Consider the following 57671-nt stretch of genomic DNA (forward strand, 5'->3'; position numbering starts at 1 on the left):
TCCTCTTAAAAAAATATCAAATAGATGTTTTTAAATCTAAAGTTGACAGCTATGGAAGGGTAAATCCCCGCGGAAGACGATAGAATCCCCGCCCGAAAGACAAATACCCGCGAAGCCCGCTAGAATATCCGCGCACGTAAGTGAAATACCCACAATTCACAAAAACCCACTCAACACTCATAGAATACTTGCAAAACAAAAAGCATAGTATTCAACAAATTATTTTGAAGCTGAATCTTGTATGTTTGAAAAATAAAAGTCATACAGTAAAAGAGACGGAGGAGGGAAGGTTTGCGCAAAATAATGGCTGGTGTCGGCGTACTTGCTAGTAGTTTATTGCTAGGTAGCGGATTTTATTTTGATTGGTTTAATTTAGGGGATAAAGAGAAGCCAGTCGTCACAGAGGTCGAATCAATCAATGAAGCGTTGACTTTAATTGAGAAAAAATCTGTATACAGTACGAAAAAAGATGCATTGGTGGAGGGGGCACTTCGGGGTATGGCAGATGCTATTAAGGACCCTTACAGTACCTATTATTCGAAAGATGAGGCAGAACAACACCGACAAATGTTAGCTGAAGAAAGAGTGGGCATTGGGATTGAGTTGACAGAAAATAATGGGAAATTTATTGTTGTGTCTCCTGTCCGTTCGTCTCCGGCAGAAAAAGCAGGAATGCGTTCTCTTGATGAAATTGTACAAGTTGATGGTGTTCGAGTAGATGGTAAACCGATGAGTGAATTAATGCATTTAATTCAAGGAGAAAAGGGGACAAAGGTGACGATTGTTGTCTATCGTCCAAGTGAAGATAAGCATATTAAAATGACAATGGAACGAGCAGCAATTTCCAATAAAACCGTATCAAGCGAAGTTGTGAATGTAGAAAATACGCCTATAGGCTATGTAGAAATCTCACTTTTTGGTGAGAAAACGGCGAATGAATGGGTTGCTGAAACGAGTAAGTTACTCCGAAAGGATATCAAAGGGTTAGTAATCGATGTGCGAGATAATCCAGGTGGTTATTTACATAGCGTCGCAGCGCTGCTGAGCACTGTATTCGAGAATGGCAAAGTGTTTGCGTATATGCAAAATGCTGAAGGTGCTATGGAACCATTAAAAACAGAATCAAAAAGCTTTGATGAAAAATATTTGCAGATAATGAATAATATACCGATTGTTGTTTTGCAAAATCAAGGCAGTGCATCGGCTAGTGAAGTACTTAGTGGTGCTTTAAAAGGTTGGGGACGTGCCTCTATTGTTGGTGTCAAGAGCTTTGGGAAGGGAACGGTGCAGGAATCTTGGTCACTATCAAATGGCGGAGAGCTTAAACTGTCCACAAATAAATGGCTGACACCAAAACGCGAATGGATTCATGGTCAAGGTATTGAGGCTAATTTAGTTATTGAACAAAATGAATTAGTTGCTTTTCAAATGCATCCATTATCAGGGAAGTTTAAAATGGGCGATATGAGTGAAGAAATTGCTTATACGCAAAATGCTTTAAAAAAGCTAGGTTATAAAATTGCCCGTTTAGATGGTTATTTTGATGACACGACGGAGGAGGCTGTTAAGCTTTATCGCGAAGATAAGAAATTGAAACAAGTAGAAGATAAGATTTATATGGATACTACTTTCTTTAACAGCTTAAATGAAACATTGAAAAAATATAAAGAGGATCGTCAAAATGATTTACAGTTCCAAATGGCAACAAGCTTTTTAATGCATAATATTGAACAATAAATAAGTTAAAGCCTCTGGTGGATGTCACGGATTCGGACAGGAGTTCTATACGCAAGCACAAAGTCGAATCCTGACACTATTATATAGAGGCATAATTGAAATTTTATTCGCAACAACATCATTTAAAATCTACGACATCCGCTGAATGAAGATAAAAAAATAAGAATACTAGATTGTACTACGCAAGAGTGTAGTCGTTTGATACAATAAATTCATAGTATTCAAGACAGAAATGGCGGGTGTTCGTATGGTTAGTGATATATTAATAGAAATTGTAACATCGATTGGCCGCTTTTTACTCAACCCATTAATGTATATTGCCATTTTATTTGCGATTTTGTTAGGTTATAGTCGTGTAAAACAGGAGCGTAAATTTTTTAATAGACGTATTGTTTGGGGTTGGACAGAGCTAATTGGGCAATGGAAATATGGTTGGTTATATGCCCTCCTCATTTCACTAGTAAGTGTTGGTTTAGGTTTAACAGTGCCTAAAGCTTTTTTAATGATTTTAATCGCTATTTCTGCGTTGGCACTTTTATTGTTCTTCATTAATGCACTTTCACCTATTTATACGATGGGGCTTGCTACGCTAGCAATATGGTTGATGTATCAATACAATTGGACATTTTCTTGGTGGGAAATCTCTTTAGAAGGTGTAAATTTATTTGATGGTCCTATTGTAACGATTACGATTTTAGCGGGTTTATGTGTGATGGCTGAGGGCATGTTAATTCGTCAAACAGCAATGAAGGTAACAACACCGCGAGTTGAAAAAACGAAGCGAGGTATGCAGGCAATTGTCTATCGTTCAAGAAATGTATGGGTACTGCCAATCTTCTTTGTAATACCAGGAGATATTATTCCAGCAGATTTGCCATATTGGCCACAATTTACAATAGGAGAGAGTACCTTTGCACTTGTACTATTCCCAATCGTTATAGGTTTTTCAAAGCTTACTAGAAAAGAATTGCCGGCTTTGAAATTGCCTCAAATTGGCCGATCAGTGCTTATATTAGGACAGCTTATTTTAATAGGTGGACTGGCCGGATTTATAGAACCTTTCATCGGTTTGATAACGCTGGTAATAGGTGCAGTGATTCGTATTATTATTTCAATCTTCTATGCGATGCAAGATAAAACGGATATTTATGCAGTTGCACCGAGCTCAAAGGGTGCTATTATAGCGGCTGTGCTTCCTGATTCCCCAGCTGAAAAAATGGGCTTACTTGCAGGGGAATGTATTCGTAAAGTAAATGGCCGTTCCATTTTTACTGAAAATGAATTATATGAAGCTTTGCAATTAAATGCAGCACATTGTCGTCTAGAGGTATTAGACTGTAACAATGAAATACGGTTAACACAGCATGTTATATATAGCAATGATCATTATCGTATAGGATTATTACTAGCTGAGCCGAGGGATTTCTAATGGATGATTTCGGGAAAATGATGTTAGCGTTATTTTTGCCAGCATTGCTCGTGTTATTGTTTTCAAGAATTACGTTTAATCGTTATGTTGCACTAATATTGGCAATTGCTCTTATTGCGGCATCTGTCTACGCAGGTTACACTACCACGCCTACTTTATATGTGATTGATGCATTTTCGTTAACAGTAGGCTTTTGGTTAGCAAGTAAAATGAAGAAAAATAAAGATACCGTTTAAAATATTATAAAAGGTCAGTCCAAAGTGATAGCTTTCTCACTTTTAGGACTGACCTTTTTACATGAAAAATCGTACAACTGCCATAATAATAACCCCAGCTACAACTGTAATAGATAAACTTTTCGTGACAAGTGCAATAATTAGTGTTGGCACAAATGTAATAAATACGGGCCAATCGAGTGTAACGATATTTCCACTTTCTGTATCTAGTAAGTTTTCAATAACAAGAGCACTTAAAATGCAGACAGGGATAAAGCTTAACCATTTCATTACAACGTCTGGTAGTTTCACACTTCGTACGAATATAAAAGGGATAATTCTTGGTAACCAAGTTACAAGTGCACAGCCAATGATAAGCCAGACCATAGAAGCGGTTGTCGTCATTTATCTGTCACCACCCCTATTGTTGCTACAATAACTGTTGCAAGTAGAACAGCTACATGCGAAGGTACGATATAAGAAAGACCATACATAATAACGATCATATAGCCGATTAACATAAGATAATGCATTATTTTACTTTTACCTACACTGCTAAGTTGAAGTACAAGAAGTGCCACAAACATAGCGATCAATGCGAAATCTAAGCCCCATTTTTCAGGGTTTGCCACCCATTGCCCCAAATATGCGCCAGCTACACAAGAAAGAATCCAAAATGAGTAAGCAGTGATATTTAGCCCATCCATCCATTTGCCATATAGCTTACCAGTTTGCATTTGTTTTGTAACAGCTACACCGAATGTTTCGTCCGTTAATAATGTGCCGAAACCAACATTTCTGAGCATGGAATAGTGTGTGAAATGAGGGGCTAATGTTAAACTCATTAATAAATGGCGTAGATTTACGACGAAAATGGTTACAATAATAGCGGAAGCAGGACTATTTGTTAAAAGAAGTGCACAAAAGATAAATTGTGCGGAGCCTGCATAGACGAGTATAGTTAAAAGTGCAATTTCGAGCACCGATAATCCAGAAGCGGAACCTACAACACCAAAAGCAAGTCCTATACTAATATAACCGAGTAAAGTGGGGACACAATCTTTAACGCCTTGTAAAAAGCTATCGTCTGGCGTATTTGCTGTTTCATTCCGGAATTCTGTTGTACTTGCCATAAATAGGTCATCCTTTCTTGAAAATTTCGATGTATACTAATGATGGAATAGTTTGATATTTCTTAATGTTTATTAAAGTATACATATGTCTGATAAAATAAACAATAGAAATTGGTGAATGAAAATGGAACAAATGAGTCGAAATTTAGCATTTCAATTAAAGAAGATTCGGCAGCAACGTCATTTAAGTTTAGACGATGTAGCCAAAGCTACAGGAGTAAGTAAGGCGCAACTTGCACAAATTGAAAAGGGAGAGGCGAACCCTACAGTATCGACAATTTGGAAAATCGCTGCGGGTATGCGTACTTCATTTTCTAGCTTATTACAGCCGCCTACAGCACATTTCATGAAATATAGTAGTAAGAATGCGCCACATGTAGATGAAGATGATGGAAGGTATCGTGTGTATTCTATTATTCCTTATAATCCAGAACGTGGCTGGGAACTTTATAAAGTCGAAATGGAGCCCGGTGCCTCTAGCAAGAGTGAAGCCCACACAGAAGGGGTAGAAGAAACTGTGACCGTTATCCAAGGACAAGCCACCATTTCTGCTGGGGATATGCATGAATTACTAGAAGAAGGGGATACACTAGTATTCTCAGGACATCAGCCACATGAGTATAAAAATACTTCGGAAACGTTAACGATTTTACATTTAATTTTGCAGTATAAATAGAGGTGTCAATTTTGAGTGAATGGTTTACTGTAGAAAACATTGAGCATATTCGGGAACAATATCAAGCACTTGGCCCAATCATTGGTTTTTTATTACCTTTTATAGAGGCATTTTTGCCGTTTTTACCTTTGGTCGTGTTCGTTGTCGTCAATGCGAGTGCATATGGTTTATGGTTTGGTTTTTTATTATCTTGGCTAGGTTCTGTAGCTGGTTCATATGCAGTATTTTTGCTTGTCCGACATTTTGGCAAGCATCCAAAGCTTCGTTTTGTAACAGGCAGTAAAAAAGTAGAGAAGCTAATAAAATGGGTAGATATGAATGGCATTAGTCCACTATTCGTGTTACTATGTTTTCCTTTTACACCCTCAGTCATTGTAAACGTTGTAGCAGGCTTATCTCATATGCACAAAAAGTTTTATTTGATTGTGTTATTGGCAGGGAAGTTCGTCATGATTTTAGGAATGAGCGTGCTTGGTTATGATATAAAATCACTACTAACAAGCCCTATAAAACTGATTACTGCGGCAGTTGCGATTGTCGTGCTTTGGTGGGTTGGTAAGCTTTTAGAGAAGCGATTAAACGCGCGTGTGGAGCAAGATCTAAAACAAGCGCGAAAATTGACAAAAAATAGAGACAAACATGCAAGTTGAATAAGCACATTTAGCCCCTTGTATCATGTAGAATGAGAACAGGGGCTTTTTTCTTTGACTACTGGTAGGTAATGCTCAGGTAATATGGAGTAGTTCTCAGGTAGAACAGCAAAGTGATCAGGTCAATTCAAAAACCGCTCGGGTAGAACAGCAAAGTGATCAGGTCAATGCAAAAACTGCTCGGGTAGAACAGCAAAGTGATCAGGTCAATGCAAAAACCGCTCGGGTAGAACAACAAAGTGATCAGGTCAATGCGATAACCGTTCAGGTAGAGTCGTAAAGTGCTCGGTATATCAACAAATGTTCAGGTTGGGTAGCAAAGCGTTGGGGATATAGGACTAGCATTTTTTATTAAATAGAATTTAACAGGAGGGGAAAAGTAAATGACATTGCGTATTGTATCAGGACGTTCAGGAACAGGTAAATCAACGTTTATTCATCATGAGATTGTCGAGCAACTAAAATCAGATCCGTTGGGTCATCCAATTTTTGTGATTGTTCCTGACCAAATGTCTTACTCAACGGAGTATGAGCTAACGAATAAACATGGCTTGCAAGGCTTAATCCGTGCGCAGGTCATGACATTTAAACGATTGGCATGGCTAGTGTTACAGGAAACGGGTGGGATTGCTCGGAAAGAAGTAAATGGCTATGGTTATCGAATGCTTATCCGCAAGCTTTTAGAGGAACAAAAAAGTGAATTTTCGTTATTTCGACAAGCAGCTGGGAAACGAGGCTTTACGGAGGAAATTGAAACGCTATTACGAGAGTTTAGTCGTTATAGCTTAAATAGTTCAGTGTTAGCTGAAGTGACAACCTCGTTGAAGGCTGTTGATGCGCCTAATACATTGCAAGCTAAAACGAATGATTTACAAGTCGTTTTACAAGCTTTGGAGGCACGACTTGGTACGACATATGTCGACAGTGAGGGGTATTATCCGATTTTAACGGAGCAACTGAAACACTCTGAGACGATGAAGCAGGCGACAATTTATATAGATGGTTTTACAGCATTTACTGTAAGAGAATTAGAGCTTGTAAAAGAGTTGTTAAAGGTGACGAAACAGGTAACGGTTGTTCTTCCCTTTGACCATATCGACGAAGTTTATGATGAGCAGTCTTTATTCCATGAGGCTGCATCTACGAACCAACGTTTACACGATATTGCAAATGAAGAGGGCATTGAAGTTGATGCACCATTGCACTTCTACAATACGCATCGTTTTCAATCCGAGGATTTACACCATATAGAAGCGCGATTTGCAGATATGGTGCCTCAAACGAAAGAAGCTTCAGGTGATGTCATCGTACTGGAGGCATCCAATCGTCGTGCAGAGATACATGCCATTGCCCGGGAAATAACAAAGCTGGCAAGAGAGAACGGTTATCGTTATCAGGATATAGTACTTCTTTATAGACAAGCAGAAGTCTATGATCCACTGATTACAACAATTTTCCAACAATATGAAATTCCTATTTTTACAAACTCGAAAAAGACGATGCTACATCACCCTTTAATTGAACTTAGTCGATCTGCTTTAGAGGTTATCACTTCTAACTGGAAATATGAACCGGTTTTTCGTAGTGTCAAAACGGATTTATTTTTCCCGTTACATGCTGAGCTAAATGTTTGGCGAGAGCGTGCGGATCGTTTAGAAAACTACTGTTTAGCACAGGGTGTCTATGGTGAGCGTTGGTTTGAAGAAGCTAGGTGGTTTTTCAAAAAGTATCGTGGTCTTGAATTCCATTCACGCGTGCAAACGGATGAAGAACGTGCTATGCAGGCAGAAATCGAGGCCGTTCGCGATGAAATTCGTTTGCCGCTAAAATTGTTACAGGACAAGCTAGAAATAGCGACAACAGGCAGAGATGTAGCGACAGCTTTATTTGAGTTGATTGAAAGATTACAAGTTTATGAAAAGCTTCAAGCGATAAAAGAACGTGAGCTTGATCGAGGTGATGCATTAGCTGCGAGTGAGCATGATCAGGCATGGAAAGAATGGATTGCCGTGCTCGATCAGTTTGTACACATGTTTGGTGAACAGGAGATGTCTGTAGAAGAAGCGGCGAAAATTTTAGATGAGGGCTTTGATACATTAGAATTTTCTCGTATTCCACCTACATTAGATGAGGTCATGGTAGCGACGGTTGATTTAGCTCGTTTATCGAATATAAAAGTCGCTTTCGTCTTAGGGATGAATGACGGAGTTTATCCAACTCGTATGGATTATGAGGGTTTGCTGTCAGATACAGAACGTGAATGGTTTAGTCAAATTGGTTATGAGCTTGCGCCGACATCTAAAAATCGTTTATTGCAGGAAAATTTCTTACTATACCGTGCTTTAACGACGCCATCTGATAAATTATATATGTCCTATCCAACGGCAGATGAAGAGGGCAAGGCGCTATTGTCTTCACTCTATATTAAGAAAATTATCGGCAATGATAAAACGGCTGGGCTTTTGAGTGGGATTAAGGTTGAGCGAGTTGTGATTGATCCAATTGAATTACTTGAAGAAAGTGCTTTATCGTATATACGTCATCCACGTACAGCCTTAGCACATTTAATGGTACAAAAACGCCAAGCTGAGCACAGCCGTGAGCTTGCGCCAGAGTGGCTTGCGTTACAAAAATTTTATAAGCAGGACCCTTATTGGGCACTTATTTTTGAACGAGTGCTACATCCAATTACTCATAAAAATGAGGCAGAGCCATTAGAAAATTACATTACACAGGAATTATATGGTCAAAAGCTAACATCTAGTGTGTCTCGTATTGAGAAATATTTCCGTTGTCCATTTTCGCATTTTACAACGTATGGTCTTCGTCTAGAAGAGCGGGAAGAGTACAGACTAGAAACATTTGCAATGGGCGATTTATTCCATGAGACATTGAAATGGATTACGGAAGAGACACACCGTCTACAGCTATCGTGGATACGTTTAACGAAGCAGCAAATTAAACAATTAGCAAGACAAGCCGTTGAGCAAATTGTTCCGGTATTTTCGCATCAAATCTTACTGTCAAGCGCACGTTATCGCTATATTCAGCGCAAGCTTATTCGTATTGTCGAGCGAACAATGACGGCACTGACACAGCATTCGAATGTTTCTCACTTTAAGCCGATTGCTATTGAAGCATCGTTTGGACCAGGGCAACATGAACAGCTACCGCCGCTAGAAATTGATTTAACAGGTGGTAAGAAAATGTTTATGCGTGGTCGTATTGATAGGGTGGATAGTGCGTCTATTGATGATCGCTCATATTTACGGATCGTCGATTATAAATCATCAGCTCGTGATTTAGATTTGAATGAGGTCTACTACGGGTTGTCCTTACAGGTGCTAACGTACTTAGATGTGGCGATGGAAAATTCCTCTTACTGGTTGTCAGGTGAAGCGGAGCCAGCCGGGGTTCTTTATGTACATGTCCACAATCCAATGCTAAAGCTTGATAAGGACTTAAGCGACAGCGAAATTGAGGAAGACCGTTTAAAACAATACAAAATGAAAGGTCTTTTATCAGAAAATGCGGAGTCCATTTTATCGATGGACGAGCAGTTAGAGGAATCGAGTGGGCATTCGAAAATCATTCCTGTCTATATGAAAAAAGATGGGACACCGTCAGAATCTCAGTCACGTATTGTACCTGTTAATGATATGAAAAACCTACAGCATTTTGTACGGCGCAAGCATCAAGAGGCTGGTAATGGAATTTTAGCAGGGGATACCTCAATAAGTCCTTATAAACTAAAAACAAAAACAGCATGTGACTACTGTCAATTTACAGCTGTTTGTCAATTTGACCCATCTGACGGTAAGCAAAGCTATCGTCAGTTACAGCAAGCGAAGCCGAATGATATCGTTGAGAAAATTCGGGAGGAGATGAAGTAAATTGGTACAAAAAATACCTGAAAAGCCGGCGGAAGTCACATGGACAGACGACCAGTGGAAGGCGATTTATGCAAGTGGTCAGGATACGCTTGTATCGGCAGCGGCGGGCTCTGGTAAAACGGCAGTACTAATTAATCGCATGATTGAGAAGGTAGTTGCAACAGAGAATCCTATTAATGTGGATGAGTTACTTGTTGTAACCTTTACAAATGCATCTGCTGCTGAAATGCGTCATCGTATGGCAGAGGCACTTGAAAAGGCTATTGCAGAAAATCCAACCTCCAATCATTTACGACGCCAATTAAGTCTTGTTAATAAAGCACAAATTTCAACACTGCATTCCTTCTGTTTAGCCATTGTCAAACAGTACGCCTATATGCTAGATATTGACCCAGGCTTTCGTATAGCAAATGAGGCAGAGGTTGCTTTGTTAAGGGACGATATATTAGCAGATGTACTAGAAAATGCTTACGATTCCGAAGATGATACACAGGTTCAAGCAATCTATCGTTTAGTTGATAGCTTTACATCGGATCGTGATGATCAGGCTATAGAAACATTAATAAGCAAGCTTTATGATACGTCCCGTGTTCATGCAGAGCCTAAAAAATGGCTTTGTAGTCTACCAGAGACATATGACTTAGCTGCAGACGTGACAATTGATGATTTAGAGTTGTCGAAATATGTGAAATTAACGGTCAAGCATAGTCTTGATGAGGCATTCGTTTTAATTTCTGAAATGCGTGCCATTACGTTACAGCCTGAGGGACCTGCACCATATGCTGAAACTGCAGAATTGGATTTTGCCATGATTCAGGAAGGAATTCGTATTAGTCGTGAAGGAACGTGGCAGGAACTCTTTGATTATTTTGCTACTGTGAAATGGTCAACTTTAAAGCGTGTATCAAAGGATGCTTTAGTGGATGTGGATCTACAGGAGCTTGCTAAGAAAAAGCGAGAGGCAGCTAAAAAAATTGTCAACAAACTTAAAGAGACCTTTTTTGTTCGGACTCCTGCACGCTTGCTTGAAGAAATTCGATTAATGGGTCCGACGATAGGAACATTGGTCGAATTGACGAATATTTTTAGCGAACAGTTCCGCATGGCGAAATTAGAACGAGGAATTATTGATTTCTCGGATTTAGAACATTTCGCCTTGCAAATTTTAACTGTAGAAGTCGAAGATGAATTACAGCCTTCACCTGTTGCTCTAGATTTGAAGCAACATTTTAAAGAAGTGCTTGTGGACGAATACCAAGATAGTGCGACACGTTGCTAATTGAAAAGATTAGCCACTAACGAATGTTAGGAGAACTAAGAATCAGAAGAGTCGAATGAAGAGGTAACGCTCAGAAAGGCTCGCCTAATACTCCGAATAGCGTAGTTTTGTGCAATGAAGGCTAGGTTATAAGCTCGGTGAAGTCAGCTGAATATCACCCTAATTGAAAGAAGGAAAGCGGGATAGAGGTATCTTGTGTGATAGATAGGCTGGGGCTCTAAAAGAGATCTATGGTTAGAATTTAGGTTAAACAACAATCTAATGACGAAATTCCGAATGTACGGCTCTAGAGGTATAGCCATTCGAAAGGGTGGTCCGCCACGCGCGGGTTAGTGGGGTGGAGTAAGAATTGTCTTTATGAAACACCTTATGATGTTATAGGCATCATCCAGCTAACAGGGCTAGAGGAATGACCTAAGGATTCTGTATGAACAGATATGGTTCTTGGAACGTGGGAAGCTGACTACGTGGAGAGATTGCACTCGATGAAACGGTACGAGGGAAAACGAATCTATCGTATAACCTTGTTTTAAGTTAGTGAAAGTGATGGCACAGTACCTAGGAAGCCGCGATAATAAGCGGTGGAGGGATAGCCATTAGTTAGTTAATTGAACACTTTATGTCATGATTTTCAGGTTCGAGTATTGCCAATTATCTTCAGAAGTTAACATTAACAGCGACTGAAATCAGTAATGTAAATAAGCTAAGAGCAAAAATCGGAAATGAAATAATGAGATATAGAGCAATTAACTGATGGAACGCCGTATGAGGGGAAACTCTCACGTACGGTGTGAATGGGGGGAAAAGCTGGAGATCACTTCAAAGGCTTACCTATCCATATCGAATATGCTGCAAGAAACTATATTACAGCTTGTGAAAACAGGTGATGAGCAGGACGGAAATCTTTTCATGGTCGGGGACGTAAAACAAAGCGTGTACCGGTTTCGTTTAGCAGAACCAAAGCTTTTTATGCGAAAATATAGTGAGTTTTTAGAGACCCCAGATTTATCGGGAATGCGTATCGATTTAAACGCTAATTTCCGTAGTCGGAAAGAAGTGTTGAACGCTACAAACTATGTATTTGCACAAATTATGGGAGAGCGTGTTGGAGAAATCCTTTATGATGAAAATGCTTCATTAAAGCCGGCGGCACCGTATGATGACAAAGAAGTCCCGGTGGAGCTAGTCGTTATGCATCCTTCTGAAGAAGAAGCGCTAGATGAAGAGGCAGAAGATGTTGCTAGTGTAGCCTCTGATCTAGAGGAATTAAAAAAATCACAGTATGAGGCACGTTTTATCATTGAACGTATTCGGCAGATGATGGAGGATGGAACAACTGTATTTGATACAAAAACGAAGACAGAACGTCCTTTAAAATATAGCGATATTGTAATTTTAATGCGTTCAATGACGTGGTCAACAGATTTAGTGGAAGAATTTAAGCTTGCGGGCATCCCTCTCTATGCGGAGTCCTCGAAAGGCTATTTCGATGCGCTTGAGGTCAAGATTATGCTAAATGTGCTAAAGGTTGTGGATAATCCATATCAGGATATCCCTTTAGCCTCTGTGCTACGTGCTCCATTTGTTGGCTTAACAGAAAATGAGCTAGCAAAAATACGGCTAGCAGAATCAAAAGCGCCGTTTTATGATGCATTAAGGCAATTTATTCGAAGTGATGGGCATGGTGTACAGTCTGACACTTTTGCGAAGCTTCAACGCTTTATGCTAGCTTTTGAAAACTGGCGGGATTTAGCAAGACGTGGTTCATTGTCAGATTTAATTTGGAAGATTTACTTAGACACGCATTATTACGAGATGGTTGGAGCTATGCCAAATGGTAAGCAGCGTCAGGCCAACTTACGCGTTTTGCATGATCGTGCTTTAATGTATGAGAAAACAGCCTTTCGTGGACTATTTCGTTTTTTGCGTTTTATTGATCGCATGCGTACGCGTGGAGATGATTTAGGAACAGCTAAATCGATTGGAGAAAAAGATGACGTCGTGCGTCTTGTAACGATTCACTCTTCAAAAGGATTAGAGTACCCTGTTGTCTTTGTGGCAGGGATGGGACGACCATTCAATAAAATGGATTTCCACAATCCATATTTATTCGATCAAGATTTTGGCCTTGCAGTGAAGGCGATTGATCCAGAAAACCGTATTACGTATACATCCCTACCATTCTTAGCTTTGAAGGAAAAAAAGGAGCTTGAAATGCGTGCTGAGGAAATGCGTGTATTATACGTAGCGATGACACGTGCAAAGGAGCGACTTATTTTAGTAGGGTCTGTGAAAAATTGGCGTAAAACGCTCGACAATTGGCGGGATGCACAAAGTTTACCAGCGGATGCCCCGCTTCAGGAGTATTTACGCGCTAGAGCTAATAGCTACTTTGATTGGCTTGGACCTGCAGTTGCAAGACATACAGATTTTGCAGCAATATCTAGTTCCTCTTATAAAGCACCTGAAGATGTATCACATTGGTGGGTACGTGCCATTGAAACGAGCCACTATATGTATGACATACAGGCGTTAGAGGATGAGGTGCAGCAATTGCTAGAAACACCAGAGGACGAAGCATTGCTGTCGGAAATTACGACGCGCTTTCAAGCACAGTATCCGTTTCAACAATCAACACAAAAACGCTCAAAAACATCAGTTAGTGAAATTAAGCGATTAGAAAATCTACAGCGGCAGGAGGAGCCTGAATATTATTTTTCAGCACCTTCTAAGCAAAAAACGACAACCATTGCGCCACGGCCAACCTTTTTACAGGACAAACAGCTAACGGGAGCAGAAATAGGAACAGCTGTCCACACAGTTATGCAGCACGTACCTCAAAATGGCTTTACGAGCGTACAGGAGGTTAAGGAGTTTGTCGCCGATTTAGTGGCAAGGCAGCTATTGACGGAGGCTGAGGGAAAGGTTGTTCCATGGAAAAAAATATATAATTTCTTTACAACAGACATTGGACAGCGCTTTAAAAAAGCAAAAACCATCCGTAGAGAAATGCCATTTACGATTAGTAGGGTCGATGAAGACGGCGATGCTCAAATTGTACAAGGGATTATTGATTGTTTATTTGAGGATGAATATGGTGAATGGATTTTGCTAGATTATAAGACTGATCGCATCCAATCACATTTTGCTGAGGAGCCAGCACTCTCGAAGGAACTATTAGGACGATATGGTGTGCAGCTCAGAGTTTATAGTGAGGCGATTGAATCTATTCTTCAAATTAAAGTGAGTGATAAAGTTCTATATTTATTCGATATTGAACGGACTTTACATGCATAAGTAAACGCAATGTGTAACGGGGCTATCTTTATTAATATTAGTAAGTATTGCAAGACCTTGCAGCTTACTACGCCCTGTTTTCACTAAAGCGTTATCTTTATGTAGCGAAAGCGAAGCGATAGTTGCTATTACGCCAAGGTGAAGTTGATTATATAGAGGAGGTTAGTTTGTGGAGTTAAAACCGACAATGTTGCAGGAACGTATTGCAACATTAGATATTTTACGTGGTATTAGCTTACTAGGTATTTTACTCGTTAATATGTTTGCCTTTTATTTGCCAATGCCATATATTGATTTGGCATCATGGTTTACAAGACCGTCAGATATAGTGTGGCAGCAAAATTTAGATATTTATGTACAAAGTAGCTTTTATCCACTGTTTGCTATGTTATTTGGCTATGGACTCGCTATGCAATGGCAGAAAGCGCAAAGTCGTGAACAAAATTTTTATACGATAGGATTGCGAAGACTTTCTATATTATTTGTATTTGGTTTTTTACATGCTGTGCTTATATGGTGGGGCGACATTTTGATGACGTATGCATTTTGTGGCATTTTTTTATTGCTATTACTACGTCTACATCCTATTTGGTTATTGTCAATTGGTATTATGATTAACAGTGTTTGGCAAGCTTTTATGTTATTTATTGTAGGACTTGTTAATTTTAATACACCGGTTGATGAGTATTTAGATATTACTTCAGTAGAGCAAGCGATAACTGCTTATGGAACGGGGAGTTGGCTAGATGCTTTTATGCAACGGTTAACCGATTTATCTGTTCAAGCGGGGATAGGCATGTGGTTTGCGGCATTATTTACAGTTTTGCCATATATGTTAATTGGTGCTGCAGCTTCTAAATGGCGTTTAGTGGAACGAGCGAAGGAGTTCAAATGGCTATGGCTATCGTTAGCAATAGCTGGATTGGAAATTGGTATTTTTATCAAGAGTTTACCTATCATGTTTACTCGTACGTATTTCTTAGATTACTTGAAAGTATACATAGGTGGTCCAATTTTATCAGTTGGTTATATTGGGGTTATTGTATTACTTTGCTTACTGCCAGTTGTACCAAAGTTACTCAGTCCTTTTGCAAAAATGGGGCGCATGTCGTTAACGATGTACATACTTCAATCGATCATTGGAACATGTTTATTTTATCAATTTGGATTTGGCTGGTATGGAAAAGTGAGCGTTGCAACAGGTGTGTTAATTGCAGTCAGTATTATTGTTGTACAAATGATTGTGGCGGAAATTTGGCTAGCGAAATGGAAACAGGGCCCGTTAGAGGCGTTGTGGAGAAAATTAACATATAAGACGAACACGAAAGCAGGTTAATGTTTTTTCGGTATAAGGTATTCGACTCTCGTACGGAAAGCGAGTAATTTGCGGCGGAAATCAGTCTTCATCTTCAATGTGATGGAAACATATAGTTAATAAACACGTCTTGTATTGTAAGGACAATTTATCGCGATTTGGCTCATTGGACGCTACCAGGAAAGCGCTCAGTCGGAACGAAAATCAACCACTTTTTATGGCGATTAGTCCGCGATTTAAAAGGAATAAAAATTATTGTCACAAAAGTAAGGCAATTTCTATAATATTGTTGTATTATGTAGAAAAAAGAAGGAGCTCTGAAAATCATGAAAATTTTATCGTTTAAATTAGGTGGACATGTAAGCTTTGGACCAAAAGTAAAAAAAGAAGAAGCGGTATGGGATGTACTCGCTATTCAAAATGAACTTCAAGTTCTCCCTTCTTTTTCAAGTTCAATTGTAGATGGCATTGCATTAGGCTTTGATTTTGTTGAACAGATTCGTAAATTAGTAGAAGCCGCTGAAAAATCAGATCGTGCTGAAAGCTTCAAACGTGAATTTACAGTTATCGAGTGGTTATCACCAATTCCACGTACACCAAAAAATATTATGTGTATTGGGAAAAACTATGATGAGCATGCAAAAGAAATGGGTGCAGAAGCAGCCCCAGCAGATTTAATGGTATTTACAAAATCCCCGACTGCTATTGCTGCTGATGGACAAACTATTTCTATCCATGCAGATCTTTCATCCAAAATGGATTATGAAGGCGAATTAGCCATTGTCATTGGTAAACGTGGTAAAAATATTCCGAAAAACCTAGCATTCGATTATGTATTTGGCTACACAATTGCCAATGATATAACAGCTCGTGATTTACAAGAAAAACATAAGCAATTCTTCTTAGGCAAAAGCTTAGAAGGAACTTGTCCACTTGGGCCATACCTTGTGACAAAGGATGAAATTCCTAATCCACAAGATTTAACAGTGGTCACAAAAGTGAATGATGAAGTACGTCAAAACGGCTCCACAAAAGATATGATGTTCTCTGTGGAATCATTAGTATCGATTTTATCTCAGCACGTAACATTAGAGCCAGGTGATGTTATTTTAACTGGTACTCCAGCAGGTGTTGGAAAAGGCATGAATCCTCCACAATTTTTAAAAGCGGGAGATACTGTGAAAGTATCCATTCAAGGCATCGGTACATTAGTGAATCATTTTGAATAATTTCTTCAAATCCGCGTGAGTCAACACGAGGGCACTGAAAAGTAGAAATACATTTTCTTAAATTATTAATCTGACTTTTGTTGGATTTATAAACTCAAAAAGTCGATTTGTATCACAATTTTTGTGGCAAATCGACTTTTTTCAATGCCATTAGTCAATACTCTGCGGATTTTTAAGTTTATTCTGTGAACACTATTGTAATGTTTGAAACCCTTTCCAACACATGGTAGGATAGAGTTTGATAGAAAAAGAATATGAGGTGGGACAATAATGAGTTTTTTAACTAGCCAAACGCATTTGCATATTACTACTTGGGTAGTTGCTATCGTAATCTTTTTGATTGCAGGATTAATGAGCAAGAATTCAAAAGGCTTACATATGGCATTACGTTTATTCTACGTTTTAATAATCATCACTGGTGGAGCACTCTTTATTACTGGCATGGATTATGGTGAAGGTATGCTATACGGCTTTAAATTCATAGGCGGTATTTTAGTCATTGGTATGATGGAAATGGTATTAGTACGTAAAGAGAAAAATAAACCAACAGGCATGTTTTGGATTTTATTTGCAGTATTCTTACTGATTACAATGTTCCTAGGTTTCAAACTGCCAATGGGGCAAACTTTCTTTGCATAATTGCTCGTAAAGGTCGTGAAGATTTCGCTTCACGGCTTTTATTTTTTGTAAGGTGGAGAATGCTCGGGTATGTCAGAGAAGTGATCGGGTAAGTCGAAGAACCGCTCGGGTAGGGTGGAAAGTGATCGGGTAAGTCGAAGAACCGCTCAGGTAGGGTGGAAAAGTGATCGGGTAAGTCGAAGAACCGCTCAGGTAGGATGGAAAACTGATCGGGTAGAGTGAAAAAACGCTCGGGTAGGCGTGAAAACTGCTCAGGTAAGGTGGAAATTCGCTCGGGTAGACCGAAAAAACGCTCAGCTAGCCGGAAAATCTACTCATGCAAAGCACACGACTGCTCAGGCACTCAGTTCAACTGCTCCACTGCTCCACTTCACCAATGAATAGTATCTAGGAGAAGTTGACACCTTTTTGTCGTAATTCATTTTGCATTTTCAGAAAATATTTTGAAATGATAGCGATGTGACTGTTTTATTTGGTAAAATGACGAAGGATTGGTTTGAAAGAGAGGGAATAAAAGTGAAATTCAAGAAGTGGATAAGTGCGACAGCTGCATCGCTTTTACTAGCAACTTCTTTAGTGAGTGCTGTACCAGTTGCACATGCTGATGAAGTGTCAACAAGAACTATTGCAGAAGAAAGCATCTATGATTTACTCGTTGACCGTTTCTTTAATGCTTCGGGCACTAACGATTTTGATACAAATACGCAAGACCCTACGAAATTTGCAGGAGGCGATTTTGAAGGTCTAAAAGATAAACTGAAATTTATCGGAGAGATGGGCTTTACAATCGTTTCCATTGGACCGGTTTTTGCCACTGAGAAATATGATGGTTCGATGCCAACGAGCTACTCTACAATCGAGCGTCATTTTGGGACAAGTAAGGAGTTTAAAAGTGTTGTTAAGGCATATAAAGAAAAAAATATGTCGATCATGGTGGATTTTCCACTTAACAATGTAAGTCCGAATCATGAGTGGGCAAAGGATCCAGCGAAAAAGGACTGGATTGCATCAACAAAAAATGGACAAGTACAGTGGGACTTGAAAAACAAAGATGTACAAGATGCGCTTATTAAATCAGCAACAGACTTTGTCTCTACATATGATATTGGTGGGGTTCGTTTAACAAATATTGCGGATGCCGATACAGAGTTTATTAATGCAATGATTGCTGCATTAAAGGATACGAAAAAGTCACTCTATGTCATTTCTAATGAAGAAAGTAATGCCGATTTTGATGCAAGTTTCTCACCAGCAACAGCTGATATTTACCGTAATATATTTAAAAATGTTGATATGGATTCTTCTAAGTTGATGGAGCCTTTTACAGGTGAGAAACCAACTCAGATTATGATTGATTCGCTAGAAACGCATCGTTTTACATTTGATTCTGCAACTGAAAATATGTTCCCGCCAACACGTATAAAAATGGCGATGGGTGCATTATTTATGATGCCAGGAATTCCAGTTGTACAATATGGTACAGAAATTGCGATGAACGGTGAAACAAAGCCGGATACGCATCAAAGCTTTAACTTTAAAACAGATGAAGAATTAATCGACTATATTAAAAATGTCCAATCTTTACGTAATCAATCTGCTACATTACGCAAAGGTGATTTTGAAGTTCTCAAAAATGAAGACGGCCTACTTGTATTTACACGTACATCCGATGAAGAGAAATGGGTCATCATGGTTAACAATACTAGTAAAACACAACGCTTTGATTTAACACCAGCTCAGGTTGGTGAAGGAAAAATGCTAAATGGTATTTTAAATGAAGAAAAAGTTCGTATTAATGAAAAAGACGTTTATCCAGTTATTTTAAATCGCGAAATGGTAGAGGTTTATCAAGTTAAGAAAGATGATGGTTTCAATATTCCGTATATGGTCGCTCTAGGATTAGTATGGGTAATATTCATAGGATTTGTAGTTGTTATTATGAAACGAGGTAAAGTACGACGTCAGGAGCAAGATGCTCAATAATAATATGAAAACCCCCTCTGCACTTTTATTATTTAAGTGTGAAGGGGGTTTTTGTTAAGCTTGATAGCTTTTATTCGTAAAGAAGATGGCAATTGTACCTGGTCCAACATGGGAGCCGATCGCTGAACCAATCATTGTTACTTGGATGGCTTTTGGAGAAAATCTTTCTTGGATAGAAGCCTTTACATCGTTGGCAAAGTCTATATCATCACTATGGCTAATGCCAACTACTTTTTCAGAGAAGTTCCCGCCACGTTCCTGCATTAAATCTAACATGCGAGTGAGGGCTTTTTTGCGTCCGCGTGATTTTTCGAGGGGCACAAGCTTACCGTCCTCTACATTTAAAATAGGTTTAATGCTTAGAAGCCCTCCAAGAAATGCGCTTGCCTTTGATACACGTCCACCTTTAGCGAGGTAATCTAAATCCTCAACTGTGAATATGTGTTCCATTTGTGAGGCAAGGGCAGTGATTTTTGCTTCAATTTCCTTCAATGAAGCACCTGTATTTCGAAGTCGGACTGCTTCCTCGACTACTTGGCCAAAACCTAATGAAGCACATTTAGAATCGATGATCGCTAATTTTAATGATGGATATTGCTCTTGTACTTGATTGCGAACCATGACTGCAGTATTATAGGTGCCTGATAATTCAGATGAAATGGCAATATAGATGCCTTCCTCTTCATTTTTTGCTAGATTTTCAAAATGCTTGAGAAAAAGCTCTGGTGACACTTGGGATGTTTTTGGGCGATCACCTTGACGAATAGCATCGTAAATTTCTATGGAATCAATCGAAATGACATCATCATATTCTTTATTGTTCAATAGCACTCTTAGTGGAAGAAGTTCAATATTGTTTTCTTCGAAGTAAGATTTCGATAAATCACATCCACTATCAGTAAAAATCTTCATCATTTGTCCCCCTAATTTAACATTCTTTTAACTCTATATGAAAAGTTTTTAAATACGTATACATAGCAGGCAAACAAGTGTCGAGATTTCTCGTCACCTATGCTTCTCTAAATTAATTTCTAGTATTATAGATAAATAATCATATCGAGTTTTAGTATCGTTCAGGATTGATTGAGAGAACTTTATTCAGTAAGTACTCATTCGTGTTAAATGGTACTTCTGAATAAAGTTAAATCATAAAAATGGGAATATTAATTTGAACTTACTATTTAATTATGTTAATTTCAAGCGTTCAATGAGTATTTTAGCGATACCATCGTCATTATTGGTTGTGGTAATTTCATTGGCAATATTTTTTAAAGTAGGAATGCCATTTCCCATTGCAACACCAAGTCCTGCATATTCAATCATTTCTAAATCATTATCTTCATCACCGAATGCGATAATACGCTCTCGTGGGATACCTAAATCCTTTGCTACATGAGCGATTCCCACTGCTTTATTTAAGCCACGGCGAACAATCTCAATAATATGAAATGGTGCACCCCAGCGACGATGTTCAATGACCTCTGCATGAACAGCATGTAAATGATCACGAATAACCATTGAATTCATATCATTAGCTTGAATCAGTAAACTAGTTGGGTTGTCTAGTAAATGAGTATATAGATCCCCATGAGTAATTTTGGGATTCCCCATATTAAAAATATTTAATATCCGTTCATCCTCTGTATGCACGTAAATATCGTCCTTAACTTCCGCAATAATATTTTCGTACTCATAGCTATTAATGGAATCGACGACATCATGCACAACACTTAAATCTATTGGTGTGTGCATATGGTGCCAAGAAGCATTTTTTGGGTGATGCACATATGCTCCATTGAAATTTACAATGGGTGTTTTCAGGTCAAGCTCCTTGTAGTAAATATCACTCGCACGATAAGGGCGACCTGTAGCAATCATCACTTGATGACCTTGTTCCTTTGCCTGCAATAATGTATTTTTAGTTTTTGTGGAAATTTGTTGTTGGTCTGTTAATAACGTACCATCTAAGTCTAAAACGATTAAATGTGGTTTCATAATTCATTGCCCCTTTCCTATAGTTTGAATAGTATCTCTTTGTCATCCGTTCGTCAAAATTTTGTCACATTGGAAAAAGTTTGCTAACATAAAGATGAGACAGTAATAGGGAGTGACAAAGATGATTGTTGAGAAAGAAACGTGGGGAAATATTCCTTTATTACATATACATACTGAAAATATGAATGAAGAAACCCCGGTAGTAATTTTCATACATGGCTTTATGAGTGCAAAAGAACATAACTTACATTATGCATATCAATTAGTAGATAAAGGGGTGCGTGTCCTATTACCAGATGCAAAATTGCATGGTGACCGTAGTGAAGGTCTATCTGAGATGCAAATGAACTTACATTTTTGGGATATTGTTTTAAATTCTATTCATGAAGTTGAACAATTATATAATGAATTAAAGAATAAACAATTATTAGTGAATGATAAAATTGGCATCGCCGGTACATCGATGGGTGGAATTGTGACGTCAGGCTGCTTAAAGCTTTATGATTGGATTAAAACAGCTGCAGTATGTATGGGGGCGCCAGGTTTTATTAAATTAGGTGAATATCAATTACAACAGTTCACTAATAACGGTGTTAATTGGCCAATGTCCGAAGAAGAGGTACAGCAAACTAATGAGCTGCTAGCTAAATATGATATTAGCCTAACACCAGAAAAATTTGCAGGACGACCTGTCCTATTTTGGCATGGGGAATTAGATAAAACTGTACCTTTCAAAGATACGTATAAGTTTTATTTAACTTTATGCCAATACTATGAAACAAATCCGGAAGACTTAAAATTTTTGGCTAATAAAAAAGCAGGCCACGCAGTATCACGAGACGGTATGTTAGCAGCAACTGAATGGCTTGCACAGCATTTGGCATAATAAGATGCATCTGCTATGATTAAGTTAACACTGTGATGGAAGGAGAAATACAGATGGATCAAGATATGAAAGACAGCATGTTCGGTGCATTAGAAAATGTAATTGACCCTGAGCTTGGTATTGATATCGTCAACTTAGGTTTAGTATATGATGTAGATTTAGATGAAGAAGGTGTAGCAACGGTTACAATGACGCTAACATCTATGGGCTGCCCAATGGGACCTGTTATTGTTGATCAAGTGAATACAGCATTAGGTGAGCTTCCGGAGGTAAAAAGTACAAATGTTAATATTGTATGGAATCCACCGTGGTCAAAAGATAGAATGTCTCGCTATGCAAAAATGGCATTAGGTGTACGATAAGTCCGCTTAGAGCACATGAAAGAGGCTGGGACAAAACTGGTCAAAACCTTAAAAAGCGTGAGAAATCAATTGTAGAAACATTGATTTCTCGCGCTTTTCTGATGATATCAGCGGTATCACGAAGTTATCAGCGATTGTAGGCGTTTTATCAGCGATATCTCGAAATTATCAGCGATATCACGAAGTTATCAGCGATTGTAGGTATTTTATCAGCGATATCACGAAGTTATCAGCGATTGTAGGTGTTTTATCAGCGGTTTTCTCGAAGTTATCAGCGATTGTAGGCATTTTATCAGCGGTATCACGAAGTTATCAGCGATTGTAGGTATTTTATCAGCGGTCGGTATTTTGGAGCATCGAGCCGCTACGCTTTCGTACATGAAAAACATTGTTGCCGCTACCACTACGCTTTCGCCCAGAAACACATCTTGTTGCTGTCGCTACGTTAACACTACGCTTTCGCCCAGAAACCCCATTGTTGCTACCGCTACGCTATCTCACAGAAACCCTCTTTGCTGAAGTTTCGTTTTATCATAATAAATTAGAGTGACATGTCAGAAGATATATACTTAGTGAAGCGGATCATCGGACGCCCCCAGGAAGCTCTGCTCTGCGCGAAAGCAAAGCGTCAGCGGCAAATGTTTTATGTAGCGAAAGCGAAGCGTCAGCTACAAAGCGCCCAGCCGGAACGGAAATCAACCCCTCATTTTGCTAAAGAGCCATGCTTTAACGGCATAGTTTTTCTATAACATAAAATCCCCGCTTATAACGGTAAGCGGGGATTAGCGTATTAGTCGATACGACATATTTGTAACGGACAATTCTCACAGGCGATTTCATCCTTTAAAAATTGTAAATCGTGAATGGTTATATAACTCTTTTCGAAGGAAATAATATTGTGTTTCTTTAAATCATTAAGCATGCGATTGATCATTTCTCTACTCGTCGCACATAAATTAGCAAATTCAGTATTTGTTAATGGGAAATCAATAAAAACGTTGCCATTTTCTAAAGGCTTACCATAAGTGTTCGTAAGACGGATGAGCGTTGAAAATAAAGCGCCTTTTTTACCGTTTAAAACTAGATCACGCAAACGACTTTGATGCTTTAAATTTTCTGTTTGCAACCACTTCATATATTCCACCATTAAATTAGGTTGTTCTACTAATAAAAGTTCCAATGATTTAAGGCTTAGAACATATAAACTAGAGGGTTCTAATACTTTAGCAGTCATGGAATGATACGTAAAGTTACAAAATAATGAGCCTTCACCAATCATACTATCTGGACCACAAATTCGAATTGTTAGTTCCTTCCCGTTCTCAGTTTCCTGACTAATCGAGATAGCTCCTGTTTTTATATAGTATATTTCTTTCGCACGTTCGCCTTCTAAAAAAATTTTACTATCCTTATTCACTTTAATAAAAACACCGTGCTTTTGAAAAAGATCGTGAAATTGCTCTTGCATATTATCCATTAAAACCATATGTCCAACACATCTCTTTCTTTTTGTAATAAGTGGCTGTTTATTACAAAAGGATGGTGAATAATTTCGATACTAAATCTAAGAAACATGCTTTTATTATAGCGTAACTTTTCAGGTAGAAGTGAAGGAATTTTAGAGCTTATTCTTTGCTAAGGTTTGTCGTTTGTTGTAAAATAAAGTTAGTCAGAAAAGGTCAAACTCTTTTCATTAAACAGAATGGCAAACGGGATTCCGCTAACATTATTCAAAAGGAGTGCTAAATATGCAATTTCAACAAACAGATAATAAAAAACCATTGGAGCAATTTGGACGTAATTTGATTGAAGAAGTGAAAAACGGCAAAATGGACCCGGTTATCGGTCGTGACGAAGAAATTCGTAATGTTATTCGTATTTTAACGCGTAAAACGAAAAATAACCCTGTCTTAATAGGTGAGCCAGGTGTTGGTAAAACAGCAATCGTAGAAGGGTTAGCTCAACGTATTGTCAAAGGTGATGTACCTGAGGGATTAAAAGATTGCGTATTGTACGAGCTTGATATGAGTGCTTTAATAGCGGGTGCTAGTTATCGAGGTCAATTTGAAGAACGCTTAAAAGGTGTACTTAAAGAAGTGAAGGAATCTGAAGGGCGTATCATTTTATTTATTGATGAAATTCATACAATAGTTGGTGCAGGTAAAACGGATGGGGCAATGGATGCTGGGAATATGTTAAAGCCAATGCTTGCACGAGGAGAGTTACATTGTATCGGTGCTACAACATTAGATGAATACCGTATGTATATTGAAAAAGACCCTGCTTTAGAGCGTCGTTTTCAACAAGTACTTGTACGTGAACCATCTATTGAGGATACAGTTTCCATTTTACGTGGCTTAAAAGAGCGCTTTGAGTTACATCATGCGGTACGTATTCATGACCGAGCTATTGTAGCGGCAGCAGAGCTTTCGAATCGCTATATTACAGAGCGCTTCTTGCCGGATAAAGCCATTGATTTAATAGATGAAGCATGTGCAATGATTCGAACAGAAATTGATTCCATGCCACAGGAATTGGATGCAGTAAAGCGCCGTATTATGCAGCTTGAAATTGAGGAACAAGCACTGCGTAAGGAAAAGGACGAGGCAAGTAAAAAGCGTCTAGAGCAACTACGTGAGGAATTAAAAAAGCTAAAAGAATCCTCTGAGGGCATGCTTAAACAATGGGAAACTGAAAAAGCAGCGTTACATGCCATTCAGAAAAAACGTGAAACGCTTGATAAATACCGCCATGACTTAGATGAAGCAGAAAGTAAATATGATTTAAATAAAGCAGCTGAACTACGTCATGGGAAAATGCCTACACTTGAAAAGGAAATTCAAGAGATGGAAAAACAATTAGAGAATGGTACGGAATCACGTATTTTACGCGAAGAGGTAACAGCTGATGAAATCGCGTCTATTGTTTCACGATGGACAGGAATACCGGTGACAAAATTAGTAGAAGGTGAGCGCGAAAAATTATTGCGTTTAAAAGATACATTACATGAACGTGTTATCGGTCAGGACAATGCCGTACAGCTTGTCACAGAAGCGGTATGGCGTGCGCGGGCTGGTATCAAAGATCCACATCGACCAATTGGTAGCTTTTTATTCCTAGGACCAACTGGTGTTGGTAAAACAGAGCTTGCGAAGGCACTAGCTGCACAGCTGTTTGATTCTGAGGATCATTTTATTCGTATTGATATGAGCGAATATATGGAGAAACATAGCGTATCACGTCTTGTAGGGGCGCCTCCAGGTTATATTGGCTATGAGGAAGGTGGACAATTAACAGAAGCTGTTCGCCGTAATCCATATTCAGTTGTATTACTAGATGAAATTGAAAAGGCACACCCAGATGTCGCGAATATTTTACTGCAAATTTTAGATGATGGACGCATTACTGATAGTCAAGGTCGTATGGTCAACTTTACGAACACAGTAGTCATTTTAACTTCTAACATTGGTTCAAACTATTTGATGGAAGCAAAAGAGGATGATGGAGCAGTTGAGGATTTAGTGATGGCTGCACTGCGACAGCACTTTAAACCAGAGTTGTTAAATCGTATGGACGACATTATTATGTTCCACGCACTATCAGATAAGCACTTTACAGCGATTGCTTGGAAATATGTCGAACAGCTTGTCAAACGAGTTGCAGAGCAAGATATTACTTTACAAGTAGAACAAGATGTAATTGATTGGGTTGTAGAACAAGGTGCGGATGCTCAGTTTGGCGCAAGACCACTAAAACGCTTCGTGCAGCGTTATATTGAAACGGCAGTTGCAAAAGAATTGCTACGTGGTGAAGTATTACCGGGAGAAACATTGCACATTAGAATACACGATGGCCAATGTATTGTTGAAAAATAACATGAAAAAACCTGTTTCGCACGATGCGGAACAGGTCTTTCTTGTTTAAATTAATGATGGTCTGCAGCTTCTGGAGTTGGCTCGTTTGGAATAATTGCACCAATAACGAAAATAAGAATTGAGAATACAACTGATACGATTGCACCCGTTTGGAATTCAAATGGTACGCCAAGTACAGAGCTTACTACGTAGTTTAACATTGAAACTAGTAGGAATGACCATATGAACGTTACGATATATTGCATTAATTTCACCTCAACCGAACTTTTTATCATAAAGTTTTACTACATATTCATTATCATATCATAACATAAATCGAAAAAAAAAGAACCTTTTCCGTGAAACATGGCGAATTTGTCACAACGATAACCTTACTACTTTTTTAATTTAATGCAATTCGAAACCGAAGCAAATACTTAATGCAGGAGAGTGTCGTAGCCGCTCGATACGTGGTCGAGAAGAATAGGGCAAAAAGCATTAATTTTATTTCGGCTTGCACCTGTTCTTCATTATGAGTTTGAAGAGTTATTTTAGACAATTGTGGCTTTTTATTATGTCTTAAGCGATGGTTTTAAAATCTTCAACGAAACTTTTTACTTTCAACTCCGTAGAAAATATTGGAAATATAATAAGAGTTATAAGGTGGAAAGAGAATGAGAGATTTTTTAAAAGAAATTATTAAAGAAGTTAAAAGGCAACTAACGAACGAACAACCATCAATTGAGAACATTTTAGACGGTAAACTATTCGATTGGTTCATACCTATTTTCGATTTCCTTCTGTTCCCGGAAGTGTATCTTTTCTTAGCTTCTACATTAATGTGGAAAATGATTTTTTCATTATTGTTGGTAGGTATGATTATTATCTTTGTTTTATTGATTGAAAAAGTGATAGAGAAAAAGACTAGTAAAGAAAAGGTTGAAGTATTGGATAAAAAATTAGCATGGTTCATACTCGCTCCAATTTTATTCTACGGAGTAAAAGGATTAGCATATGGTTATCTATTATTCAAACCAATGGTGTAGTCTAAGCTATCTCAATACGAGCTGGTACATAGTGAACTAGAGCTTTTCAAAAGCGAAATTAGCTTGATGGGTATTTAAGGGATCTTCTGTGAGCTGGTCATTAAATATGAAACCTTTTTACGTACCATTCGTATTATAACTATACAATTCGAATTGATAGAACCGAAAAAAGGGAGAAATGAAGTTTTGAACCATTGAATGAAACAATTACTTTTTTTGATTTACTTGATTACCATTGCGGATGCGTATTATTCAACTTTGTTTATTGAACCAAAAACACCACCGCAACACCAGACGATTAAAGTGTCGACTATTACGTTGTCACAACTACGGTAGCACACCACATAAAAAGAAACGTACAACACGTCGTTTGAAACCTTCTGTGCTACAACCCATCAAGCGATTTCTTCAGAGTACTAAGTGTTCAAAAGAAAACGTGATCCTTAACGACCTATTAGAGAATGGGTTGGACGTACGCAAATCCATGCGAGAGCCACCTTTCATCTTTTTACGATATCGACTTTTGCGTTGTTGATAATATATGTTAGCAATTAAGCTAAAAGCTGCAGATTTATTTGCAGCTTTTTTTCATTAACCACCATTAGTACATTTTTCAGCCTCGCTGATCCCCGAAAATATGCTTTTTCTTGCATCATCATTAAAAATTGTGGATAACATTCGTTAAAACGTATGCCATGTATATAAGTTGCTCTTCGTTCCGGCTGGGCGACTCTTTAGGGCTTATCGGACGCCTCAGTCGGAAGGAAAATCAACCACACATTATGGTGATGAGCCCATTATTTTACTTTGTTAAGAAAACTGTACATATCATTAAACCCCTTGATACTGCTAGCTTTAAGGCCTTGAATTTAAATCATCTTGCACCATTCCTTCATTATGAGTTATAATTATGACCAGTTACTAATAATTGATAGTAAGAAAGCAGAGGGGTTGCTAAATGAACGCTGGTATTATAGGAATAGGCAAATATGTTCCGGAGAAGGTCGTTACAAATTTTGATTTAGAAAAAATTATGGACACTTCGGATGAATGGATTCGAACTCGAACTGGGATTGAAGAACGTCATTTTGCCGCAGATGATCAGGAAACTTCAGATTTAGCAGTAGCTGCTGCAAAAGAGGCTATTGCAAATGCGGGTATTACACCTGAAGAAATAGGCTTAATACTTGTAGCAACTGTAACTCAAGATCAAATGTTTCCAAGTGTAGCATGTATGGTTCAGGAGCAAATTGGAGCAGTTAATGCAGCAGCGATGGACCAATCGGCTGCTTGTGCAGGATTTATATATAGTTTAGTGACAGCAAAGCAATTTGTAGAAGCAAATGCTTATAAATATGTCTTAGTAGTAGGTGTTGAAAAGCTGTCGAAGGTACTTGATTGGGAAGATCGCAATACAGCAGTGTTATTCGGTGACGGTGCATGTGCAGCAATTGTTGGTCAAGTATCAGAAGGTAGAGGTATCTTATCATTTGAGCTTGGAGCTGATGGTACAGGTGGAAAGCATTTATCTTTAACACAGCAGGACACAATCGCTATGAATGGCCGTGAAGTATTTAAGTTTGCAGTACGTCAAATGGGTGAATCTGCAGTAACCGTGTTAAATAAAGCAGGTTTAACAAAAGAAGATGTAGATTTTTTAGTGCCGCATCAGGCGAATATTCGAATTATGGAATCTGCTCGTGAGCGTCTAGAGCTACCACCAGAAAAAATGTCAAAAACGATTCACAAATATGGTAATACGTCAGCAGCATCTATCGGTATTTCCTTGGTAGATGAGCTTGAAGCAGGTAAGATAAAAGATGATGATTTATTAGTACTTGTTGGATTTGGCGGTGGCTTAACATGGGGCGCCGTTGCAATGAGATGGGGAAAATAATAACTAAAAATGCTTGAGGGGAGTAAGACAATGAGTAAACGACGAGTAGTAATTACAGGAATTGGCGCAGTTACACCACTAGGGAATAGCATCGAAGAAACATGGGCTAACATTAAAGCTGGAAAATCAGGGATTGGCGAGTTAACTCGTTTAAATAAAGATCAATTCGCAGCAAAAATCGCTGCTGAAGTGAAAGACTTTGATATTGAAAAATATATCGAACGTAAAGAAGCTCGTAAAATGGACCGCTTTACACAGTACGCTCTAGCAGCGTCTATTATGGCGATGGAAGATTCACAATTAACGATCGATGAAGAGCTAGCACCACGTGCAGGTGTTTGGATTGGCTCTGGTATCGGTGGTATGGAAACATATGAACAACAATTTGTAACATTCCAAGAGCGTGGCGCAAGACGTGTAAGTCCATTCTTTATCCCAATGATGATTCCGGATATGGCTTCAGGCCAAGTATCGATTCACTTTGGTGCAAAGGGCATTAACTCTTGCTCAGTAACTGCTTGTGCTTCAGGAACAAACTCGATTGGGGATGCTTTTAAAGTAATCGAACGTGGCGATGCAGATGTCATGATTTCTGGTGGTGCTGAGTCGCCAATCGTTACGATGGCAGTGGCAGGCTTCTGTGCAAATACTGCTTTATCTTTAAATACAGATCCACAAAAGGCTTGTCGTCCATTCGATAAAAATCGCGATGGTTTCATTATCGGTGAGGGCGCAGGGATTGTCATTTTAGAAGAGTATGAGCACGCAAAAGCACGCGGTGCAAAAATCTATGCGGAAGTTCTTGGCTATGGTTCAACAGGTGATGCTCATCATATTACAGCTCCAGCCCCAGAAGGAGAAGGTGCTTCACGTGCAATGTTGCAAGCATTAGCTGATGGCGGTGTAGAAGCTTCACAAGTTGACTATATTAATGCACATGGAACAAGCACACCATATAATGATTTATTTGAAACACAGGCTGTAAAGGCTGCCTTTGGGGAACATGCTTATAAACTTGCAATGAGTTCTACAAAGTCGATGACAGGTCATTTATTAGGTGCAGCTGGTGGTGTTGAAGCTATTTTCACAGCGCTAGCTCTTAAAGAAGGCATTTTACCACCAACAATTAATTTAGTAGATCCAGATCCAGAATGTGATTTAGATTATGTACCAAATGAAGCTCGTGAGGCAGATATTAAATATGCTATGAGTAACTCACTTGGATTTGGTGGACATAACGCTAGTCTTTTATTCAAAAAAATTGAGGAATAATAAAGTAAAATTAAAACAGTGGGGGTTTTTCATCCCCACTGTTTATTTGTTTTCACCAATCGGGGCAGTTAATTAAAGTGTCATCAATGTTTTAAAAAAATTAATGTCCGTTGCGAGATATATTTTACCATTAAAAAAGTGAATGCTATGTCTACTTATCATAACCAAACAGAATTGACTTATAACAGTGAAACGATTGTACATCTGTTGTTGTTGTTGTTGTTGTTGTTGTTGTGTTGCTTCGCTTTTGCACAAATAACACTTGTTGCTGACGCGATGTTTTCGCATATAAAGGCATTTTGTTTACAGAGCGGTTGATTGGAGTGGAGACTGGGCGACTCCTTGGGGATCAGCGTCACAGATGAGACCCTGGAGCGAGCATCGCGAGTGAAGCGGCTCATCGGACGCCCCCAGGAAGCTCTGCTCTGCGCGAAAGCGAAGCGTCAGCGGCAAATGTTTTCTGTAGCGAAAGCAAAGCGACAGCTACAAAGCGCCCAGTCGGAACGGAAATCAACCCCTCGTTTTGCAGAAGAGCCTTACATAAAAAACGTCAGCCAATTTACGTGGCTGACGTCTTTTTTTATAGTTTTGTGAATAGATGATAAGTAAGAAGAAATAGAAAGGATGCCCTTATTATGTTCCGACTCTTTTTATTTTTAATATGCTACGGCCTATTGATTCTCTCATTAGGGAATCTCATATTGTATTTGAATTATCGGACACTCGGATATTCCTGGATAGTTGTTTTTAAATTCATGGTGCATACAACAGAATTTTATATGGCTATTGGATCAGCCATTGTGTTATGTGCTATTGTTTTTGATCTTGGTTTTGATAAGACTCTAGACATAAAAGATAAAATGTGACGCTTCTCTTATTCTCTTTTTGGCCAAGCTCTTACAATCAATTTCGCCAAAGCTACAAGATCAATTCCGTTTTCTTTTAGCGACGCGCACGACCAAGGCCCATTGCTTCTTCCATGCGTTTTAATGTAGCGCTAGCAATAGCGTTTGCCTTTTCAGCGCCTTCATCTAAAATAGTATCTAATGCTGAGGATTCTACTAAATTGTAGAACTTCTCTTGAATTGGTGTAAGGTGATCAATAACTGCTGCTGCAACACCTTGCTTGAAACCACCATAACCAACGCCTTCGTATTTTTTTACAAGATCGTCAATAGATACGCCTGAAATGGCAGACTCGATTGTTAGTAAATTAGAAACGCCAGGTTTATTTTCCACATCAAATGCCACAATACCATCAGAGTCAGTTACAGCTGATTTAATTTTTTTCTCAATATCTTTCGCTGAATCTAAAAGCTTAATTGTAGCTTTTGTATTTGGATCTGATTTACTCATTTTCTTTGTTGGCTCTTGAAGTGATTTAATACGAGCTCCTGCTTTTGGTAATTGAATTTCAGGAATCGTTAAAACATCACCATAACGTTTGTTAAAGCGTTCTGCAAGATCACGAGTAAGCTCAATATGCTGTTTCTGGTCATCGCCAACTGGAACAATGTTTGTGTTGTACAAAAGGATGTCTGCTGCCATTAGTGGTGGATATGTTAAAAGAGCTGCAGAAACACTTTCTTTACCATGAGATTTATCCTTGAACTGTGTCATACGTTCAAGCTCTCCAATCGATGCGACACATTGTAACATCCAGCCTGCCTGTGCATGAGCTGGCACCTCAGATTGAATAAATAATGTAGATTTTGTTGGATCGATGCCAGTAGCAATATACGTAGCTGCTAAGTTGCGAATATTTTGACGTAATTCTTTTGGATCTTGTGCCACTGTTATGGCATGCTGATCAACGATACAATACACAGCATCACCTTCATCTTGTAATGCAGGGAATTGCTTGAATGCTCCTAAATAGTTCCCTAAAGTAACAATACCGGTTGGCTGTACGCCTGAAAAAATAGTTGTCATTGTCATTTCCTCCTTGAATTTAAGTCCCTTAGACGTTTTTACATAAGTGCCGAAATAAAAAACATCATGCGTCCTCATTAGTTTTTCTAATGAAGGGACGAATGATGTTTGAATCCGCGGTACCACCCAGCTTGCCTAAAACGGCCACTTTGCTTCGTAACGTGAAGGGACGAGCTTTGCTAATAGACTCAAGTAAGGATACTTAGACGTTCACAAAGCTAACTCGGAAGTCCATTCCAAATGCTTACACGATCTGTTTGCAGCAACCACAGACTCTCTAAACGTGTAAAGTGCATAAGTACTACTCTTCGTCAGCGTTTTTAGTTCATTCAATAACCGTCTTCTTCCATCTGTGTAGATGGCGAGGTGGAATTGATTTGTTGCAAAGAATTATATTATAAAGGCTCGGTGTAATGCAAGTGTGGAAAGTCAGACTTTTGGCGGTGTTTTTTTTCTGAAAAAACTTATATGCTATTTTTGCTGTTCTTTTTTGTTAGAAAAGCAACCAATATTAGTAAATATACGTCTAGATTTGTACATACTAGGCTGACAATATTCTCGTTTAAGATTTTTAAATGAGAACAAGGGCAATTAAGAAATGGATGTTTAAAATGTTCAGCGAATGGGAATATTAATAGTAGTGCATGAAGCATACAAAGAAGTAACTACTTTGGATGTTATGTAAATAGACAGAAAATTTCGTGATAAAGTTATTCTTTTTTTTATTGGAACTATATTCAAATACAACAGAGTACTGTATAATGGGTATGTAGTTTTACATTACATTAATTCTAATTTAACACACTGGTTTATAGATAATGATTAAAAGGAAAGGATGTGTCAGTATGATAGTAACTTTATTTACATCACCAAGTTGTACGTCTTGCCGAAAAGCGAAAGCATGGTTAGAGGAGCATGAAATCCCATATACAGAACGTAATATATTTTCCGAACCGTTAAGCATTCGTGAAATTAAAGAAATTTTACGTATGACAGAGGATGGTACGGATGAAATTATTTCAACCCGCTCGAAGATTTTCCAAAAATTAAATGTAGATGTTGAAAGCTTGCCATTACAACGCTTATATGAATTAATTCAAGAGTATCCAGGTTTATTACGTCGCCCAATCATTTTAGACGAGAAACGTTTACAAGTTGGCTATAACGAGGATGAGATTCGTCGTTTCCTACCTCGTAAAGTACGTGCTTATCAATTGCAAGAAGCACAGCGTATGGTGAACTAATATCTCCGAGTTCTGCATAAAATAAGTATTAGATGTTACAAATGCAACAAGCATATTGTGACATCTATTTTTTTGTGTTTTACTTATGTAAAACCTTCTATATAAAGTATAATAATTAGTAGGGGAAAGTCATATATTTCCGTAAAAGTATGTTAAACTTGATTTAAACTTAATAGTTTACTACAATTTCAATAATTCAAATATCTTCTGTGAAACGGTGTATATCCTTTTCATTTTATGACAGGACAGCATACAATAGAATTAGAGACAACTGTGGACAATTAAATTTTGATTTCGGTTGCTCAGGCGGTTTTACTGTAGTGTGGTCAAAGGTTGAAAAACAAATGGAGTATGAGGTTAAAAACAATGAATAATAGCATACTAATGAAACAAAACTGTTTTTCGACAAATGACAGTGAAGGGAGATGAGGTCTAGTGGACATCGAACGTGTAAACGAAAATACACTCAAGCTCTTTATTACGTACAATGATATAGAGGATCGCGGCTATAGTCGTGAAGAAATTTGGTACAATCGAGCAAAGGGTGAACAACTTTTTTGGGATATGATTGATGAAGTAAACACGGAGGATTATTTTGATGTAGAAGGTCCGATTTGGATTCATATCAATGCATCTGAAGTAGGCTTAGAAATCATTGTCACACGTGCACATATTTTAAAAGACGGTGAAACCTTAGATGGTCAATCGCATTTTGATGAACACAAAGATATGTTTGCCCCATTCGACGACGTTGGAGAGGATCTTCTCAGTCAACTAACTCAATTTGGTGACATTGATGAATCAGAATTATTTATGGATACAGACATTTATGTTTATAAATTTAAAGATATTGATGAGTTAATCCCTGTAGCAAAACGCATGACAGATGAATTAGTGGATTCCTCATTATTTAAATATGAAGATTGGTACTATTTGGTAGTTGACTTTGCGAACGCAGATGATGACCTAAATCGTCACGATAGAAATGCAGTTATCAAAGAATTTTTAATCCCATCAAATTTCACAATCCATCGCCTAGAGGAATATGGCGAACAAATTATGGAATTTAATTGCTTCGAAACAGTACGAAAATATTTCATTTAAAACAATAAGCTTCTGATTCAAAGACTTAGACTGTAAACAAACTTGATGAGATTCAAGATTGTTTACAGTCTTTTTATTTAAAAGGTTCAATAATATCAATTTTAGATATAGATGAAAAACTGGTTAATTAAGAACCTGCAACTGAGTAGGTCTGTCAGTTAGTTGCAAAGAACGTTTTAGGAAGCTTCATATTGTATGTAGAACTCATTAAAAGGTGGCATTTTTTAAATTTCAAGGAAAAGCCGTTATTTATTTGGTGCTATAAAACCACTCCTTTACAATTAGTCAAAAAGGAGATGATTTTATGCTTAGTGCTTATAACGAGCAGCAGCAGCTTTTTCTCCCATATCAATATTCAAGGGAAGCTTTACAACGATTTAGGCAACAAATGAAATTTTATTGTCCTCAATGCCTACAGCCTGTCCAATTAAAGATAGGTGAATATAATATTCCTCATTTTGCTCATAACGCCAATAATAGCTGTGTACAATTATTTTCAGAGGGTGAATCAAAACTTCATTTACAAGGAAAGATTCAATTATTTGAATGGCTGAGAAAACTCGGGCATACAGTAAAGCTGGAGCCTTATTTACCGAATCTTTCACAGCGGCCAGATGTACTTTTGATAAAAGAGCAAAAGCAAATTGCCATTGAATTTCAATGTAGCTCAATTTCTCATGAAAAGTGGCAATTGCGTACATCTGGATATGAGAAAAATTCAATACAGCCATTGTGGCTTTTTCAAACACCTCAAAGACAATCAACACAAGGTATTCAAAAGATTTTTATTGCTCCAATTATGCAAAAAATGATTACTACTACAGCGCAAGGCTTGTCTTATTTAGTAACCTATGATGCAAAGGTATCGAGATTTATTTACTGGACGAATCTTCTTCATGTTCATGGGCATACTTTTATAGGCAAAGTACAAGAACTAACTATTCACAAGCAGCATCTTCCCTTTTATGTGCCTACTTCAATAACGAAAGAGGAATTTCGTCTTTATTGGCAGCTTTATAAAAAGCAGTGTAAGCAATTTGTGTATCAGCGATTATTACATAGTAAGAAAGGGGCGCGAGATTCATTTTTACGAAGTAGTTATGAATTACGCTTTGCTCTAACTGCTATGCCTGATTACGTGGGTGTCCCGGTAAAAGATGCGGAAGCGATTCCGTTGTTTCCTATTGAATGGCAAACGATTTTACATCATTATTGTCGAGGTTTACAATTATTACCTCATGAACTATCTGAGAGAGAGATTAGATTGTTTTTACTTCAACAAAATATAGAGATTACAGATCGAGCAGTACAGGCTATCGAAAATTATGGAATGGTGCTAGCGAAAAGTTATCAAAAAAATGATTATTTTCCGGATATTTATGAGCAAGTGTACGCACATTTATTTGCAATTGCCACAATATACTGAGAAAATATGAGAGTATAGGAAAAACTCACATATATAGGGGGGCTGGCACATGGCTAGTAACAGCAATAAAGTTTTATTAAGAAATGAAGTTCCAGAAGAGTTAACTTGGCGCTTGGAGGATATTTTTGCAACTGACGCCCTATGGGAAGCGGAATATAAGGAAGTCGCAGAAATTGCTAAAAAGGCACCTAGCTATGCAGGTACTTTAAAAAATGGAGCAGATGCTTTATTAGCAGTTCTAACATATCACGATGATATTTATGAACGTGCAATGAAGCTTTACACGTATGCCCATATGCGTAATGACCAAGATACGACAAATAGCTCCTACCAGGATATGAATAGTCGTATTCAAACATTGGCGACTAGTATCTCAGCTGCCCTATCTTTCTTAACACCAGAGATTTTATCATTGAGTGAAGAAACAATAGAAAGTTACTTAGCAGAAAATAAAGATTTACAACTGTATAAGCAATCTTTAAAAGAAATAACAATGGCACGTCCGCACGTATTACCGGCAGAGCAAGAAGCATTACTTGCACAAATGTCTGAGGTTACAGGTACCGCTTCAAATGCATTTAGTATGTTAAATAACGCTGATATCGTCTTCCCTAAAGTGAAAAATGAAGATGGAGAAGAAGTACAGCTAACACATGGTAACTATATTAAGTTTTTAGAAAGCAAAGATGGCACTGTTCGTGAAAATGCCTTTAAAGCCATGTACGAAACTTATGGCAACTTTAAAAATACATTTGCTGCTACATTAACTGGTAATGTAAAAAAGCATAATGTTAACGCACGTATTCGTAATTATGATTCTGCACGTCATGCTGCAATGTCTAATAACTTTATTCAGGAAAATGTTTATGATCAATTAGTAGAAACAATCCATAAGCATTTGCCAGCTATGCAGCGCTATATTTCATTACGTAAGAAACTTTTAGGTGTGGACGAACTGCATATGTGGGATTTATTTGCGCCACTCATTAAGGAAGTTGATATGAAAGTCACTTACGACGAAGCGAAGGATATTTTAGTAAAAGCCTTAGCGCCACTCGGTGAAGAATATCAAGGTATTGTCCAAAGTGGCCTTGATAACCGTTGGGTAGATGTCTTAGAAAACAAAGGGAAACGCAGTGGTGCGTACTCTTCAGGCGCCTATGGAACAAATCCATATATTTTAATGAACTGGCAAGACAATGTTAATAATCTGTTTACACTTGCTCATGAATTTGGTCATAGTGTACACAGTTATTACTCACGTAAAAACCAGCCGTTTGTTTATGGCGATTATTCTATTTTTGTGGCTGAAGTGGCTTCTACATGTAATGAAGAACTGTTAAATGATTATTTATTGAAAACAATTGAAGATCCACAACAGAAAATTTATTTATTAAATCATTGGTTAGACGGCTTCAGAAGTACTGTTTTCAGACAAACTATGTTTGCTGAATTTGAACACCTAATCCATCAAATGGATAAGAATGGTGAATCTTTAACAGCAGAGCGTCTAACAGAGGTTTACTATAATTTAAATAAACAATACTTCGGTGAGGATATTGTTGTAGATGAGGAAATCGGCTTAGAATGGGCTCGTATTCCACACTTCTACTATAATTACTATGTGTATCAATATGCTACAGGTAAATCAGCTGCAACAGCATTAAGTAAACAGATTTTAGAAGAAGGCACACCAGCTGTAGAACGTTATATTAATAACTTCTTAAAAGCAGGTTGCTCTAATTTCCCAATCGAGGTGTTAAAGGCAGCGGGTGTTGACATGAACGTAGCAAAACCGATTGATGATGCATGTAAAGTATTTGAAGAACGTTTAAATGAGTTAGAAAAATTATTGTTGAATAACTAATTAGAAAGGCTGTAGGAAAATTTCTACAGCCTTTTTTCTATGATTAGTTTGACGGTAAAAAAAATAAAGTATAATGAATTTTTTTGATTTCTAAATGATTAAAAGTGTGTATCTTGAAAAAATACTGTCTGTAATCGCTTTCTATTTGACAAATTTGTGAATCTACTATTGGATTCATTGCTAATTTTATTATTCCGTGATAAAGTGATTCTTGTGAAATAAATCACAAAACAAACATACACCCCTTTGTTTGAACGTGAACATTTCTCCCATCCCCTTTGTGAAAAAGAAGTGTCACTATCTGTCGAGGATAGTGACGCTTCTTTTATTTTTTTGTTTTTTTATGTCGATTTAGCGGAGAATTCCGATAAAAATGAAAAAGGTTCCGATAAATCGCTGAAACGTTCCGACAAATTACTAATATGTTCCGATAAATCACTAGAACATTCCGATAAAGTCCTTATTCTGGTGGAGATGTCCGATGAGCCGCTCGATGTTCAACAATACCGAGAATTGTCGATAGCATCATGAATTACACCACTCCTTCGAGTAGGATTTCGTCAGACAAACTGGTACGGTAATTTCTCCCACCTTATAACACCATCATTCTTACTAAATCAAATGCTATTAGACTAAGTGAGGACCCTTCTAGCGTTACCCTATCATTTGATTCGTTATAACCTTTCAATTCCAAAAGGAACTGCCTAGCCTTTACCAGATTGATGTAACCATCATCGATTTGAACTAGGAACATTTCGCATAACTTTTCTGCTTCGTTAGTGAAAAAGTGATTGCTCTAATTGAACAATCGCACCTGTTAGTTTAAGTACATTTCATAAAAAATAGAAAGTAACAAAGAGTCGTACTTTCAATTAAATTAACATTACTTATTTGATTTCCTCAGCCAACTCCAAAATAATTCCCTCTGGACCACGAACGTAGCATAATTTATAACTTTCTTCATATTGCTGTATCTCACTAAATATTTCCGTGCCCTTCTTTTTCAATTTGGCAACAACAGCTTCAATATCTTCAACAGTAAATGCAATATGTCGGATACCCAGTGTATTTGCAAGGGATTGCTGAATATCTTTTTCATCTGACGGCGTATAAAATTTGATTAGCTCTATCCATGTTTGACCGTCTGGCGTTCCCAATCCTACACACGCTACTTTAACGTCATTAAGCCCAACTGCATATCCCATCAACTCTCCTTCCATTTTCCATTCCCCCTTCACCTCAAGTCCAAAATCGAGAAAAAACTCTTTAGCGGCAGAGAGATCATTTACGATTACTCCCACATGATCTATTCTTTGGATCCTCAAATTTCATACCTCCTATGTTCCTGTTATGTTGCAATATCCTGTATTCAAATTCTAGTATTAACAAAGGGACGATTACTATAATAATATCAGTGAAGAAAAGAATCGTTTAACTAACTGTATTAAATTATTTTTAAATTCCTTCCCATTTCCCTAACGGTGTCAATTAGGGATAATTATTCATATACTTTCCACCTGTTTTTTCTTAATGTTTCCCTTTGATTTTTAAACAATACTGTATCGTTAGTGAAAAAGTGATTGCTCTAATTGAACAATCGCACTCCGTTAGTTTAAGTACATTTCTTTACATTCTTTTCTTTAAATAAAATGAATAAAATCCTGAAACACAAAGGTAGATAAACGTCCAAAAGTTAAAAATAAATGATTACAGGAGCGATTGAGGAAGCAGAATATGAGAATTAATCATAAACACAAGTCCTATTCTAATTAGACTAAGCTTAATTAGAAAAAATAAAATATTTGGTTGGGATAAGTTAATCTTTTTCGAACAAAATAAACATAAAAAAGAGGATAAAAAAGAGGATAAAAAAGAGGTGCGAAAAATGAAAAAAGTTATTATAGTTCCTTATTTTTCACTGTTATTTCTAATTTCAACAACATTATCTTATGCTGAATCAGATTATTATCAGCCTGCTAAAGAGTCTAAAGAAGAAATAGTAATGAACATGTTTTTTTCACTACTGTTACCCAATATCCAAGAAACAGTTTCTAAATACTATTCAGATTATCTTACAGAGCGTCCCTTGGTGTATCCATATCAAATAAAAATTATAAATATGGAAAGAACAGGAACTGATTTTATGTATTCAGTAACCCTTGAAGTCACTCCAGTTTTGGGTGCGCATAACCCAGTAGGAAGAGACCAACTAACGTTTTCTATAACTCCAAATGAAATCAAACTTAAAAATTTTAAACATATGGAAACTTTTGAACTTCCACCGCATTTGCAAGATATCATAAAGAAAAAGTAAATGATTGTATGTTTGAACCGTTTGGATTCAGTACCTATTTTTAGGTGTTTTTATACCTAACCTTCAAATAATTTAGTCAATATCTTCAATTAACCTGTACCGTTAGCATAATAAGAAAAGCTACCTTCGACTTTGGCAACTGGTTCTTGTGGTATGGTTCATTGTGATATATTTTAGTGCAGTTCTTATTTGACCACTACAATAAACTCTAAAGTAATACTATTATATTGGAATTTTTAACTAAAAATGACCTTACTTGTGTACCGCTCTAACTTAAAAGCGTCTTACATATTTTCAAACTGAAATAAATCAACTAAAATGGTATATAAATGATGGAAATCCTAAATTCCACTCATTTATCTTTATTTATACAAATTTACTAAAGAGGAGCACGAAGATGAAAAAGAATTTTTTATCGTTACTGATGGCCATAATAATGGTCCTATCAGTTAGCGTATCGGTGTATGCCGATGAAACGTCGCCACCAGCGACAAGAGGAGAGATCGTTAAAACCTTGTTGATGGCAGCAGACGCTTATCAACCAGGAATTAATAAAGAAGCCATTATGAAATACTCTAAAAACGAAGATTTAAGAGAGAATGAGCCAGCAAAGAAGGTTGAAGCTTTAGTCATGTTGAGTAGGGCATTCGGCGAATTACCAGAGCCTGTCGGAAATGATCTGCGCAGTGGAACATTTGGCGTAGAGTTCACTGATGTACCCGCTTGGGCTAAGAAAGATATCGATAAACTGGCAAAAGCAGGCGTACTGATGGGCAAACCCGACGGCACATTAGGCGTAAATGACACTATTACGATCGATGAGTTCCAAAAAATTATCGCCAGAGTGTGGACGCTTGAAGGCTCCCATTTAAATGACGATTTTTATGAAGCAATCAATAAGGAATGGTTAAATAAATCGACAATTCCGGCAGGAGAAATCATGGGCGGCGGATTTCCCGAGCTGCATAAGCAAAATAACGATAAAATAGAAAAGATAATAAATGAGTTAGCTGGCAAACAGTTCACAGAAGGAACAAAAGAACAGAAAATTGCCGACTTCTATACGACAGCGTTAGATACAAAAAATAGAAATAAACAAGGGATTGAACCTATTCAAAAATATGTAAAGGCCATTAATGAGGCTAAAACGTTTGACGAGCTCGTTCAAGCAGATCTTACCCTGGAGAAAGAATTGGGTCTAAGCGCATTATTTAGCTTTGCAATCATGGGCGATGCAAAGAACAGTAGCGAAAATGCTTTGTATTACACTGGATTAGCTACCGGTCTGGACAAGAACAGCTTTGTAACGGAAGACGAGAAAGCGAAAAAAGCCTATATTCAATATATGAGCAAACTTCTCGTGTCATCAGGGGAGGAAGAGTCTGCAGCGAAAGCCCATGCCGAGAAAATTTACGGAATGGAGAAAAGCCTAGCTTCTGTATCGCTTGAACCTCATGAACAAGGCGATGTCAATAAATTCTATAATCCGTATACGATCGAACAATTCGATGACATGTTCAAAACAGTAGATATGAAACAAGTCTTGAAATCGATGAAAGTCGACAGTGCTGATAAAGTAATCGTATTCGATGTGAAGCTGGCGCAAAAAGGCGCAGAACTCTTGACTGAAGCTAATCTTGACGTACTTAAAGCTTACTCCAAAGTACAACTGCTTTCAGCAACAGGCGGTTTGTTGGCAGATGAATTCAGAGACGCTGCAAATGAGTTTTCTGCAACGTTATACGGTGTTGCAGGAGAAAAAACAGATCAGGAAATCGCAGTAGCCATGACAACTGGCACAATGAGCGGGTATTTGGAGCAAATGTTTGCAGAAAAACATTTTTCACCAGAAGCTAAAAAAGATGTTGAGCAAATGGTAGAGAAGTTAATTGCTACGTATGAAGAAAGAATCAAATCTCTTGATTGGATGTCAGAAACGACAAAAGCTAAAGCGATTAAAAAGCTGGATACGATGATTGTTAAGATCGGTTACCCAGATAAGTGGGATACGACATTAGACAAAGTAGCGATCAAGACATATGACGAAGGTGGTTCACTGTTCACTAATACCTTCGCAGTAAAGAAAGCATACATTGATAACACGAAAGCCAAGCTAGGAAAACCGGTTGATAGAACGGAATGGGCAACGAGTGTTTATACCGTAAATGCTTTCTACAATCCGCTTAATAACGAAATTACGTTCCCAGCAGGTATTCTCCAAGCACCTTTCTATGATATTAAAGCTAAACCTGAAGAAAACTATGGTGCTATTGGCATGGTCATTGGCCATGAGATCACCCATGCATTTGATAATAACGGATCGGCATACGATGAAAACGGAAATGCAAATAACTGGTGGACAGAAGAAGACTTTAAGAAATTCAAAGAGAAAAACCAGGAACTGATTGAGTTCTATAGTAACATTGAGATTATTCCGGGTGTGTTGAACGACGGTCAGCTTACACTAAGCGAGAATGTCGCTGATTTAGGTGGAATGGCCGCTTCACTGCAAGTTGTATCCAAAATGAGTAATCCAGATTATAAAGCATATTTCGAAAGTAATGCTGAAATATGGAAATCTACAACTACAAAAGAATTTGCAGAGGTTCTGAGCAAAAACGATGTACATTCAGCCAATAAAATTCGGGTAAACCGCACGATTGTGAACTTCCAGCAATTCTATGATACGTATGGAATTAAGCCTGGAGATGGCATGTATGTAGCTCCGGAGGATCGAGTTTCTATCTGGTAAAAATAAGAGCAGATAGAGTTAATTTCGATAGCCTCTTACATCAGTGTATAAAGGCAACGAGGTAGTCAGGAAGTAAGGCTGTTTTTTCAAAGATTGTTGCTGTTAAAACAAAAAGGCAGATTTAATCTACAAAACGTGTAGATTAAATTCTGTCTTTTTGTTTCGATGGCGAATAGTAGAATCAAGTTGAACACTTTAGAAAAATAAAAACATCGTACGCGAAATCGTGTATTATTGAGGCTCCTACACCAATCAATAAGAAGGGATTTCGAATACGATGCTAGAACAGGATAACATAAAAACACCGAATAAGAAACCACGCCTTACACAATTTCAACGTGGAGAACTTCAAGGCTACTTGAATGCCGGAATTACAAATAAAAGCGAGCTTGCGCGAAAACTCAATGTTTCGCGTGGGACAATCTACAATGAACTAGCTCGTGGCACGACCACTCAAGTAAAGAAAATTAACAGAAAACATATTTACACGACGCAATATCTTGCAGAAACAGGTCATACAACGACAAAAGTTGAGGAGGAAGCTAGTTAGTAATTCAAACTAAGGAATGCCCAAATCAAAACGCCATTATGATAATCGTAAGAGAATTGCCTGTATATATTAATGTAATTAAACTGCACATTAAAAATCATAATTTGAATAAATTAACAATTGTGAATATGCTAAAAATATAAATTCGCAATAGTTAATAAGCTCCCTAGTGTAAACGTTATCAATGTGCGAATTTTATAACTTACTTTGGAAGAGGGGATTTTAAATGAGTAATGTCAAAGCTGTAGAAGTATATGATGCAGGTAATATCTGTCCAGATGAGTTACCTTGGGTTTCTTATTTTGGGGTGGCTCATTTTAAGTTACTTAAAGTTAATCCAGTAACAGGACAAACTATTACCCTGTTAAAAGTTCCTGCGGGGACACAGCTTCCTACACATTTCCATCCTGGAACGGTTATTGTGTATACCATTAGTGGCTCTTGGAGATATATGGAGAATGATTGGGTTTCTAACGCTGGCGATGTAGTTTATGAGCCTGCTGGATCCCAACACACACCTGAATCTCTAGGAGATGAAGATGTTATTACGTTAAATATTGTTGAGGCAACATTAGACTATGTGAATGAAAACGGAGAAATTATTGCTAGAGATAATTGGAAGTCATTATTGCAAAAATACCATGATCATTGTGAGGCTGAGGGAATTACGCCTATAGATTTGACTCAATTTTAATAGAGATTGATAAAAAAGAGAAGCCCTTCCATAAGACGAAGTGGCAACTCTTTTTTCTTATATTTTCGAAATTTCAGATTTTAGATAATAGATATACTTGTTTAGTAAAATGGATAAATGTTTATCTTCAGATAAAACTAACCCAAAAGAAATATTGAGACCTCTATGATTTACCAAATCAATGGGAATGATCTCTCCATTTATAACGGGGGGATAATTTTTCATGATGAAATCAGGAGCGAATGTAATAGCCGAACTTTCAATGATAGCTTGGAGAATGCCGTCCAAATTGTTTGATGTAAATAGGATTTTCATGGGCTGGTATTTGTTAAAGAAATCATGAACAAAGTATTGCATAAATTCACCGTAATATGTAACAAGCGTTTGATCTAGTATTTCATGTGAAGATATGGCACCTGTAAACGCTAAAGGAGAATGTTTAGAAACATAGATCTTCTGCTTCCCTTCAAATAGTGATTCAAAGGCTATTCCTTCCATGTTTGTGTTCCAGTCTGGTGAATAGGCAATCAGGCCGATGTCGATCTGATGCTGGCGAACATCTTCAATCACAGAAGAGCCGCTTTTTTCATTTATTTCTACATTTACTTGTGGATAATCTTGTTTAAAAGCAGCTAAGGCCTTTACTAGAATCGTCGTCAATCCTGGTATGGAAGATACTTTTAGTTTTCCTTCTACCATTGAATTAAATGAGTGGGCGGTCTCTTTGATTTCCTCCAATTTTCTTAACACTTCGTAGGCTTGCTTCAGAATGATTCTACCTTCATCGGTTGGTACAGCACCGTGACCCCTTGAGCGATGTAAAATTTTTAGCCCCAATTCCTTTTCTAAACTAGTAATGGATTGGCTAATACCGGATTGAGTCACATAAAGATTCTGTGCTGCTATAGAGAGTGAATTGTGTTTTGCGACTTCAACAATATATAGTAGTTGTTCAAAGTTCATAGTTTTCCTCCTTGTCTATTAAAAATGCGTATCAAAATAAATATTGGAAATGAGAACCAGTAACATATACAACCAAAAGTTGTGGATGACATTTTTAAAAATATATGCTCTGTATATTAGTTGAGTGGAGGCTGGGCGACTCCTTGATGAGCCAAGAAAATGAAGAGAATTGCAATTAAGTAAAATTACAATTCTCTTCAAACTATAAACAACTAGGGGCGAAGTATTCATATCACTTCTGATGATTCGTTAAATTAAAGGGCGATATATATCTTTCCAGTAAGGAATCATCTCTTCTGAAAAAATATAAACAAAATCATTGGAAGTTAGGTTTCCTAAATTATCTAATGCAATTCCAAACTTGAAATATATTTTATAGTTTCTGTTTATAAAATACTCTTCATTTTTTAAACTATCCAATTTAGAACCGAATTTTGATAACATTTTATTATCAATAAAAACTTCCTCTTTACAATTTAAGGCTAGTTGAATTAACTGTCCTTTTTCATTATACATTGCTTGACTATTCGTCCTGTTTTCTGTAGTTATTCCCTTTTTATTATTCTTGCTTATTTTTAACGGAACTTCCCATATTTTTTCAATTTCACTCGGTTGCATGCCGAATTTCAATAATCCTACAGATTGATACGGAATAATTTCATATTTTAAGTTTATTAGCTGTTTATCAAAACTTCTGAATTGAAAAGCTAATTTTATATCTTTCTCGTAAATATTTTTTTGGTTATCTGAATAAATTGTTAATTGAATTCCATCATCAGGATAATCCAAACCGTAAATCGACATGTTATATTGAGGAAATATATAACATCCATCAACAAAATACGGATTTTCTTTGAATAAAAATTGCTTTGATTCATTCATTAAATCAATTTTTTGTTTATTCAAAAAAATAATCTTTGGATTGTTCACAGAAATACTTACTAAAACATCATCTACAAAATGAAATCTATAATCATCTTGATATTGAAAAAATTCTTTTCCATTGACATTTTTCTTATTCAATTCACCTAGGATATTGTTTAAGTCTGAAGATGTCATAAATAGCTTTACTTCGTTTATCCCGATTTTAGGTAATATTTTCAACTCTCTTCTCATACCTTTTGCCTCATCTACAATATTTTCTTGTTACTCTTTTTTGTTCTGCATGGGGTTATATTTCCATTGTCTCCTTCGCATTTCAACATTTCTCTTATTCCATCATTAAATTGAGAACAAATTTTCTTTGTATCCAATCGAAAACTTGACTTACAAATTTTCCTATTAAATATATAAATTCTCCCAAGAATAGATAAATCCTTCTTCAACTAATCTATCCTGTTAGCCATTCAGAAGCAGTATCATACCCTGTAAGTGCCAAGATGATTATTGCGTATATTAAAAAATGTAATTATGCCGAGGCATTTTTGATATTATTTATGAAACTTTCTAACTAATTTGAAAATACAATCAAACCGTTTGCTGTCTCCCTTCGTTTCCTTTGATAGTACCGTTAAAAAACATGTATAAAATGGAGGGGAAATCATGAAGAAGACCGTGTTTCTATCAGTTTTACTGCTCTTTGTCATTATGGCTACCGGATTGTCAGCCAATGCAAAAATGGACCGTAAGCAGGCGTCCCAGGCGACACTAAATTCCGTTCAAAGTGATCATGTCATCCGTGTGTACGGACCAGGCGGACCACTTGGACCAATCAAGGAAGCTGCTGAACATTTTTCAATTGAAACGGGAATAAAGGTGGAAGTAACAGCAGGACCAGAGAGCAATTGGATCAGCCAGGCAAAGCAAGATGCAGATATTATTTTCGGTGGCTCAGAATATATGATGCAGGACTTCATCTTTAACCATCCCGAAATGATTGACACTAAATCACGAACGGAGCTTTACCCGCGTGCTACAGGAATATTGGTGAGGAAAGGGAATCCGAAGAAGATTGAAAACCTGGAGGATTTAACGAAAAATGGAGTCAAAATACTTGATGTGAATGGTGCTGGCCAGCTCGGCTTGTGGGAAGACATGGCAGGCAGAAAAGGGATAATCGAAGGTATTTCTCAAAATATTGACCTTTCTGTAAAGTCGAGTGCAGAAGCCATTGAACGATGGAAATCGAATCCTAGCTTAGACGCCTGGATTACCTATGAATCATGGCATTACCGGCTCAAGGATGTGACCGACCTGGTCGAACTTCCCGAAGAAGAAAAACTCTATCGTGGAACTCCGATCGCCCTGACGAAAATCACCGATCAGAAAAAAGAGGCACAGCAATTTATTGAGTATTTAAAAACGGAAGAAGGTCATCAAATCTTTCAAAAATGGGGATGGAAATAAGGTTGGGCCTTAAATCTGGCTCTTCATCAAAACGTGTGGTTGATTTCCGTTCCGACTGGGCGCTTTGTTGCTGCCGCTTCGCTTTCGCACAGCTAAAACATTTGCCGCTGACGCTTCGCTTTCGCGCAGAGCAGAGCTTCCTGGGGGCGTCCGATGAGCCGCTTCACTCGCGTTGCTCGCTCCAGGGTCTCATCTGTGACGCTGATCCCCAAGGAGTCGCCCAGCCTCCACTTCAATCAACTAGTATACAGCACATATATTTTAAAAAATGTCATCCACAACTTATGGTGATGAGCCTTAAATCTAAAAAAACTGGGAGGAACATGTATGAAAAAAGGGATTTTTACCTTCACAATACTATCGATTATTTTTGTTTTGGCTGCCTGTGGAAAAAGCACTGAGGAAAAAAAAGAGACGGATCAACCCGCTCAAGCCCAAACGGAACAAACTAAATCGGAACAAGCTCCAGCTGACAGCCTTCAGCTTTTGAAGAATGACAAAGTTGGAGAATACCTAGCAGATTCACAGGGAAAGACGCTGTACTACTTTAAGAAGGACGAAGCAGGAAAAAGCAATTGTAGTGGCGACTGCCTGGCAACCTGGCCAGCATTTTCTCAGGAAGATTTCTCTGTCCCAGAAGGTTTTGACAAAAAGGATTTCGGTACAATTACAAGGGAAGACAACGGTAAGAAGCAGGTCACGTACAAAGGCTTTCCTCTTTATTATTTTGCTAAAGACCAGCAAAAAGGGGATGTAAACGGACAAGGAGTAAAAGATGTATGGTTTATCGTAAATAGCAAAACAGAATTTAAGTAAGCCTGTCCAGGGAACGATCAGTAGCGGTCGTTCCCATCCATACTTTTACAATAGTATAATGGCAATGGCTCATCACCAAAAGTTGTGGATGACATTTGTTAAAACGTATGAAATGTATGGGAATATATTTTTATCCAATAACAGGGAGTGCCACATGAAAGAAAATTACGATGCGGAATTAATGAAATTGGTAAACGAAAAACACGGTCACGCATTAGAGGAGCTTTATGATCGATATATAAAGCTTGTTTACGGCTTCGTTATGAAGTTTTGTAATGGGAATGAGGAGAAGACGAAAGAGATTATTCAGTTGGTCTTTTTGAGGCTATGGACAACAAACAGCCATTACGATCCCGCTCAAGGCAGCTTTGTGAATTGGCTCCTCACGATTACTCGCAATATTTGCATTGACTACCACCGCAAAGAGAAGAGGCATACGCAACACTATCAAGAGGAACATGAAGAGATCGCCGACCTTGCCAATGCAATCGAGCAACGAGTAAATATGAATGATATTGAGATGGCGAAAAACAAATTGCCGACGGCGCAAAGGAAATTAATCGATTTGCTTTATTGGAAAGGGTATTCTCTTTCAGAGATCGCCAAGCTGGAACAAGAGCCGCTCGGCACGATTAAAAGCAGGTTGCACCAAGCACTTAAAGGTTTGAGGAAACATCTGGAATTGGAGGATATAAAATGAGAAGGGATTGTGATCATTTAATTCCATATATAGCAAATGAGCTCAAGGAGAGCGAACGCATGGCCTTTGATGAACATTTAAAGAATTGTACGAAATGTAAGAAAGAATGTCAGGAATTGTCCCAGGCCTGGCATGCTTTGCCGTTTGATTATACCGAAATCGAGGTGCCTGAATCGCTAAAAGGCGAGGTGCTGGGTTTTGTTTTTGATCACAAAACGAAAAGCGATACGGAAACATTCATGGCTAAGATGAATAAGCTTGCGATGATGCTAAAAAACCATTTTACTCCAGTTTCAACCAGTATCTTGGCCGTCTTGTTGCTCGTGATTATTGGCCTTGAAATAGCGAATGTACAGGAAAAAAATCGTCATGCCGAAAATATACCCATTGAGATTTTAACGACCATTCCCTTAAAAGCAGCCAATCAAAGCCACCCGGGAACAAACGGCATCGCATATATTGTCCAGCAGGGATCTGAGAAAAATCTGGTGGTGCAGGTTCATGAATTACCCGGCGTCGAAGGTTCACAGGTTTACCAGGTTTGGCTGCTGAAAAACGGCACAAGGGAAAATAGCGGCATATTCAAGCCAGACGAAAACGGATCTGGAATACTGACCTACCAGCTCGCTGAAGGGCAGACTTTTGATCAAATCGGCATCACTGTTGAACCGGACGCCAACAGCAGCCAGCCAAAGGGAGAAAAAATAGCCGGGTCATAGATGGTAACAGAAAAGGGCAGATACATTTTAGTGACAAGGAATTAAAATACCATTGGACTGTAATAGCAGCTTAAACTCTGATGGAGAAGTTGGTTATTTTATTTTTACAGTCTATGTGGTTGAATCGAGAACGGGATAATTGATTTATGGGGCTAATAAAAAAAAGCAAGTGAAGTTTCTCTTCACTTGCTTTTTTTTAGGGCTTTTTGGACAAATCCCTATTCTATAGAATAATAGTATAATTGCATTATTTAATACGCCATAATGTAGCGTGTTCTGTCTGAATTCGTTCAATCTTTTGTTGCAGCATACGTTTCTTTAATTCACGTTCAACTGTTTGTTCTGTTAACGAGTAGATAAAAGCTACTTCGTGTGTTGAAAGCGTATTGAATTTTATAAATAACTCTTCCATTGTTGGTAATGGTTTGCGTACAAGCTGTTCATCCATCATTTCTTGTAAAATATGTTCATAAACGTCATAGGAATAGTTACCACTAACTTTTAGACCCTCATCTTCAATACATTCATTGAAAAATACAATGCTAGGCACTTCATCAACTTCCATTTCACGTTTCATATACAAATCGCATTGGAAGGCACGTGCTGTTTCCTTTGACCCAAAGTCTGCAGAAAATTCTTTCATGTCTAATTGAACATCCTCCGCAATTTTTAACAGCGTAGCATAAGAATTTACATCTTGATGGTTGAGTATTACATATTCTTGTAGTTTCGACAAATAGCGAGCTCCTGCACGTTTGCCCTGTAACTCTGCTGCTTTAATAGCGATAGATGGTAAAACAGGGTGATTAATGTCGAGTTCGATACCAGATACACAACCCTTTACGCGCTTACTTAAACAATTCAAAGAGGCAAGCTCTGTGCTTAGTACAAGGCGCCATGTAAAGTAATGATTGTATTCTAGTTGTAACTTACGAAGAATGGCTTGCATACTAAAAGCTTCAGGACAAAGTGGATCTACGAAAATATACAATTCAATAGGCTTATTAGCAGTAGAAATCTCAGGAGTTGGCTTTTGCAACATTTGAATATTATTCACGTAACAATTCCCCCTCATCGTCATTTGGTGTATTAATCATGTGATGAGCTGTTAATACTAAACGTTGATAATAAGTTTCGCGGAACTTCCCTTCCAAACCAACTTCATCCATCGCTTCGGACATACATTCAAGCCAAGCTTGAGCACGATCAGGTGTAATCGGAAAATTCATATGACGTGCACGCATCATTGGATGTCCATGCTCCTCAGTGAAAAGATTTGGTCCACCTAAATACTGTGTTTGAAATTGAATTTGCTTGCGGGCTGTCTCTGTCAAATCTTTCGGAAAGATTGGAATAAGATCAGGATGCTGAGCTACTCTTTTATAGAACGCATGAATTAGCTCTGAAAGTTTTTCAGCTCCCAGCTCCTCATAAGGAACAGTGTATTTTCGAGTCATAAGTTAAATGCTCCTTTAATTCTTTATATCGTAAAGTATAATTTTCTACTCGGTCATCTTCAAAAATGTGAATTTCTTGTGACTACCTTCATTCTATCAACGTCTTTTCGTTAACACAAACAAAGCGCTCTTTCGAAATGTTTTTCGCTAGAAAAACACAAATTTCACCACAATGGGTGAAATTTGCCGGAAAAGACTGTAATAACAGTGATTATGCGATTAAGCTGTGTAGTAATTCATCACTTTATTGACATAATTCTGCGTTTCTTTGAAAGGAGGAACGCCACCATACTTTGTAACGCGTGAAGCTCCTGCATTATAAGCAGCTAAAGCTAACGATGGATCATTATCGAATTTATCTAGCATTTGGCGTAAATATTTAGCCCCAGCCATAATATTTTGCTCAGGATCAAAAGCGTTTGTAACCCCTAAATATTGTGCTGTTTTGGGCATTAACTGCATTAATCCTTGTGCACCAGCATGACTAACCACTGTTGGATTAAAATTAGACTCTTGCTTAATCACTGCAGCGATCAGTTTCTCGGGTACATTATATGTAGCTGCTGCCTTTTCAATAATCGAAGCGTATTGGTTCGCTCCTGCTAATGCATTGGCATATGCTGTTGAACCAATGACATTATCTGAAACATAGGAGTCGAGTTTTGTACTAGATTGTGCGTTTGCTAATGCTGCCTGCACAGAATCAGGGATATAGACGGCATTAGAACCATTATAGAGCAATGATTGATACGCACTATTTTGCATGTTTTCAGACAACCCATTTAAACTACTAAGCTGGTTCATCATTGACGAGGCACTTGATACACCCCCGAGCAAACTGGATAATTTTGCACTATTAGCAGTTGTTGCACCACCGAGCAATTCGTTAATCATGTTTGAAAACATAGAATTACTGTCTGTAAGATTGTTTGACGTTGAATTTGCTGTAGAGCCTAGTGTTTGTAATGCTTGAATTTCAAGCATAGTTCTGAGTGATTGGATATCCAAGGAGTTGGTCACCCTTTCTTAATTTAAGCTATTAGTATTATTTTTTATTCATTTGTAATGCTTGCATAAAACGTGCGATTTTTTTATCCGCAGTTCGTTTTTCGATGCCATATTGCTGTAGAAATTCGTCGAAGATTGCATTTCCTTTTATTGCATCTTTTGATTCATATTCTACCTCATAATCGTCACACTGCAAATAGAAAGAATGGTCAAATACTAGAAGACCGTCCTTATAAGGTATTTCGACACGATCCGTTGTAAGTGAACCAAATATTCCTAATTCATCTAAAGGAATGTTATATAAAGCTAATCTTTTTGCTACTTCTTCGGCATAGAAGCCTTCACCAACAAGTATTTTCTTAGCTTGTTCAGCAGTTAATTCATCAGTTGTCTCTAAATGTGCATGCTCTGCACTTTTTTCTTTTAAAGTACATTCAAAGTATTTGTCGATTTGTCTAATACGAAGCCCGCTTTGTAATTTCCGAATAGCTTGGGAAGGAGTGTCGAAATAATGATTTGTTTGACGATGAATAGCATTTTCGGGAATGTGAAACTCTTGCAATAAATGCTCGTATTGTTGTTTTGTTAAGAGATTTTTGAATTCTATTTCAAGTTGTTGTGCCATTTATGCTCACCTGTTTATTTTTAAATTTTTTTACGTGTGTTGATTAGGAGAAAGATAGGTTGTTGTTGATGTGAAATTGGTTATTTAAAACATCACGTCTTGCGATCATGCCTCCGTGACCAACATCATTTTGGCCTAAGTGGCTCATCGGAAGCTTTGCTCTGTGCGAAAGCGAAGCGTCAGCAACAACAACAAAGTGCCCAGTCGGAGAGGAAATCAACCCCACGTCCTAGTTATGGATATGAGCTAAAAAGTTTAATTCATTGTTTTAATATTTACACACTGCAACTATTTACCCTGTATGCTAAAATAAGAGGAAGAGTACGAAAAAAAAGGGGAACCGCATGTGCGTAAAATTTATACAATAGAAACATTGAATTTTGAAAACGAGCAACTTCATTTTAGTTTAAACGAGATTGAGGAAAATTTACAGTTAAAACCTGCTGCACAATTAATTGCAGATTCTGATGACTTTGCGTTTATTTATTTACTTGATGCAGGTGAAGATTATCATTACTTGCGTTTTCCACCGAGTAGTTGGGAACAACTTGTACATATTTTACAAAAAAAGAAGAATCCAAAGCTACAACTAGGTGAAGCAGTTATTGAACTGACAAATTTTTACGATGAATTAGAAATGCTCGTGTATAATATTGAAGGAAATTACAATTATGGAGCGGAATTTGTCCAGGCAGTGGAACAACACTTCAAGACATTTCTAGCTGAATAAAAAGACAAAACGAACAGACGGTGTTGGTTTTGTTTGATACCGAATGTCGGGAGGTTTTTCGATGGGACAATGGGAAATATTTTTAAGTCCTTATAAACAAGCAGTAGATGAGTTAAAAGTAAAATTAAAAGGTATGCGTTCGCAGTTTGGTATTGTTAATGCAAATTCTCCAATTGAATTTGTTACAGGACGTGTAAAGCCTTTAGCAAGTATATACGATAAAACACTAGAAAAAGGACTTGCGTTTGAGCCTTCTAAACAACTAGGTGATGAGCTAGGGGATATCGCAGGCCTTCGTATTATGTGTCAATTTGTAGATGATATTTCAACTGTTACGGAGCTAATACGTCAACGTAATGATATACGTGTAGTGGAAGAACGTGACTATATTACACATAATAAGCCAAGTGGATACCGATCATATCATATGATTGTGGAGTATCCTGTAGAAACGATACAAGGGGAAAAAGTAGTGTTAGCTGAAATACAAATAAGAACACTAGCTATGAATTTTTGGGCATCTATTGAGCATTCACTAAATTATAAATATAAAGGCATGTTCCCAGAGGAAATAAAAAATCGCCTTCAAAGTGCAGCAGAGGCTGCCTTCCGATTGGACGAGGAAATGTCTTCTATTCGCAGTGAAATCCAAGAAGCACAGGCTTACTTTAGTGAGTACAAAGAAGCATCGAATCCTAATTTACTATCCGAGAAGGAGCGTGACACACAATGAAATTTTCCATTCAATCACGTAGAGATGCACAATCGAACGAATTAATGGAGCTAGCCAGAACGTATTTGCAGGATTTTGGGCTAACTTATGATGAAGAAGCGCCTGAAATCGTAGTCTCTATTGGAGGAGATGGCACATTATTACATGCCTTTCATCGATATGCTCATTTGCTAGATCAAGTTGCCTTCGTAGGTATTCATACGGGACATTTAGGATTTTATGCGGACTGGAAGCCATCTGAATTAGAAAAGCTTGTTTTGTCCATTGCTAAAAAGGACTTTAACGTTGTGGAGTATCCACTTCTAGAAGTAAAGGTGGAGCATCATAATGCGGAATCCAATACGTATTTAGCGTTAAATGAAGCGACTGTGAAATCACCTGATGTCACGCTTGTTATGGATGTGGAGTTAAATGGTAATCAGTTTGAACGTTTCCGTGGAGACGGGCTATGTGTGTCGACTCCTTCGGGTAGTACAGCTTATAATAAAGCCCTCGGTGGAGCAATTATTCACCCGACTTTAGCAGCAATCCAAATTACTGAAATAGCATCTATCAATAACCGCGTCTTCCGTACAGTTGGTTCACCACTCATTTTACCAGCACACCATCACTGTATTTTACGTCCAGTTAATGAACAAAACTTTAATATGACGGTTGATCATTTACAAGTTACGCAAGGCGATGTGAAGTCGATTGCTTTTAATGTAGCAAGTGAAAAAGTACGTTTTGCTCGTTTCCGTCCATTCCCATTCTGGGAACGAGTACATGAATCATTCGTGGCAAATGAGTAAGATGGATACAAGGTTTACACTGCATTTTATAGCAGAAAAGGAAGGCCAGCTTCTAAGAGAGGCCTTAACTGAATGGCGTATTTCCAAGCGAGCTTTAACAGCCATTAAATTTGATGGAGGCCTACTAACAGTGAATGGTGTTGAACGCAATGTTAGACATCCTCTTCACATTGGGGATCGAGTTGAGGTGAAATTCCCTCCTGAAGAAAAAAGTGAAGGGCTCGCTGTTGAACATGGTGAACTTTCTATTATTTATGAAGATGAAGCTATTTTAGTGCTTAATAAGCCAGCAAATCAGAGTACGATTCCTTCACGAGAGCATCCAACACTTAGCGTAGCTAATCTAGTGTGCGGTCATTTTCTCAAACAAGGTCTAGCATCTACTGCCCATATCGTTACGAGACTAGATCGTGATACTTCTGGCTTATTATGCATTGCTAAACATGCTCATATTCATCATTTAACAGGACTTGCACAACGCAGTGGAGAAATTTCTCGACAATATGAAGCAATCGTCCATGGACATGTAGCTCAAGATATACAATCAATCATTGCTCCTATTGGTCGCAAAGAGACGAGTATCATTGAGCGAGAGGTGCGTGAAGACGGTCAATTTGCGCATACAGATGTGACAAGTTTAAAACGCTTTTATTTACAGGATGAACCGATGACACATATACGGCTAAAGTTGCACACGGGGCGTACACATCAAATTCGTGTGCATATGGCTTATATGGGACATCCACTTGTTGGAGATGAACTTTATGGCGGAAGTCGCGTCCATATAAATAGGCAAGCCCTCCATTGTGTGTCCTTAAAGATGCTCCATCCTTTAACAGGTGAGAGTTTACAATTCACAAGTAACTTAAACGAAGATATGCAGCAATTACTGAATGACTCCTTAGCTTAAAGTTTCGAGAACTGCACTATGACGAAGACTATCTAAACAGTCTATAGTTCACTAATTGTGAAAACTATTACTAAATCATGTTATATATTTAAGGAGATGTTCGCACAAACGGGCATCTCCTTATCATTTTTGAAGGGTTTTTCTTAACAGCACGTTAACAGAAAATCAAGTGATTGTAGGGTATAGTGAAGTAGAGGGTTTATTAGGCACATTACTATAAGGTGGGGTTGATTTCCGTTCCGACTGGGCGCTTTGTAGCTGCCGCTTCGCTTTCGCACAGATAAAACATTTGTTGTTGCTGCCGCTTTGCTTTCGCACAGATAAAACATTTGTTGTTGCTGCCGCTTTGCTTTCGCTACAGAAAACATTTGTAGCTGCCGCTTCGCTTTCGCTACAGAAAACATTTGTTGTTGCTGTCGCTACGCTTTCGCACAGAGCAAAGCTTCCTGGGGGCATCCGATGAGCCGCTTGGGCCTACACGACGTAGGTCACGAAGCGTTAACACAGGACGTGATGTTTTTAGCCTTCGTTTCTCTACTGGCTCGCTCCATGGTCTCATCTGTGACGCTAATCCTCAAGGAGTCGCCCAGTCGAAACGATCATCAACTTATATACATGGCATACGTTACAATAAATATCATCTCCAACTTTTGGTGATGAGCCATTTTTTATTCAGTAAAGGTGAAAAATAGAAACTTTTATCCATAGATTTATCCAATTAGATCGTGGCAATGGTGCGCATTGTTAAGAATTAAAAAAAGGGTTTGCAGAAAAGGTACAATACACACTATTATATAAAAGGTAGATTTACGGCATTGTCCGTATCAATGATTTAACTTATTTCAGCAAATGTTTTCTGTACCGAAAGCATAGCAACAGGTTCAAATGAATTTACTTTTCGGCGGTTGGTCAAACACCCGCTGAAATAATTTAAAGCCTCCGGCGGATGTCACTGAATCGGAAAGGAGTTCTTTGTGCAAGCACAAAGCCGATTCTGGACGCAATTATGCCGAGGCATAATTGATTCTCGGAAGGAGGGGACAAGCATGATAGAGGAAAGAAATGAAAAGGATGATGTCCAATTCGACGAGGCACGTTTGCGAGAAATGCTCGAAGCACATGATATTGACGCATTTCGCGATGAGTTTTTAGAGCTTCATCCGTATGATCAGGCAACGTTTTATGAGAAGGTGGAACCTGATA

Annotated in this window: 53 protein-coding genes, 2 pseudogenes and 1 other annotated feature (1 of these 56 running past the window's edge); of the genes and pseudogenes, 40 read left to right on the top strand and 15 right to left on the bottom strand. The window is 37.9% G+C overall.

Features of this window, described 5'->3' with window-relative positions; translation table 11 throughout:
- Positions 1-291 precede the first annotated feature (291 nt).
- The 3 genes from QRN68_RS04390 (at position 292) to QRN68_RS04400 (ending at position 3402) form a co-directional block, all read left to right on the top strand.
- Positions 292-1737 (top strand): S41 family peptidase, encoded by a 1446-nt coding sequence (locus tag QRN68_RS04390; protein WP_285395478.1) that lies wholly within the window; start codon positions 292-294, stop codon positions 1735-1737.
- A gap of 247 nt (positions 1738-1984) precedes the next feature.
- On the top strand, positions 1985-3166 hold the full coding sequence (locus QRN68_RS04395; protein ID WP_285395479.1) for a PDZ domain-containing protein: 1182 nt from the start codon (positions 1985-1987) through the stop codon (positions 3164-3166).
- The gene (locus tag QRN68_RS04400) at positions 3166-3402 is read left to right on the top strand and encodes a DUF2198 family protein (RefSeq protein ID WP_285395480.1); all 237 of its coding nucleotides are present in this window, start codon (positions 3166-3168) and stop codon (positions 3400-3402) included. The genes QRN68_RS04395 and QRN68_RS04400 overlap by 1 nt, the downstream gene beginning before the upstream one ends.
- 57 nt (positions 3403-3459) lie before the next feature.
- On the opposite strand, the gene QRN68_RS04405 is transcribed toward QRN68_RS04400, so the two are convergent.
- Entirely contained in the window at positions 3460-3786 is a 327-nt protein-coding gene (locus QRN68_RS04405) for an AzlD domain-containing protein (protein ID WP_285395481.1), read from the bottom strand.
- Positions 3783-4514, bottom strand: a complete 732-nt coding sequence (locus QRN68_RS04410; RefSeq protein WP_285395482.1) for an AzlC family ABC transporter permease — start codon at positions 4512-4514, stop codon at positions 3783-3785. The genes QRN68_RS04405 and QRN68_RS04410 overlap by 4 nt, the downstream gene beginning before the upstream one ends.
- Positions 4515-4638: 124 nt before the next feature.
- Between QRN68_RS04410 and QRN68_RS04415 the strand changes: the two genes are divergently transcribed.
- The 9 genes and pseudogenes from QRN68_RS04415 to QRN68_RS04455 all read left to right on the top strand — a co-directional run bounded on the left by QRN68_RS04415 (position 4639) and on the right by QRN68_RS04455 (position 19475).
- A complete protein-coding gene (locus QRN68_RS04415) occupies positions 4639-5190 on the top strand; it encodes a helix-turn-helix domain-containing protein (RefSeq protein WP_285395483.1) in 552 nt (183 codons plus the stop codon).
- 11 nt (positions 5191-5201) lie between these two features.
- Positions 5202-5840, top strand: coding sequence for a TVP38/TMEM64 family protein (locus tag QRN68_RS04420; RefSeq protein WP_285395484.1), 639 nt, complete (start codon positions 5202-5204; stop codon positions 5838-5840).
- Positions 5841-6223: 383 nt separating this feature from the next.
- Complete coding sequence (gene addB / locus QRN68_RS04425; RefSeq protein WP_285395485.1) at positions 6224-9733, top strand: helicase-exonuclease AddAB subunit AddB; 3510 nt, start codon at positions 6224-6226, stop codon at positions 9731-9733.
- 1 nt (position 9734) lies between these two features.
- Positions 9735-10997: pseudogene (locus tag QRN68_RS04430) on the top strand (UvrD-helicase domain-containing protein); the annotation flags it as partial.
- Between the two features lie 855 nt (positions 10998-11852).
- Positions 11853-14309: pseudogene (gene addA, locus QRN68_RS04435) on the top strand (helicase-exonuclease AddAB subunit AddA); the annotation flags it as partial.
- A gap of 169 nt (positions 14310-14478) precedes the next feature.
- The gene (locus QRN68_RS04440) at positions 14479-15645 is read left to right on the top strand and encodes a DUF418 domain-containing protein (protein WP_285395488.1); all 1167 of its coding nucleotides are present in this window, start codon (positions 14479-14481) and stop codon (positions 15643-15645) included.
- A 305-nt stretch (positions 15646-15950) separates the two neighbouring features.
- Positions 15951-16853, top strand: a complete 903-nt coding sequence (locus tag QRN68_RS04445) for a fumarylacetoacetate hydrolase family protein (RefSeq protein WP_285395489.1) — start codon at positions 15951-15953, stop codon at positions 16851-16853.
- Between the two features lie 270 nt (positions 16854-17123).
- Positions 17124-17492 (top strand): YisL family protein, encoded by a 369-nt coding sequence (locus tag QRN68_RS04450; RefSeq protein WP_285395490.1) that lies wholly within the window; start codon positions 17124-17126, stop codon positions 17490-17492.
- A gap of 480 nt (positions 17493-17972) precedes the next feature.
- Positions 17973-19475 (top strand): alpha-amylase family glycosyl hydrolase, encoded by a 1503-nt coding sequence (locus QRN68_RS04455; RefSeq protein ID WP_285395491.1) that lies wholly within the window; start codon positions 17973-17975, stop codon positions 19473-19475.
- Between the two features lie 54 nt (positions 19476-19529).
- Here the strand turns inward: QRN68_RS04455 and QRN68_RS04460 are convergent, their stop codons facing one another.
- Positions 19530-20387: a DegV family protein gene (locus tag QRN68_RS04460; protein ID WP_285395492.1), complete on the bottom strand. Its 858-nt coding sequence runs from the start codon at positions 20385-20387 to the stop codon at positions 19530-19532.
- Positions 20388-20660: 273 nt separating this feature from the next.
- The gene (locus QRN68_RS04465) at positions 20661-21470 is read right to left on the bottom strand and encodes a Cof-type HAD-IIB family hydrolase (protein ID WP_285395493.1); all 810 of its coding nucleotides are present in this window, start codon (positions 21468-21470) and stop codon (positions 20661-20663) included.
- A 121-nt stretch (positions 21471-21591) separates the two neighbouring features.
- On the opposite strand from QRN68_RS04465, the gene QRN68_RS04470 reads away from it, so the two are divergent.
- From QRN68_RS04470 to QRN68_RS04480, 3 genes are all read left to right on the top strand, one after another.
- Entirely contained in the window at positions 21592-22356 is a 765-nt protein-coding gene (locus tag QRN68_RS04470; protein ID WP_285395494.1) for a prolyl oligopeptidase family serine peptidase, read from the top strand.
- Positions 22357-22409: 53 nt separating this feature from the next.
- Positions 22410-22718: a metal-sulfur cluster assembly factor gene (locus QRN68_RS04475; RefSeq protein WP_285395495.1), complete on the top strand. Its 309-nt coding sequence runs from the start codon at positions 22410-22412 to the stop codon at positions 22716-22718.
- A 551-nt stretch (positions 22719-23269) separates the two neighbouring features.
- Positions 23270-23467, top strand: coding sequence for a hypothetical protein (locus tag QRN68_RS04480; protein ID WP_285395496.1), 198 nt, complete (start codon positions 23270-23272; stop codon positions 23465-23467).
- A gap of 41 nt (positions 23468-23508) precedes the next feature.
- On the opposite strand, the gene QRN68_RS04485 is transcribed toward QRN68_RS04480, so the two are convergent.
- Positions 23509-24195, bottom strand: a complete 687-nt coding sequence (locus QRN68_RS04485; protein ID WP_285395546.1) for a Crp/Fnr family transcriptional regulator — start codon at positions 24193-24195, stop codon at positions 23509-23511.
- Between the two features lie 271 nt (positions 24196-24466).
- Between QRN68_RS04485 and QRN68_RS04490 the strand changes: the two genes are divergently transcribed.
- The gene (locus QRN68_RS04490) at positions 24467-26593 is read left to right on the top strand and encodes an ATP-dependent Clp protease ATP-binding subunit (protein WP_285395497.1); all 2127 of its coding nucleotides are present in this window, start codon (positions 24467-24469) and stop codon (positions 26591-26593) included.
- Positions 26594-26643: 50 nt separating this feature from the next.
- Here the strand turns inward: QRN68_RS04490 and QRN68_RS04495 are convergent, their stop codons facing one another.
- Positions 26644-26838, bottom strand: a complete 195-nt coding sequence (locus QRN68_RS04495) for a YjzD family protein (protein ID WP_285395498.1) — start codon at positions 26836-26838, stop codon at positions 26644-26646.
- A 408-nt stretch (positions 26839-27246) separates the two neighbouring features.
- Between QRN68_RS04495 and QRN68_RS04500 the strand changes: the two genes are divergently transcribed.
- The 5 genes from QRN68_RS04500 (at position 27247) to QRN68_RS27045 (ending at position 31653) form a co-directional block, all read left to right on the top strand.
- The gene (locus QRN68_RS04500) at positions 27247-27618 is read left to right on the top strand and encodes a hypothetical protein (protein ID WP_285395499.1); all 372 of its coding nucleotides are present in this window, start codon (positions 27247-27249) and stop codon (positions 27616-27618) included.
- Positions 27619-28576: 958 nt separating this feature from the next.
- A complete protein-coding gene (locus QRN68_RS04505; RefSeq protein WP_285395500.1) occupies positions 28577-29515 on the top strand; it encodes a beta-ketoacyl-ACP synthase III in 939 nt (312 codons plus the stop codon).
- Between the two features lie 30 nt (positions 29516-29545).
- On the top strand, positions 29546-30787 hold the full coding sequence (fabF, locus tag QRN68_RS04510; RefSeq protein ID WP_285395502.1) for a beta-ketoacyl-ACP synthase II: 1242 nt from the start codon (positions 29546-29548) through the stop codon (positions 30785-30787).
- A gap of 342 nt (positions 30788-31129) precedes the next feature.
- Positions 31130-31381 carry a hypothetical protein gene (locus QRN68_RS04515; RefSeq protein WP_285395503.1) on the top strand — a complete coding sequence of 84 codons (252 nt, stop codon included), beginning with the start codon at positions 31130-31132 and terminating at the stop codon, positions 31379-31381.
- A 41-nt stretch (positions 31382-31422) separates the two neighbouring features.
- Entirely contained in the window at positions 31423-31653 is a 231-nt protein-coding gene (locus QRN68_RS27045; protein ID WP_481817428.1) for a YuzI family membrane protein, read from the top strand.
- A 76-nt stretch (positions 31654-31729) separates the two neighbouring features.
- Here QRN68_RS27045 and trpS read toward each other — a convergent pair whose 3' ends face one another.
- Entirely contained in the window at positions 31730-32719 is a 990-nt protein-coding gene (trpS, locus tag QRN68_RS04520; RefSeq protein ID WP_285395504.1) for a tryptophan--tRNA ligase, read from the bottom strand.
- A gap of 90 nt (positions 32720-32809) precedes the next feature.
- Positions 32810-33043 (bottom strand) — a binding site (T-box leader).
- Between the two features lie 524 nt (positions 33044-33567).
- On the opposite strand from trpS, the gene spxA reads away from it, so the two are divergent.
- The 5 genes from spxA (at position 33568) to QRN68_RS04545 (ending at position 38891) form a co-directional block, all read left to right on the top strand.
- A complete protein-coding gene (spxA, locus tag QRN68_RS04525; RefSeq protein ID WP_068983509.1) occupies positions 33568-33963 on the top strand; it encodes a transcriptional regulator SpxA in 396 nt (131 codons plus the stop codon).
- A 435-nt stretch (positions 33964-34398) separates the two neighbouring features.
- Positions 34399-35067: an adaptor protein MecA gene (gene mecA, locus QRN68_RS04530; protein ID WP_285395505.1), complete on the top strand. Its 669-nt coding sequence runs from the start codon at positions 34399-34401 to the stop codon at positions 35065-35067.
- Positions 35068-35371: 304 nt separating this feature from the next.
- Positions 35372-36493 (top strand): competence protein CoiA, encoded by a 1122-nt coding sequence (locus tag QRN68_RS04535; RefSeq protein WP_285395506.1) that lies wholly within the window; start codon positions 35372-35374, stop codon positions 36491-36493.
- A 49-nt stretch (positions 36494-36542) separates the two neighbouring features.
- The gene (pepF, locus tag QRN68_RS04540; protein ID WP_285395507.1) at positions 36543-38360 is read left to right on the top strand and encodes an oligoendopeptidase F; all 1818 of its coding nucleotides are present in this window, start codon (positions 36543-36545) and stop codon (positions 38358-38360) included.
- 246 nt (positions 38361-38606) lie between these two features.
- Positions 38607-38891 carry a hypothetical protein gene (locus QRN68_RS04545; protein WP_285395508.1) on the top strand — a complete coding sequence of 95 codons (285 nt, stop codon included), beginning with the start codon at positions 38607-38609 and terminating at the stop codon, positions 38889-38891.
- A gap of 356 nt (positions 38892-39247) precedes the next feature.
- On the opposite strand, the gene QRN68_RS04550 is transcribed toward QRN68_RS04545, so the two are convergent.
- The gene (locus QRN68_RS04550; RefSeq protein ID WP_285395509.1) at positions 39248-39685 is read right to left on the bottom strand and encodes a VOC family protein; all 438 of its coding nucleotides are present in this window, start codon (positions 39683-39685) and stop codon (positions 39248-39250) included.
- Between the two features lie 560 nt (positions 39686-40245).
- On the opposite strand from QRN68_RS04550, the gene QRN68_RS04555 reads away from it, so the two are divergent.
- From QRN68_RS04555 to QRN68_RS04570, 4 genes are all read left to right on the top strand, one after another.
- Complete coding sequence (locus tag QRN68_RS04555; protein ID WP_285395510.1) at positions 40246-40674, top strand: DUF3888 domain-containing protein; 429 nt, start codon at positions 40246-40248, stop codon at positions 40672-40674.
- Positions 40675-41071: 397 nt separating this feature from the next.
- The gene (locus QRN68_RS04560) at positions 41072-43426 is read left to right on the top strand and encodes a M13-type metalloendopeptidase (RefSeq protein WP_285395511.1); all 2355 of its coding nucleotides are present in this window, start codon (positions 41072-41074) and stop codon (positions 43424-43426) included.
- 277 nt (positions 43427-43703) lie between these two features.
- Entirely contained in the window at positions 43704-43976 is a 273-nt protein-coding gene (locus tag QRN68_RS04565) for a helix-turn-helix domain-containing protein (protein WP_285395513.1), read from the top strand.
- A 226-nt stretch (positions 43977-44202) separates the two neighbouring features.
- Positions 44203-44670, top strand: a complete 468-nt coding sequence (locus QRN68_RS04570; RefSeq protein ID WP_285395514.1) for a 2,4'-dihydroxyacetophenone dioxygenase family protein — start codon at positions 44203-44205, stop codon at positions 44668-44670.
- A gap of 57 nt (positions 44671-44727) precedes the next feature.
- Here the strand turns inward: QRN68_RS04570 and QRN68_RS04575 are convergent, their stop codons facing one another.
- Both QRN68_RS04575 and QRN68_RS04580 read right to left on the bottom strand, forming a co-directional pair.
- The gene (locus tag QRN68_RS04575) at positions 44728-45633 is read right to left on the bottom strand and encodes a LysR family transcriptional regulator (protein WP_285395515.1); all 906 of its coding nucleotides are present in this window, start codon (positions 45631-45633) and stop codon (positions 44728-44730) included.
- 249 nt (positions 45634-45882) lie between these two features.
- Positions 45883-46749 (bottom strand): hypothetical protein, encoded by an 867-nt coding sequence (locus QRN68_RS04580; protein ID WP_285395516.1) that lies wholly within the window; start codon positions 46747-46749, stop codon positions 45883-45885.
- 426 nt (positions 46750-47175) lie between these two features.
- Between QRN68_RS04580 and QRN68_RS04585 the strand changes: the two genes are divergently transcribed.
- From QRN68_RS04585 to QRN68_RS04600, 4 genes are all read left to right on the top strand, one after another.
- Positions 47176-47979: a substrate-binding domain-containing protein gene (locus tag QRN68_RS04585; protein WP_285395518.1), complete on the top strand. Its 804-nt coding sequence runs from the start codon at positions 47176-47178 to the stop codon at positions 47977-47979.
- Between the two features lie 327 nt (positions 47980-48306).
- Positions 48307-48795 (top strand): hypothetical protein, encoded by a 489-nt coding sequence (locus QRN68_RS04590; protein WP_285395519.1) that lies wholly within the window; start codon positions 48307-48309, stop codon positions 48793-48795.
- A gap of 154 nt (positions 48796-48949) precedes the next feature.
- Positions 48950-49495 carry an RNA polymerase sigma factor gene (locus QRN68_RS04595; RefSeq protein WP_285395521.1) on the top strand — a complete coding sequence of 182 codons (546 nt, stop codon included), beginning with the start codon at positions 48950-48952 and terminating at the stop codon, positions 49493-49495.
- On the top strand, positions 49492-50214 hold the full coding sequence (locus QRN68_RS04600; RefSeq protein WP_285395522.1) for an anti-sigma factor: 723 nt from the start codon (positions 49492-49494) through the stop codon (positions 50212-50214). Before QRN68_RS04595 ends, QRN68_RS04600 begins: the two co-directional genes overlap by 4 nt.
- A 247-nt stretch (positions 50215-50461) precedes the next feature.
- Here the strand turns inward: QRN68_RS04600 and QRN68_RS04605 are convergent, their stop codons facing one another.
- The 4 genes from QRN68_RS04605 to QRN68_RS04620 form a co-directional block, all read right to left on the bottom strand.
- Complete coding sequence (locus tag QRN68_RS04605; protein WP_285395523.1) at positions 50462-51271, bottom strand: DsbA family protein; 810 nt, start codon at positions 51269-51271, stop codon at positions 50462-50464.
- A complete protein-coding gene (locus QRN68_RS04610) occupies positions 51264-51671 on the bottom strand; it encodes a globin domain-containing protein (protein WP_285395524.1) in 408 nt (135 codons plus the stop codon). Before QRN68_RS04610 ends, QRN68_RS04605 begins: the two co-directional genes overlap by 8 nt.
- Positions 51672-51890: 219 nt before the next feature.
- Entirely contained in the window at positions 51891-52679 is a 789-nt protein-coding gene (locus QRN68_RS04615; protein WP_285395526.1) for a lytic transglycosylase domain-containing protein, read from the bottom strand.
- A gap of 37 nt (positions 52680-52716) precedes the next feature.
- On the bottom strand, positions 52717-53304 hold the full coding sequence (locus QRN68_RS04620) for a CYTH domain-containing protein (RefSeq protein WP_285395527.1): 588 nt from the start codon (positions 53302-53304) through the stop codon (positions 52717-52719).
- A gap of 99 nt (positions 53305-53403) precedes the next feature.
- Between QRN68_RS04620 and QRN68_RS04625 the strand changes: the two genes are divergently transcribed.
- From QRN68_RS04625 to QRN68_RS04645, 5 genes are all read left to right on the top strand, one after another.
- On the top strand, positions 53404-53658 hold the full coding sequence (locus QRN68_RS04625) for a hypothetical protein (protein WP_285395528.1): 255 nt from the start codon (positions 53404-53406) through the stop codon (positions 53656-53658).
- Positions 53651-54034 (top strand): UPF0738 family protein, encoded by a 384-nt coding sequence (locus tag QRN68_RS04630; protein ID WP_285395529.1) that lies wholly within the window; start codon positions 53651-53653, stop codon positions 54032-54034. Before QRN68_RS04625 ends, QRN68_RS04630 begins: the two co-directional genes overlap by 8 nt.
- A gap of 61 nt (positions 54035-54095) precedes the next feature.
- Entirely contained in the window at positions 54096-54767 is a 672-nt protein-coding gene (gene yjbM, locus QRN68_RS04635) for a GTP diphosphokinase (RefSeq protein WP_285395530.1), read from the top strand.
- Entirely contained in the window at positions 54764-55558 is a 795-nt protein-coding gene (locus QRN68_RS04640; RefSeq protein ID WP_285395532.1) for an NAD kinase, read from the top strand. Before yjbM ends, QRN68_RS04640 begins: the two co-directional genes overlap by 4 nt.
- 1 nt (position 55559) lies before the next feature.
- Positions 55560-56468: an RluA family pseudouridine synthase gene (locus tag QRN68_RS04645; RefSeq protein WP_285395547.1), complete on the top strand. Its 909-nt coding sequence runs from the start codon at positions 55560-55562 to the stop codon at positions 56466-56468.
- Between the two features lie 165 nt (positions 56469-56633).
- Here the strand turns inward: QRN68_RS04645 and QRN68_RS04650 are convergent, their stop codons facing one another.
- Positions 56634-56924, bottom strand: coding sequence for a hypothetical protein (locus QRN68_RS04650; protein WP_285395533.1), 291 nt, complete (start codon positions 56922-56924; stop codon positions 56634-56636).
- Between the two features lie 590 nt (positions 56925-57514).
- Between QRN68_RS04650 and mgtE the strand changes: the two genes are divergently transcribed.
- Positions 57515-57671 carry the 5' end (the start) of a magnesium transporter gene (gene mgtE, locus QRN68_RS04655; protein WP_285395534.1) on the top strand. Its footprint extends 1220 nt past the window's final position, so the window shows 157 of its 1377 coding nt (coding positions 1-157); its start codon is at positions 57515-57517; the stop codon falls past the right edge of the window.

This window comes from Lysinibacillus sp. fls2-241-R2A-57 (assembly GCF_030209535.1).
In the GTDB taxonomy this organism is placed as follows: Bacteria; Bacillota; Bacilli; order Bacillales_A; family Planococcaceae; genus Lysinibacillus.

Bases quoted from the DNA above. Each gene is read 5' to 3' on its own strand.
- QRN68_RS04395 (WP_285395479.1), top strand. From the start codon at position 1,985: ATGGTTAGTGATATATTAATAGAAATTGTAACATCGATTGGCCGCTTT.
- QRN68_RS04400 (WP_285395480.1), top strand. From the start codon at position 3,166: ATGGATGATTTCGGGAAAATGATGTTAGCGTTATTTTTGCCAGCATTG.
- QRN68_RS04405 (WP_285395481.1), bottom strand. From the start codon at position 3,786: ATGACGACAACCGCTTCTATGGTCTGGCTTATCATTGGCTGTGCACTT.
- QRN68_RS04410 (WP_285395482.1), bottom strand. From the start codon at position 4,514: ATGGCAAGTACAACAGAATTCCGGAATGAAACAGCAAATACGCCAGAC.
- QRN68_RS04415 (WP_285395483.1), top strand. From the start codon at position 4,639: ATGGAACAAATGAGTCGAAATTTAGCATTTCAATTAAAGAAGATTCGG.
- addB (WP_285395485.1), top strand. From the start codon at position 6,224: ATGACATTGCGTATTGTATCAGGACGTTCAGGAACAGGTAAATCAACG.
- QRN68_RS04445 (WP_285395489.1), top strand. From the start codon at position 15,951: ATGAAAATTTTATCGTTTAAATTAGGTGGACATGTAAGCTTTGGACCA.
- QRN68_RS04450 (WP_285395490.1), top strand. From the start codon at position 17,124: ATGAGTTTTTTAACTAGCCAAACGCATTTGCATATTACTACTTGGGTA.
- QRN68_RS04455 (WP_285395491.1), top strand. From the start codon at position 17,973: ATGACGAAGGATTGGTTTGAAAGAGAGGGAATAAAAGTGAAATTCAAG.
- QRN68_RS04460 (WP_285395492.1), bottom strand. From the start codon at position 20,387: ATGAAGATTTTTACTGATAGTGGATGTGATTTATCGAAATCTTACTTC.
- QRN68_RS04465 (WP_285395493.1), bottom strand. From the start codon at position 21,470: ATGAAACCACATTTAATCGTTTTAGACTTAGATGGTACGTTATTAACA.
- QRN68_RS04470 (WP_285395494.1), top strand. From the start codon at position 21,592: ATGATTGTTGAGAAAGAAACGTGGGGAAATATTCCTTTATTACATATA.
- QRN68_RS04475 (WP_285395495.1), top strand. From the start codon at position 22,410: ATGGATCAAGATATGAAAGACAGCATGTTCGGTGCATTAGAAAATGTA.
- QRN68_RS04480 (WP_285395496.1), top strand. From the start codon at position 23,270: ATGTCAGAAGATATATACTTAGTGAAGCGGATCATCGGACGCCCCCAG.
- QRN68_RS04485 (WP_285395546.1), bottom strand. From the start codon at position 24,195: ATGGATAATATGCAAGAGCAATTTCACGATCTTTTTCAAAAGCACGGT.
- QRN68_RS04490 (WP_285395497.1), top strand. From the start codon at position 24,467: ATGCAATTTCAACAAACAGATAATAAAAAACCATTGGAGCAATTTGGA.
- QRN68_RS04495 (WP_285395498.1), bottom strand. From the start codon at position 26,838: ATGCAATATATCGTAACGTTCATATGGTCATTCCTACTAGTTTCAATG.
- QRN68_RS04500 (WP_285395499.1), top strand. From the start codon at position 27,247: ATGAGAGATTTTTTAAAAGAAATTATTAAAGAAGTTAAAAGGCAACTA.
- QRN68_RS04505 (WP_285395500.1), top strand. From the start codon at position 28,577: ATGAACGCTGGTATTATAGGAATAGGCAAATATGTTCCGGAGAAGGTC.
- fabF (WP_285395502.1), top strand. From the start codon at position 29,546: ATGAGTAAACGACGAGTAGTAATTACAGGAATTGGCGCAGTTACACCA.
- QRN68_RS27045 (WP_481817428.1), top strand. From the start codon at position 31,423: ATGTTCCGACTCTTTTTATTTTTAATATGCTACGGCCTATTGATTCTC.
- trpS (WP_285395504.1), bottom strand. From the start codon at position 32,719: ATGACAACTATTTTTTCAGGCGTACAGCCAACCGGTATTGTTACTTTA.
- QRN68_RS04535 (WP_285395506.1), top strand. From the start codon at position 35,372: ATGCTTAGTGCTTATAACGAGCAGCAGCAGCTTTTTCTCCCATATCAA.
- pepF (WP_285395507.1), top strand. From the start codon at position 36,543: ATGGCTAGTAACAGCAATAAAGTTTTATTAAGAAATGAAGTTCCAGAA.
- QRN68_RS04555 (WP_285395510.1), top strand. From the start codon at position 40,246: ATGAAAAAAGTTATTATAGTTCCTTATTTTTCACTGTTATTTCTAATT.
- QRN68_RS04560 (WP_285395511.1), top strand. From the start codon at position 41,072: ATGAAAAAGAATTTTTTATCGTTACTGATGGCCATAATAATGGTCCTA.
- QRN68_RS04565 (WP_285395513.1), top strand. From the start codon at position 43,704: ATGCTAGAACAGGATAACATAAAAACACCGAATAAGAAACCACGCCTT.
- QRN68_RS04570 (WP_285395514.1), top strand. From the start codon at position 44,203: ATGAGTAATGTCAAAGCTGTAGAAGTATATGATGCAGGTAATATCTGT.
- QRN68_RS04575 (WP_285395515.1), bottom strand. From the start codon at position 45,633: ATGAACTTTGAACAACTACTATATATTGTTGAAGTCGCAAAACACAAT.
- QRN68_RS04580 (WP_285395516.1), bottom strand. From the start codon at position 46,749: ATGAGAAGAGAGTTGAAAATATTACCTAAAATCGGGATAAACGAAGTA.
- QRN68_RS04585 (WP_285395518.1), top strand. From the start codon at position 47,176: ATGAAGAAGACCGTGTTTCTATCAGTTTTACTGCTCTTTGTCATTATG.
- QRN68_RS04590 (WP_285395519.1), top strand. From the start codon at position 48,307: ATGAAAAAAGGGATTTTTACCTTCACAATACTATCGATTATTTTTGTT.
- QRN68_RS04595 (WP_285395521.1), top strand. From the start codon at position 48,950: ATGAAAGAAAATTACGATGCGGAATTAATGAAATTGGTAAACGAAAAA.
- QRN68_RS04600 (WP_285395522.1), top strand. From the start codon at position 49,492: ATGAGAAGGGATTGTGATCATTTAATTCCATATATAGCAAATGAGCTC.
- QRN68_RS04610 (WP_285395524.1), bottom strand. From the start codon at position 51,671: ATGACTCGAAAATACACTGTTCCTTATGAGGAGCTGGGAGCTGAAAAA.
- QRN68_RS04620 (WP_285395527.1), bottom strand. From the start codon at position 53,304: ATGGCACAACAACTTGAAATAGAATTCAAAAATCTCTTAACAAAACAA.
- yjbM (WP_285395530.1), top strand. From the start codon at position 54,096: ATGGGACAATGGGAAATATTTTTAAGTCCTTATAAACAAGCAGTAGAT.
- QRN68_RS04640 (WP_285395532.1), top strand. From the start codon at position 54,764: ATGAAATTTTCCATTCAATCACGTAGAGATGCACAATCGAACGAATTA.
- QRN68_RS04645 (WP_285395547.1), top strand. From the start codon at position 55,560: ATGGATACAAGGTTTACACTGCATTTTATAGCAGAAAAGGAAGGCCAG.
- QRN68_RS04650 (WP_285395533.1), bottom strand. From the start codon at position 56,924: ATGCCCCCAGGAAGCTTTGCTCTGTGCGAAAGCGTAGCGACAGCAACA.